The sequence below is a fragment of the Oerskovia enterophila genome, assembly GCF_044748475.1.
Taxonomy (GTDB): Bacteria; Actinomycetota; Actinomycetes; order Actinomycetales; family Cellulomonadaceae; genus Oerskovia; species Oerskovia enterophila.
Map to the genome: position 1 here is coordinate 707,199 of NZ_JBIVFZ010000001.1, position 55,517 is coordinate 762,715.

53 protein-coding genes and 4 tRNA genes are annotated in these 55,517 nt (G+C 72.5%); 35 read left to right on the top strand and 22 right to left on the bottom strand.

Annotated elements, in window-relative coordinates; genetic code table 11:
* Positions 1 to 164 precede the first annotated feature (164 nt).
* Positions 165 to 656 carry a DUF3515 domain-containing protein gene (locus ACIPWA_RS03075; protein WP_400288040.1) on the bottom strand — a complete coding sequence of 164 codons (492 nt, stop codon included), beginning with the start codon at positions 654 to 656 and terminating at the stop codon, positions 165 to 167.
* 62 nt (positions 657 to 718) lie between these two features.
* On the opposite strand from ACIPWA_RS03075, the gene ACIPWA_RS03080 reads away from it, so the two are divergent.
* Positions 719 to 1,789, top strand: coding sequence for a thiamine-phosphate kinase (locus ACIPWA_RS03080; protein ID WP_400288469.1), 1,071 nt, complete (start codon positions 719 to 721; stop codon positions 1,787 to 1,789).
* 125 nt (positions 1,790 to 1,914) lie between these two features.
* Here the strand turns inward: ACIPWA_RS03080 and ACIPWA_RS03085 are convergent, their stop codons facing one another.
* The gene (locus ACIPWA_RS03085) at positions 1,915 to 2,433 is read right to left on the bottom strand and encodes a GNAT family N-acetyltransferase (RefSeq protein ID WP_056648448.1); all 519 of its coding nucleotides are present in this window, start codon (positions 2,431 to 2,433) and stop codon (positions 1,915 to 1,917) included.
* A 153-nt stretch (positions 2,434 to 2,586) separates the two neighbouring features.
* Positions 2,587 to 3,612 carry an NAD(P)/FAD-dependent oxidoreductase gene (locus tag ACIPWA_RS03090; protein ID WP_400288042.1) on the bottom strand — a complete coding sequence of 342 codons (1,026 nt, stop codon included), beginning with the start codon at positions 3,610 to 3,612 and terminating at the stop codon, positions 2,587 to 2,589.
* An 81-nt stretch (positions 3,613 to 3,693) separates the two neighbouring features.
* Here ACIPWA_RS03090 and ACIPWA_RS03095 point away from each other — a divergent pair, with 81 nt between their 5' ends.
* Complete coding sequence (locus ACIPWA_RS03095; RefSeq protein WP_056648450.1) at positions 3,694 to 4,296, top strand: helix-turn-helix domain-containing protein; 603 nt, start codon at positions 3,694 to 3,696, stop codon at positions 4,294 to 4,296.
* A 135-nt stretch (positions 4,297 to 4,431) separates the two neighbouring features.
* Here ACIPWA_RS03095 and rpmB read toward each other — a convergent pair whose 3' ends face one another.
* Positions 4,432 to 4,623, bottom strand: coding sequence for a 50S ribosomal protein L28 (gene rpmB, locus ACIPWA_RS03100; RefSeq protein WP_056648452.1), 192 nt, complete (start codon positions 4,621 to 4,623; stop codon positions 4,432 to 4,434).
* A gap of 288 nt (positions 4,624 to 4,911) precedes the next feature.
* Here rpmB and ACIPWA_RS03105 point away from each other — a divergent pair, with 288 nt between their 5' ends.
* From ACIPWA_RS03105 to rsmD, 3 genes are read left to right on the top strand one after another with little or no spacing between them, the layout of a single operon-like run.
* Positions 4,912 to 6,702 carry a DAK2 domain-containing protein gene (locus tag ACIPWA_RS03105; RefSeq protein ID WP_400288045.1) on the top strand — a complete coding sequence of 597 codons (1,791 nt, stop codon included), beginning with the start codon at positions 4,912 to 4,914 and terminating at the stop codon, positions 6,700 to 6,702.
* A complete protein-coding gene (locus ACIPWA_RS03110; RefSeq protein WP_400288047.1) occupies positions 6,699 to 9,083 on the top strand; it encodes an ATP-dependent DNA helicase RecG in 2,385 nt (794 codons plus the stop codon). Before ACIPWA_RS03105 ends, ACIPWA_RS03110 begins: the two co-directional genes overlap by 4 nt.
* 36 nt (positions 9,084 to 9,119) lie before the next feature.
* Positions 9,120 to 9,707: a 16S rRNA (guanine(966)-N(2))-methyltransferase RsmD gene (rsmD, locus tag ACIPWA_RS03115; RefSeq protein ID WP_400288049.1), complete on the top strand. Its 588-nt coding sequence runs from the start codon at positions 9,120 to 9,122 to the stop codon at positions 9,705 to 9,707.
* Between the two features lie 5 nt (positions 9,708 to 9,712).
* On the opposite strand, the gene ACIPWA_RS03120 is transcribed toward rsmD, so the two are convergent.
* On the bottom strand, positions 9,713 to 10,549 hold the full coding sequence (locus ACIPWA_RS03120) for a hypothetical protein (RefSeq protein WP_400288051.1): 837 nt from the start codon (positions 10,547 to 10,549) through the stop codon (positions 9,713 to 9,715).
* A gap of 103 nt (positions 10,550 to 10,652) precedes the next feature.
* Here ACIPWA_RS03120 and coaD point away from each other — a divergent pair, with 103 nt between their 5' ends.
* The 6 genes from coaD (at position 10,653) to mutM (ending at position 14,503) form a co-directional block, all read left to right on the top strand.
* On the top strand, positions 10,653 to 11,219 hold the full coding sequence (gene coaD / locus ACIPWA_RS03125; protein ID WP_082608740.1) for a pantetheine-phosphate adenylyltransferase: 567 nt from the start codon (positions 10,653 to 10,655) through the stop codon (positions 11,217 to 11,219).
* Entirely contained in the window at positions 11,216 to 11,743 is a 528-nt protein-coding gene (locus ACIPWA_RS03130) for an ATP synthase subunit B family protein (protein WP_400288053.1), read from the top strand. Before coaD ends, ACIPWA_RS03130 begins: the two co-directional genes overlap by 4 nt.
* A 214-nt stretch (positions 11,744 to 11,957) precedes the next feature.
* On the top strand, positions 11,958 to 12,545 hold the full coding sequence (locus ACIPWA_RS03135) for a YceD family protein (RefSeq protein WP_056648462.1): 588 nt from the start codon (positions 11,958 to 11,960) through the stop codon (positions 12,543 to 12,545).
* A gap of 2 nt (positions 12,546 to 12,547) precedes the next feature.
* Positions 12,548 to 12,742, top strand: coding sequence for a 50S ribosomal protein L32 (rpmF, locus tag ACIPWA_RS03140; protein ID WP_056648464.1), 195 nt, complete (start codon positions 12,548 to 12,550; stop codon positions 12,740 to 12,742).
* Between the two features lie 5 nt (positions 12,743 to 12,747).
* Positions 12,748 to 13,518: a ribonuclease III gene (gene rnc, locus ACIPWA_RS03145; protein WP_400288055.1), complete on the top strand. Its 771-nt coding sequence runs from the start codon at positions 12,748 to 12,750 to the stop codon at positions 13,516 to 13,518.
* Entirely contained in the window at positions 13,511 to 14,503 is a 993-nt protein-coding gene (gene mutM / locus ACIPWA_RS03150) for a bifunctional DNA-formamidopyrimidine glycosylase/DNA-(apurinic or apyrimidinic site) lyase (protein WP_056648467.1), read from the top strand. The genes rnc and mutM overlap by 8 nt, the downstream gene beginning before the upstream one ends.
* Positions 14,504 to 14,522: 19 nt before the next feature.
* On the opposite strand, the gene ACIPWA_RS03155 is transcribed toward mutM, so the two are convergent.
* On the bottom strand, positions 14,523 to 15,500 hold the full coding sequence (locus ACIPWA_RS03155) for an NAD(P)-dependent oxidoreductase (RefSeq protein ID WP_400288057.1): 978 nt from the start codon (positions 15,498 to 15,500) through the stop codon (positions 14,523 to 14,525).
* A 246-nt stretch (positions 15,501 to 15,746) separates the two neighbouring features.
* Between ACIPWA_RS03155 and ACIPWA_RS03160 the strand changes: the two genes are divergently transcribed.
* The 3 genes from ACIPWA_RS03160 to ACIPWA_RS03170 are packed head-to-tail and all read left to right on the top strand — an operon-like array spanning position 15,747 to position 19,202.
* On the top strand, positions 15,747 to 17,300 hold the full coding sequence (locus ACIPWA_RS03160; protein WP_231907696.1) for a glutamate/gamma-aminobutyrate antiporter GadC: 1,554 nt from the start codon (positions 15,747 to 15,749) through the stop codon (positions 17,298 to 17,300).
* 1 nt (position 17,301) lies between these two features.
* Positions 17,302 to 17,811 (top strand): hypothetical protein, encoded by a 510-nt coding sequence (locus ACIPWA_RS03165; protein ID WP_400288059.1) that lies wholly within the window; start codon positions 17,302 to 17,304, stop codon positions 17,809 to 17,811.
* Entirely contained in the window at positions 17,808 to 19,202 is a 1,395-nt protein-coding gene (locus ACIPWA_RS03170) for a dipeptidase (RefSeq protein WP_056648472.1), read from the top strand. Before ACIPWA_RS03165 ends, ACIPWA_RS03170 begins: the two co-directional genes overlap by 4 nt.
* A gap of 15 nt (positions 19,203 to 19,217) precedes the next feature.
* On the opposite strand, the gene ACIPWA_RS03175 is transcribed toward ACIPWA_RS03170, so the two are convergent.
* The 4 genes from ACIPWA_RS03175 to ACIPWA_RS03190 are packed head-to-tail and all read right to left on the bottom strand — an operon-like array spanning position 19,218 to position 25,716.
* On the bottom strand, positions 19,218 to 21,215 hold the full coding sequence (locus ACIPWA_RS03175) for an amino acid ABC transporter ATP-binding/permease protein (protein ID WP_400288061.1): 1,998 nt from the start codon (positions 21,213 to 21,215) through the stop codon (positions 19,218 to 19,220).
* Positions 21,212 to 22,990: a thiol reductant ABC exporter subunit CydD gene (gene cydD, locus ACIPWA_RS03180; protein ID WP_400288063.1), complete on the bottom strand. Its 1,779-nt coding sequence runs from the start codon at positions 22,988 to 22,990 to the stop codon at positions 21,212 to 21,214. Before cydD ends, ACIPWA_RS03175 begins: the two co-directional genes overlap by 4 nt.
* The gene (gene cydB, locus ACIPWA_RS03185; RefSeq protein WP_400288065.1) at positions 22,987 to 24,162 is read right to left on the bottom strand and encodes a cytochrome d ubiquinol oxidase subunit II; all 1,176 of its coding nucleotides are present in this window, start codon (positions 24,160 to 24,162) and stop codon (positions 22,987 to 22,989) included. The genes cydD and cydB overlap by 4 nt, the downstream gene beginning before the upstream one ends.
* Positions 24,163 to 24,195: 33 nt before the next feature.
* Entirely contained in the window at positions 24,196 to 25,716 is a 1,521-nt protein-coding gene (locus ACIPWA_RS03190) for a cytochrome ubiquinol oxidase subunit I (RefSeq protein ID WP_056648478.1), read from the bottom strand.
* Between the two features lie 513 nt (positions 25,717 to 26,229).
* On the opposite strand from ACIPWA_RS03190, the gene ACIPWA_RS03195 reads away from it, so the two are divergent.
* The 3 genes from ACIPWA_RS03195 to ACIPWA_RS03205 are packed head-to-tail and all read left to right on the top strand — an operon-like array spanning position 26,230 to position 31,486.
* Positions 26,230 to 30,210: an Rne/Rng family ribonuclease gene (locus ACIPWA_RS03195; protein ID WP_400288067.1), complete on the top strand. Its 3,981-nt coding sequence runs from the start codon at positions 26,230 to 26,232 to the stop codon at positions 30,208 to 30,210.
* 15 nt (positions 30,211 to 30,225) lie between these two features.
* Entirely contained in the window at positions 30,226 to 30,810 is a 585-nt protein-coding gene (locus ACIPWA_RS03200; protein WP_400288069.1) for a GNAT family N-acetyltransferase, read from the top strand.
* A 43-nt stretch (positions 30,811 to 30,853) separates the two neighbouring features.
* Positions 30,854 to 31,486, top strand: a complete 633-nt coding sequence (locus tag ACIPWA_RS03205; protein ID WP_400288071.1) for a thymidine kinase — start codon at positions 30,854 to 30,856, stop codon at positions 31,484 to 31,486.
* Here the strand turns inward: ACIPWA_RS03205 and ACIPWA_RS03210 are convergent.
* Complete coding sequence (locus ACIPWA_RS03210) at positions 31,473 to 32,069, bottom strand: protein-L-isoaspartate O-methyltransferase family protein (RefSeq protein ID WP_318244484.1); 597 nt, start codon at positions 32,067 to 32,069, stop codon at positions 31,473 to 31,475. The genes ACIPWA_RS03205 and ACIPWA_RS03210 overlap by 14 nt on opposite strands.
* Before the next feature lie 142 nt (positions 32,070 to 32,211).
* On the opposite strand from ACIPWA_RS03210, the gene ACIPWA_RS03215 reads away from it, so the two are divergent.
* Positions 32,212 to 32,391, top strand: coding sequence for a hypothetical protein (locus ACIPWA_RS03215; RefSeq protein WP_400288073.1), 180 nt, complete (start codon positions 32,212 to 32,214; stop codon positions 32,389 to 32,391).
* A 12-nt stretch (positions 32,392 to 32,403) separates the two neighbouring features.
* On the opposite strand, the gene ACIPWA_RS03220 is transcribed toward ACIPWA_RS03215, so the two are convergent.
* Positions 32,404 to 32,488: transfer RNA gene (locus ACIPWA_RS03220), tRNA-Leu, on the bottom strand.
* A gap of 118 nt (positions 32,489 to 32,606) precedes the next feature.
* Positions 32,607 to 33,086 (bottom strand): thioredoxin-dependent thiol peroxidase, encoded by a 480-nt coding sequence (bcp, locus tag ACIPWA_RS03225; RefSeq protein ID WP_400288075.1) that lies wholly within the window; start codon positions 33,084 to 33,086, stop codon positions 32,607 to 32,609.
* Between the two features lie 190 nt (positions 33,087 to 33,276).
* Here bcp and ACIPWA_RS03230 point away from each other — a divergent pair, with 190 nt between their 5' ends.
* The 7 genes from ACIPWA_RS03230 (at position 33,277) to ACIPWA_RS03260 (ending at position 38,790) form a co-directional block, all read left to right on the top strand.
* Positions 33,277 to 33,573: a GroES family chaperonin gene (locus tag ACIPWA_RS03230; RefSeq protein ID WP_056648953.1), complete on the top strand. Its 297-nt coding sequence runs from the start codon at positions 33,277 to 33,279 to the stop codon at positions 33,571 to 33,573.
* A gap of 120 nt (positions 33,574 to 33,693) precedes the next feature.
* Positions 33,694 to 33,769, top strand: a tRNA-Lys gene (locus ACIPWA_RS03235).
* A 72-nt stretch (positions 33,770 to 33,841) separates the two neighbouring features.
* A tRNA-Lys gene (locus ACIPWA_RS03240) sits at positions 33,842 to 33,917 on the top strand.
* A gap of 305 nt (positions 33,918 to 34,222) precedes the next feature.
* Positions 34,223 to 35,563 (top strand): TrpB-like pyridoxal phosphate-dependent enzyme, encoded by a 1,341-nt coding sequence (locus ACIPWA_RS03245; RefSeq protein WP_068625718.1) that lies wholly within the window; start codon positions 34,223 to 34,225, stop codon positions 35,561 to 35,563.
* A 156-nt stretch (positions 35,564 to 35,719) separates the two neighbouring features.
* Positions 35,720 to 36,457 (top strand): tRNA (guanosine(46)-N7)-methyltransferase TrmB, encoded by a 738-nt coding sequence (gene trmB, locus ACIPWA_RS03250; RefSeq protein ID WP_056648487.1) that lies wholly within the window; start codon positions 35,720 to 35,722, stop codon positions 36,455 to 36,457.
* A 124-nt stretch (positions 36,458 to 36,581) separates the two neighbouring features.
* Positions 36,582 to 37,148 carry an AAA family ATPase gene (locus tag ACIPWA_RS03255; RefSeq protein WP_056648488.1) on the top strand — a complete coding sequence of 189 codons (567 nt, stop codon included), beginning with the start codon at positions 36,582 to 36,584 and terminating at the stop codon, positions 37,146 to 37,148.
* Positions 37,149 to 37,257: 109 nt separating this feature from the next.
* Positions 37,258 to 38,790: a dihydrolipoyl dehydrogenase family protein gene (locus ACIPWA_RS03260; RefSeq protein ID WP_400288078.1), complete on the top strand. Its 1,533-nt coding sequence runs from the start codon at positions 37,258 to 37,260 to the stop codon at positions 38,788 to 38,790.
* Between the two features lie 28 nt (positions 38,791 to 38,818).
* Here ACIPWA_RS03260 and ACIPWA_RS03265 read toward each other — a convergent pair whose 3' ends face one another.
* The 3 genes from ACIPWA_RS03265 to ACIPWA_RS03275 form a co-directional block, all read right to left on the bottom strand.
* Positions 38,819 to 39,835 (bottom strand): glycine betaine ABC transporter substrate-binding protein, encoded by a 1,017-nt coding sequence (locus tag ACIPWA_RS03265; RefSeq protein ID WP_056648492.1) that lies wholly within the window; start codon positions 39,833 to 39,835, stop codon positions 38,819 to 38,821.
* A gap of 84 nt (positions 39,836 to 39,919) precedes the next feature.
* Entirely contained in the window at positions 39,920 to 40,600 is a 681-nt protein-coding gene (locus tag ACIPWA_RS03270; protein WP_068625722.1) for an ABC transporter permease, read from the bottom strand.
* Positions 40,597 to 41,361 (bottom strand): ABC transporter permease, encoded by a 765-nt coding sequence (locus ACIPWA_RS03275; RefSeq protein ID WP_400288080.1) that lies wholly within the window; start codon positions 41,359 to 41,361, stop codon positions 40,597 to 40,599. The genes ACIPWA_RS03270 and ACIPWA_RS03275 overlap by 4 nt, the downstream gene beginning before the upstream one ends.
* A 68-nt stretch (positions 41,362 to 41,429) precedes the next feature.
* On the opposite strand from ACIPWA_RS03275, the gene ACIPWA_RS03280 reads away from it, so the two are divergent.
* Positions 41,430 to 42,476, top strand: a complete 1,047-nt coding sequence (locus ACIPWA_RS03280) for an ABC transporter ATP-binding protein (RefSeq protein ID WP_056648495.1) — start codon at positions 41,430 to 41,432, stop codon at positions 42,474 to 42,476.
* A 66-nt stretch (positions 42,477 to 42,542) separates the two neighbouring features.
* Positions 42,543 to 43,463: an ATP-grasp domain-containing protein gene (locus ACIPWA_RS03285; RefSeq protein ID WP_056648497.1), complete on the top strand. Its 921-nt coding sequence runs from the start codon at positions 42,543 to 42,545 to the stop codon at positions 43,461 to 43,463.
* 169 nt (positions 43,464 to 43,632) lie between these two features.
* On the opposite strand, the gene ACIPWA_RS03290 is transcribed toward ACIPWA_RS03285, so the two are convergent.
* Positions 43,633 to 44,112 (bottom strand): hypothetical protein, encoded by a 480-nt coding sequence (locus tag ACIPWA_RS03290; RefSeq protein WP_056648499.1) that lies wholly within the window; start codon positions 44,110 to 44,112, stop codon positions 43,633 to 43,635.
* A 309-nt stretch (positions 44,113 to 44,421) separates the two neighbouring features.
* On the opposite strand from ACIPWA_RS03290, the gene ACIPWA_RS03295 reads away from it, so the two are divergent.
* The gene (locus tag ACIPWA_RS03295) at positions 44,422 to 44,811 is read left to right on the top strand and encodes a nuclear transport factor 2 family protein (RefSeq protein ID WP_400288083.1); all 390 of its coding nucleotides are present in this window, start codon (positions 44,422 to 44,424) and stop codon (positions 44,809 to 44,811) included.
* 48 nt (positions 44,812 to 44,859) lie between these two features.
* Here the strand turns inward: ACIPWA_RS03295 and ACIPWA_RS03300 are convergent, their stop codons facing one another.
* The 5 genes from ACIPWA_RS03300 to ACIPWA_RS03320 form a co-directional block, all read right to left on the bottom strand.
* Positions 44,860 to 46,134 (bottom strand): class I SAM-dependent methyltransferase, encoded by a 1,275-nt coding sequence (locus tag ACIPWA_RS03300; protein WP_400288085.1) that lies wholly within the window; start codon positions 46,132 to 46,134, stop codon positions 44,860 to 44,862.
* Positions 46,131 to 47,537, bottom strand: coding sequence for an FAD-binding oxidoreductase (locus ACIPWA_RS03305; protein WP_400288087.1), 1,407 nt, complete (start codon positions 47,535 to 47,537; stop codon positions 46,131 to 46,133). The genes ACIPWA_RS03300 and ACIPWA_RS03305 overlap by 4 nt, the downstream gene beginning before the upstream one ends.
* A gap of 129 nt (positions 47,538 to 47,666) precedes the next feature.
* Positions 47,667 to 47,742, bottom strand: a tRNA-His gene (locus ACIPWA_RS03310).
* 69 nt (positions 47,743 to 47,811) lie between these two features.
* Positions 47,812 to 48,450 (bottom strand): oligoribonuclease, encoded by a 639-nt coding sequence (gene orn, locus ACIPWA_RS03315; RefSeq protein WP_369800575.1) that lies wholly within the window; start codon positions 48,448 to 48,450, stop codon positions 47,812 to 47,814.
* Positions 48,451 to 48,665: 215 nt separating this feature from the next.
* Positions 48,666 to 48,815: a hypothetical protein gene (locus tag ACIPWA_RS03320; RefSeq protein ID WP_157257454.1), complete on the bottom strand. Its 150-nt coding sequence runs from the start codon at positions 48,813 to 48,815 to the stop codon at positions 48,666 to 48,668.
* Between the two features lie 151 nt (positions 48,816 to 48,966).
* Here ACIPWA_RS03320 and ACIPWA_RS03325 point away from each other — a divergent pair, with 151 nt between their 5' ends.
* From ACIPWA_RS03325 to ACIPWA_RS03355, 7 genes are all read left to right on the top strand, one after another.
* Positions 48,967 to 49,734, top strand: coding sequence for a phosphatase PAP2 family protein (locus tag ACIPWA_RS03325; RefSeq protein WP_400288089.1), 768 nt, complete (start codon positions 48,967 to 48,969; stop codon positions 49,732 to 49,734).
* A complete protein-coding gene (locus tag ACIPWA_RS03330) occupies positions 49,727 to 50,284 on the top strand; it encodes a hypothetical protein (protein WP_400288090.1) in 558 nt (185 codons plus the stop codon). The genes ACIPWA_RS03325 and ACIPWA_RS03330 overlap by 8 nt, the downstream gene beginning before the upstream one ends.
* Before the next feature lie 60 nt (positions 50,285 to 50,344).
* Positions 50,345 to 51,265, top strand: a complete 921-nt coding sequence (locus ACIPWA_RS03335) for a hypothetical protein (protein ID WP_400288092.1) — start codon at positions 50,345 to 50,347, stop codon at positions 51,263 to 51,265.
* Complete coding sequence (locus ACIPWA_RS03340; RefSeq protein ID WP_400288094.1) at positions 51,262 to 52,629, top strand: hypothetical protein; 1,368 nt, start codon at positions 51,262 to 51,264, stop codon at positions 52,627 to 52,629. The genes ACIPWA_RS03335 and ACIPWA_RS03340 overlap by 4 nt, the downstream gene beginning before the upstream one ends.
* Positions 52,556 to 53,224 (top strand): ABC transporter ATP-binding protein, encoded by a 669-nt coding sequence (locus ACIPWA_RS03345; RefSeq protein ID WP_400288096.1) that lies wholly within the window; start codon positions 52,556 to 52,558, stop codon positions 53,222 to 53,224. Before ACIPWA_RS03340 ends, ACIPWA_RS03345 begins: the two co-directional genes overlap by 74 nt.
* Before the next feature lie 108 nt (positions 53,225 to 53,332).
* Positions 53,333 to 54,067: an ArsR/SmtB family transcription factor gene (locus ACIPWA_RS03350; RefSeq protein WP_400288098.1), complete on the top strand. Its 735-nt coding sequence runs from the start codon at positions 53,333 to 53,335 to the stop codon at positions 54,065 to 54,067.
* Positions 54,064 to 55,317, top strand: a complete 1,254-nt coding sequence (locus ACIPWA_RS03355; protein WP_400288100.1) for an MFS transporter — start codon at positions 54,064 to 54,066, stop codon at positions 55,315 to 55,317. Before ACIPWA_RS03350 ends, ACIPWA_RS03355 begins: the two co-directional genes overlap by 4 nt.
* Positions 55,318 to 55,517 lie beyond the last annotated feature (200 nt).

The window sequence follows — 55,517 nt, forward strand, 5'->3', positions numbered from 1 at the left end:
TATTACCGCCCCAACCCCCCCCTCCGTCACGCCCGCGCACACCCGGGGGGGCCCCGCGCCCCCCGGGGGGGGGGGGTGGGGGGGGGGGGGGGGCCCCCGGGGGGGGGGGGGCCCCGCCCCCCCCGGGGGGGGGCCCCGCTCCTCGCGTCCGTCCGTCGGGAAGGTCACATGCAGTAGCGCGTCTGCTCGACCTTGGACACCGCGCGGTTGAGGTCGGAGACGAACGACGACGAGTGGTCCGCGCTGACCGACGGCGGGATCTGGACCTCGACCGCGGGGTCGCGCCCGTACGTGACGAAGGTCCACGTGCCCTTGCCGTCGTCGGCGACGATCCAGTCGACGCTGCCCGCGGCGCTCGGGACGCCCTGGCAGCCCGTCGTGGTGGGCTCGGGCGGCGTGACGCCGCACCGCAGCGTCACGGCGGCGCCCGACGCGCCCCAGGCCGCGGTGGCCTGGCTGTCGGTCTTGACCTTGGGCAGGTCGCCCAGCATGTCGGGGACCGCGAGGACGACCTCGGCGCACTTGGGGTTCGCTGCGTCGTCGGCGACCGGGACGCCGATGGTCGGGGCGCAGGCGCTGGTGCCTGCGACCACGGCGAGCAGCAGGATCCCGGCGAGCGTCCGACGTCGGGCAGGGGTACGAGGGGCGTTCAGCACCCTCCAACGGTAGCCGCTCCGGCGGGGGCCTCCGTCCCGCGTAAGGTGGCGCCGTGACTGATCTGAACGAGGGCCGGGTGCTGGTGCGCGAGACGTCCGAGGAGGAGCTGCTCGCGGCGATCTTCCCGCTCCTGCCGACGGGTGCGGCGACCCTCGTGGGGCCCGGCGACGACTCGGCCGTCGTGAGCGCCCCCGACGGGCGCTTCGTGGTCTCGACCGACGTGCTGGTCGAGCGTCGGCACTTCCGCCCGGAGTGGTCCACGGGGTACGACGTCGGGTGGCGCGCCGCGATGCAGAACCTCGCCGACATCGCGGCCATGGGGGCGCGGCCCACCTCGCTCGTGGTCTCGCTCGTGATCCCGGGGCACCTGCCGGTCGAGTGGGTCACGGGCCTGGCCCGCGGCCTCGCCGCGGCGTGCGCGCCCAGCGGTGCGGCCGTGGTCGGGGGAGACCTGTCGAGCGGGGACGACGTGGTCGTCGCGGTCACGGTGCACGGAGACCTGGGCGGGCGGGCGCCGGTCCTGCGCTCGGGAGCCCAGGTGTCCGACGTCGTCGCGCACGCCGGGCGGCGAGGCTGGTCCGCCGCGGGGCTCGCCCTGCTCGACCACGACCTGGGACCTCTGGACCAGGGCCTGGTCGACGCGTACCTGCGTCCCGAGCCGCCGCTCGACGCGGGCCCGGCGGCCGCGGACTCCGGGGCCACGGCCATGCTCGACCTGTCCGACGGCCTGCTGCGCGACGCCGGTCGCCTCGCCCGGGCGAGCGGCGTGGGCATCGACCTGGACCTGGGGGCCTTCCGCGGGGACCTGGACCGGTTGGTCGTCGCGGCGTCCGCCGTCAGGGCGGCGAGCGGGACGCTCGCGCCTGCCGGGGCCGAACCGGGCCCGGCGGGCGCCGCCGCGGAGACGGCCCTCGCCCGCGACTGGGTCCTGACGGGCGGTGAGGACCATGGCCTGCTCGCGACGTTCCCCGCGGCGACCGCGCTGCCCGAGCCGTTCCGTGCGGTGGGTCGGGTCGTCGCCGCGCCGTCGGCGGGCGTGCCAGGGGCTGCCGAGGGCCGGGCTCCGTCGGTCACGGTCGACGGGGCCGCGCCGCGCGCGCACGGCGTCGGGTGGGACCACTTCCGCGGCTGAGGGTCGGGCCGCCGACGAGGCTGTCCGGTCGTCAGGCGCGCGGGCGGGAGGGCCCGGCACGCGTCGAGGGGGCCGCCCCGGAGGGCGACCCCCTCGACGGGAGGAGCTGTTGTGCGGCGGGCCGGTCAGACCGTGCGACGGAAACGGACCTGCGTCAGGTCACGGCCGCCGATGTCGTCGCGACGCTCGACCCCGTCCGGGGCGAACCCGTGACGACGGTAGAAGTGCTGGGCGCGCTCGTTGTCCTTGAGGACCCACAGCGAGACCGGCGTGCGCGGCGGGACCTTGCCGAGCATGGTCCGCATGAGGTCACGGGCGACGCCCCGTCCCCAGGCCTCGGGGTCGAGGTAGATCGCGTAGACCTCGAGGTCTCCGGACTCGGCGTCCTCGTCGCGAGCGGGGCCGAGGCTCGCGAAACCGAGCGCGCGACCGTCGGCCTCGGCCAGGAGGATGTCGGCGCCCGAGCTCGCGAGGTTCTGCGTCCAGGCGGCCTCGCGCTGGTCGTGGTCGAGCGATGCGAGGTAGTCGTCCGGGACGATCCCGGCATACGCCCCGCGCCACGAGGCGATGTGCACCTGGGCGATCGACGCCGCGTCCTGCGGAGTTGCCGTGCGGATCGTTACCTCGTTGAGTTCCGTCACCATGACCAAATCCTGCCACTTCCGTGGAGTTTCACCAAACCTCTTTGTCCGGATCTTCAGCAAATCTCCCCAAGGTGATGTGCTGGTGGGATGAGAGGAGCGGCGGGCGTGCTGGCCCGCGTGTGCCGTGCGTCGTCCGCCGATCCTCTCAGCCTTTCACCCCGCGTGCGCGCTGGGCGCGGTGCGAGCGGCGAGCGCCTGCTGAACCTCCTCGGCGATCAGGTCGCCGTTGGTCGCGGCGGCCGCCTGGACGCCCGCGGCCGCCGCGGCGACGACCTGCGCCATGATGTTCGTGACGTTGCCCGCGACCCTGACGCCGGGCACCGAGGTCGCGCCCTGGGGGTCGGAGGGTACGAAGGTCCCGATCGTCACCCCGTCGACGACCTGGTCCTCGGTCTCGACCCCGAGCGACGTGAGGACCGCGGACCGGGCCGTGAAGCGGGGCGCGACCACGAGCGCCGTGCACTCCACGACCTCCCCGGACGCGAGCCGGGCGCCGCTCAGCGCGTCCGCGTCGAGCGCGAGCCCCGCGACGCGGCCCTCGACCACCCGGATGCCGCGCGCGTCGAGTGCGGCACGGGTCTCGGCGTCCGGGGCCGGTGACCCGTGGAGGAAGAGCGTGACGTCGTCGGTCCACTGGCGCCACATCTGGGCCTGGTGGATCGACATCGGGCCCGTGGCGAGGATGCCCACCGCCTGGTCGCGCACCTCCCAGCCGTGGCAGTACGGGCAGTGCAGGACGTCCTTGCCCCACCGTTCCGCGAGCCCGGGGACGTCGGGCAGCTCGTCGACGAGGCCCGTGGTCACGAGCAGACGACGAGCCCGGACGGCCCGGCCGTCGGTCGTGAGGACCTCGAAGCCCCCGTCGGGCAGGGCGGTCGCGGACTCGACCGTGCCCTGGGAGATCCGGCCCCCGTAGGCCGCGACCTCGGCCCGCCCGGTCGCCAGGAGCGCGGCGGGGTCCTCGCCGTCGCGGGACAGGTAGCCGTGCATGTGCGCGGCCGGTGCGTTGCGCGGACGGCCCGCGTCGATCACGAGCACGCTGCGTCGTGCCCGGCCGAGCGTGAGCGCTCCGCTCAGGCCCGCCGCACCGCCTCCGACGACCACGACGTCGTAGGTCTCCGGTGCTGCGTCGTTCGATGTGCTCTCGCCCGTGGCGGGCGCTGGGTTCTCTCGGGTCACGGTGACCACCTCCGTCGTCGAGCATCCGCGCTCGCGTCGCGAGTTGGCAACTCCTCTTGCCGGAGTGGCAAACTCGACGGCATGGACGATCCCTTCGCCGCAGCCCTCGAGGCCGTCGGGCCACGGCTGCGCGCGCTGCGCCAGCAGCGTCAGCTGACCCTCTCCGAGCTCTCCGAGCGCACTGGCATCTCGGTGAGCACGCTGTCCCGGCTCGAGTCCGGGGGCCGGCGCCCCACGCTCGAGCTCCTGCTGCCGCTCGCCCGCGAGCACGAGGTGCCGCTCGACGAGCTCGTCGGTGCTCCACCGACGGGAGACCCGCGGATCCACGCGCGCCCGGTCAAGCGGCACGGGTCCACGTTCCTGCCGCTCTCACGCAGGCCGGGCGGCGTCCAGGCCTACAAGCAGCTCCTGCACGGCCGGACCTCTGACGTCCTGCCCGATACCAGGGTGCACGAGGGCTACGAGTGGCTGTATGTCCTGGGCGGACGGCTGCGCCTCCTGCTCGGCGAGCACGACCTGGTCCTCGGCGAGGGCGAGGCCGCCGAGTTCGACACCCGCACCCCGCACGCGATCCTCAGCGCCGACGAGCACCCGGTCGAGCTGCTCGTCCTCTACGGCCCCCAGGGGGAGCGGGCGCACGTGCGGGCGCGGCCCGTCTCGCGTGCCGCCGACCGGCCGGACTGATCACGCCCGAGCGTGCCCGGCGCCCGGGCGACCCGCCTGCCCGAGGGGAGCCCCGCCGTCGGGCACCTGCCCCCGGACACACGAGAGCCCGCCAGGACGGATCCTGGCGGGCTCTCGTGGAACGAGCTGAAAGGCTCAGACGTGACGGACGACCTTGCCGGCCTTCAGGCACGAGGTGCACACGTTGAGGCGCTTCGGGGTGCCCGAAACGATGGCACGGACGCGCTGGATGTTCGGGTTCCAGCGACGCTTCGTACGGACGTGCGAGTGCGAGATGCTGTGCCCGAAGCTCGGGCCCTTGCCGCAGACTTCGCAGTTGGCAGCCACGATTTCTCCTGATCGTCGTGCACGCCTCCGCGAAGGACAGCGGCGACGTAGTGAATGGTCTGTGGGGTGAACGCTCCGTACCGGCAGAAGCCGGGGAGCGTCCGTGGTCGCCCAGATCTGTCCGGGCAACCTCCATAGGGTAGCCGATGGCCGCCCTCCACCCCAAACCGGCCCGAACGCATGCAAGAGGCAGCGCGCGAGGCGGACTACGGTGGTCCGGACAGTATCGCAGGCTCGACGGGGGTTCGGCACCCTCGCGTGCCGCCCCGGACCGAGGAGCCCCCGAGCGTGACCGACGGCAAGGAGCACATCGAGCCCGCACTGGTGCGGGCGTGGGTGACCGAGACGGTCCGGACGCTCGGGGAGGCCAGGGCGCGCATCGACAGCGCGAACGTCTTCCCCGTCGCGGACGCGGACACGGGCACCAACATGCTCCTGACGGTCACCGAGGGAGCGCGGGCCGTGTCTGCCCTGCCCGACGGCGAGCCCACCGACACCGTCCTGGTCGCCTTCGCGCGGGGTGCGCTGCTCGGGGCGCGCGGGAACTCGGGCGTGATCCTCAGCGAGTTCCTGCGCGGCTTCGCGGGCGCGGTCACGTTCGCGGACCAGCCCGTGGGGTCGCTGCGCGTCGCGACGCGGTTCGAGGCCGCCGCGCGCGCCTCGTACGCGGCCGTCGCCGCTCCCGTGCCCGGGACGATCCTCACGGCCGCGAGCGGCGGTGCGTCGGCGGCGCGCGCCGCGGCCGACGCGGGCGCCGACCTGACGGGAGTCGTGGTCGCGGCGCGTGACGGATCTCACCGCGCGATGCTCCGCAGCCCCAGCGAGCTCGAGGTCCTCTCGCGCGCCGGCGTGCTCGACGCGGGGGCCTACGGGCTCGTGCTCGTGCTCGACGCGTTGTGCCGCGTCCTGGGCGCGGACGGGCTCGACGAGGCAGGGCTCGAGGCCGAGGCCGCCGCCCGCGGCGGGTCGCCCGGAGCCCTGCCCGGCGCCGGCGGCCACGCCGCGGACCCGGCGGACCCGGTGATGTCGCTGGCCGGCGGCACCATGGACGCCATGGCGACCCTGACGACAGACCCCTCGGTGGACCGGGAGGCGGAGCCGAGCCCCGCGGTCGGGCCCGGCGACCTTGCGCAGGCCGCTGCGCCCGCCGACGGGGGGACCGCGAGCGTGGGGCTGGACGGTGAGTTCGAGGTCATGTTCGTCGTGGAGGCGGGCGTGGGGGACGCGCTCCGCACCGTGTCCCTGGAGACCGACGGCCCCGACCTCGCGGACGCGCTCCGCTCCGCGCTGCAGGAGGTCGGCGACTCGGTCGTCGTGGTCGGCGACGGCGTCTGGCAGGCCCACGTGCACACGGACGACCCGGGGCGCGCGGTCGCGGCGGCCCGTCAGGTCGCCGCCGGCCGGGCCGGGCTGCGCCAGGTCTGCGTGCGCCACCTCGCGACCCAGGTCGCGGCGCGCGGAGTGCACGAGGGCCCGTCAGGTACCGCTCCCCACCCCGACCAGCAGGTGCCTGCGCACGGCGTGGTGACCATCACCTCGGCGCCGGGGCTCGTACCAGACCTCGCCCGCAGCGGGGCCGTGGTCCTGCTCGCGGCCGACCGCGCCCCCGAGCCCGAGGAGGTGCTGCGCGTCGCGGTGGACACCTCGGCCCGGCTCGTCACGGTGCTGCCGGGCAGCGCGGCGGCCGCGGCCGCCGCCCGCGCAGCGGCACTGCTGGTCGAGCCGGGCGCGGGCGACCTGCAGGCCGTCGAGGTCCTCGACGCCCCGACCGACCTGCACGTCGTCGCGGCGCTCGCCGCCGCGCAGCTCGTCGAGGAGGGGCAGGCCGAGGCGATGCGTGCCGCGCTCGCCGAGGTCCGGGCGGTCCAGGTCGCAGCGGACGGCTCGCTCGTGCGACCGGCGCTCGAGGAGCTCCTGCGCCCGGACGACGAGGTCCTCACGATCATGCCGGGCCGCCGGGTGGACCCGCTCGTGATCGACGTCGTCGTCGCCATCGCACGCCAGCGCGTCCCGGGCATCGAGGTCGTCGTCCTCGACTCCGGGCGCGACCACGCAGACCTCGAGCTGGGAGCGGAATGAGCAAGGACCTGACCCCCGAGGCCACGGACCACGTGACCGCTTCCCGGGTGCTGGCCGGAGACCTGGTCACGGGGCCCGTGGACCGGTTCGCCGAGCCGCTCGCCAAGGTGCTCGGTCCGCGGTCCGCCGGCGCGCTCGCGAAGCTGGGCCTCGAGACCACGGGCGACCTGCTGGGCCACTACCCTCGCCGCTACGGCGACCCGGGCAGGCTCACCGACCTCGGCGGGCTCGTGCTCGGCGAGCACGTGACGATCATGGCGCGCGTGGTCCAGGCGACCGTGCGGGCCATGCGCTCGCGGGGCGGGGCCATGATGCAGGCCGAGGTCACCGACGGCGTCCACCGCCTCTCGCTCACGTTCTTCGCCAAGGGCACGGGGGCGCTCCGCACGCACGAGAGCCGTCTCCAGCCTGGGCGCACGGGCCTGTTCACGGGCGTCGTGAGCGCCTACCGCGGGGCGCGCCAGCTCACGCACCCGGACTACCTGATCATCGGGGTCGACGCCGACGACGAGGAGTCGGCCCTCATCGAGGCGCGTCGCCCCATCCCGCTCTACCCGGCGAGCGCCGCGATCCCGAGCTGGCGGATCCAGAAGGCCGTCCGCCAGGTCCTGGACCCGCTGACCGAGGACGAGGTGCCGGACCCGCTGCCGCCCGCCGTCCGCGAGGCCCGCGGGTTCGGGTCGCGGCACGCGGCCCTCAAGGACGTCCACGAGCCGTTCGACACCCGTCAGTGGCAGCACGGGCGCGACCGCCTGCGCTACGAGGAGGCGTTCGTGCTCCAGGCCGCGCTCGCCCAGCGGCGCGCGCGGGCCGAGGCCGAGGAGGCGACGGCCCGCCCGCTGCTCGCCCCGGGCGAGCCCAGCGTCCTCGCGGACTTCGACGCGTCCCTGCCGTTCACGCTCACGGCCGGGCAGCGCGAGATCGGCGAGGAGATCTCCGGAGAGCTCGCGCGCTCGCGGCCCATGCAGCGCCTGCTCCAGGGAGAGGTCGGCTCGGGCAAGACGGTCGTCGCGCTGCGCGCGATGCTCCAGGTGGTCGACGCCGGAGGGCAGGCCGCGCTCCTGGCGCCCACCGAGGTGCTCGCCTCGCAGCACGCCCGTACGCTCGCGACCCTGCTGGGGCCGCTCGCCGAGGGGGGCATGCTGGGCGGGGCGGACCACGGCACGCGCGTCGCGCTCCTCACGGGGTCGATGGGGGCCGCCGCCAAGAAGTCCGCGCTGCTCGACGCCGCGAGCGGGCGCGCGGGGATCGTCGTGGGGACGCACGCGCTGCTGAGCGAGAACGTGCAGTTCGCGGACCTCGGGCTGGTCGTGGTCGACGAGCAGCACCGGTTCGGCGTGGAGCAGCGCGATGCGCTGCGGGCCAAGGCGAGGACGAGCCCCCACCTGCTCGTCATGACCGCGACCCCCATCCCGCGCACGGTCGCCATGACGGTCTTCGGCGACCTCGAGACGTCCTCGCTCACCGAGATCCCGGCCGGGCGCGCGGGCATCACGACGCACGTGGTCCCCGCGGACAACGAGGCGTGGATGAACCGGACGTGGCAGCGCGTGCGCGAGGAGGTCGACGCCGGGCACCGCGCGTACGTGGTGTGCGCCCGGATCCACCCCGACGCCGAGGTCCCGGCCCCGGATGCCGGTCCCGACGCCGCAGGAGCCACGGGCGAGGGCAAGGGGGCCGCGAGGAGGAGGTCGCGGACCGACGACTTCGACGAGGTACCCGACTTCCTCGACCTCGACGGGACCGGCACGGGGTCGGACCGGCCGCCCCTGCGCGCGGTGCTCGAGGTCGCCGAGGAGCTCGCGCGCGTGCCCGCGCTGCGCGGGCTCTCGGTCGGCGTCCTGCACGGGCAGATGCCCCCCGCGGACAAGGAGAAGGCCATGGCCGACTTCGCGTCCGGCGCGGTGCAGGTCCTGGTCTCCACGACAGTGGTCGAGGTCGGCGTGGACGTGCCCGAGGCCACGGTGATGGTCGTGTTCGACGCGGACCGGTTCGGCCTCTCGCAGCTCCACCAGCTCCGCGGTCGCGTGGGCCGTGGCTCCGCGCCCGGGCTGTGCCTGCTCGTCTCGACCGTCGAGCCCGGCACCCCCGCAGCCGTCCGGGTCGAGACCATGGCCGAGACCACCGACGGCTTCCGCCTCGCGACCGTCGACCTCGAGCTGCGCAGCGAGGGCGACGTGCTGGGTGCGGCCCAGTCCGGCAAGGCGAGCTCGCTGCGGCTGCTGCGCGTCGTCAAGGACGTCGCGGTGATCGAGCAGGCGCGGGCTGACGCGGCCGAGGTGATCGGCGCGGACCCGGACCTCGAGCACCACCCCGAGCTGCGGGCGGCGATCGCCAGCCAGCTCGACCCCGAGCGTGAGGAGTTCCTCGAGCGGGCGTAGCCGGGGCCTTGGCCCACCCCGTCTAGGCTGTCCCGCATGACGAGGATCGTGGCCGGGACGGTCGGAGGACGCAGCCTGCAGGTGCCCCCCAAGGGCACGCGGCCCACGAGCGACCGGGTGCGCGAGGCGATCTTCTCGCGCCTCGAGCACTACGGGGTCCTCGAGGGGGCCTACGTCCTGGACCTGTACGCGGGCTCGGGCGCGCTGGGCCTGGAGGCGGCCTCGCGCGGAGCGCAGAAGGTCGTGCTGGTCGACGCCGCGCGCGTCGCCGCGGAGGTCTGCCGGACCAACGTGAGGACCCTCGGTCTGACGAACGTGCAGGTCGTCCAGGACAAGGCCGAGAAGTTCGTCCTGTCGCCGCCGACGACCACGTGGGACGTCGTCTTCATCGACCCTCCCTACGACCTCGCGGAGGCCGTGGTCGCCGAGCTCCTCCGGCAGCTCTCCGCGACGTCGGCGCTCGTCGAGGACGCGGTCGTGGTCGTCGAGCGCTCGACGCGCAGCCCCGAGCCGCAGTGGCCCGCGGGGTGGGAGCTGCTCGCCCGCAAGGACTACGGCGAGACGGCCGTGTACTACGCGGGTCCGGCTGCGACCGAGGAGCCCGCGGCCGCCGACGCGCCCTGAGCGACCTAGAGCGCGGCAGGGGCGGCGGGCGCGCGCAGCGACGTCTCGTCGAGCAGGCCCACGGGGACCCGGTCCAGCTCGTCGGCCGGGACCAGCTCGACGCGCTCTCCCGCGACCGAGGCCAGCAGCGCGCGCGTCGGCGCGTCGTCCGCGAGGCTCCCCTCGCTGTCCACGAAGTACTCGCGCAGGAACGTGCGCAGCGGGGCCGCGGGCACGCTCGTCGCCGTGGGGTCCTCGGTCGCGAGCGTCATGAGCAGCAGCGCGGGCACACGCTCGGCGCCCGGCGCGTTGCCGGGCTGGAAGTACGGCACCGCCAGGACGCGTCCGCCGTGGCGCGCGTAGAACCGCAGCCGCGCCTCGGGGTCCCCGTGCGCCTCGCTCGCCGCGTGGAAGCCCGGGTGCTCGACCTCGCCCAGCACCATGGCGGGGCGCAGGTTCGTCAGCCACGCGGCAACGGCCGCCCCGAGGAGCGCCGCGCCGATCCCGCCCCCGCGCCGCCCCGGCGCGATCGCCAGGTACTGCACGAGCAGGACGCGCGCCTCGGCCGACCACGAGCCGACGACGCCGGCCACCACACGCCCGGCAGGCGCCTCGCCCGGCTCGCCGTCCGCCGTGCCCGACCCGGGCCCAGCCGCACCCTGTCCGCTCGGGGGAGCGGCGCCGTCGGGCACCTCCACGACCCCCAACGACTCCAGGTGCCCCGCCGCGTGGTCCGCGAGGAACGACGAGAGCGAGACCAGCTCCGCGGGCGGGAACGACGGACTCAGCACGTCCCGGTAGAGCTGCGTGAGCTGCTCGACCGAGCGGAGGGGGACGACGACGGGACCGGACTGGGGAGACATGGCACCCATCCTGCCGCGCCCGCGCCCTGCGCGCGGCCTGACGCGGCCCGCGGCGGGCCCTGACCTGCCCGGATTCCCGAGAGCCGTGTACTACCGTGGCGAGGTGACCATCGCCGTCTGCCCGGGGTCGTTCGACCCCCTCACCCTCGGCCACCTCGACATCGTCCGCCGAGCGCGGTCGCTGTTCGACGAGGTCGTCCTGGGGGTCGCCCGCAACTCGTCCAAGTCCGCGCTCCTGAGTGCGGAGCAGCGCGTCGAGATCGCCCGCGCCGCGCTCGACGCGAGCCCGGGACTCGAGGACGTGCGCGTCGCGATCGTCCCCGGCCTCCTCGTGGACTTCTGCCGCGAGGTCGGTGCCGTGGCGGTCGTCAAGGGCCTGCGCGGAGGCGCGGACTTCGACGCCGAGCTGCCCATGGCCCTCATGAACCGCCACCTCGTGGGCGTCGAGACCGTGTTCGTCCCGGGCGACCCCGCCCTCGCCCACGTCGCGTCCTCGCTCGTCAAGGACGTGGCCCGCTTCGGCGGGCCGGTCGACGACCTGGTCCCGGCGGGGGTGGGCGACCTCGTGCGCCAGGCGCTCGCGGACCGCGCGGCCGGCTCGACGCCCGCGGCAGAGCAGACGCGGCAGGCGCAGCAGGCGACCCCCACCACGGAAGGAACAGGCCGATGAACGACCACCCGCTCGCGCAGACCGAGGACGAGGCCCAGACCGAGGCCGGGCTCCACGTGATCCTCGACGACCTGGCCCACCTCGTCGAGACCGCCCGGGCCATGCCCATGTCGTCCTCGGTCCTGGTCCACAAGGCCGACGCCCTGGCCCTCGTCGACGAGATGCGCCGCGCGCTGCCCGAGCAGCTCGCGCACGCCGACGAGGTGCTCGCGGAGGCCGACGCGGTCCTCGCGGAGGCGAACAGGCAGGCCGAGGACATCCTCACGACGGCGCGCGCCCGCGCGATCGAGCTGGTCCAGAAGGAGCAGGTCGTGGTGCAGGCCGAGTCGCGGGCCCACGCGATCGTCGAGGACGCCGAGCGGACCGCCGCCGAGCTGCGGGTCGACGCCGACGACTACTGCGACCGTCGCCTCGCCGAGTTCGAGGTGGACCTGGGCAAGGTCATGGCGCAGGTGCACGCCGGGCGGGCCAAGCTCGCCCAGCGCATGGGGGAGCTCCAGGGAGCCGAGGGCTCGGGGGAGTAGGTCGCGGGGCCGCGGGCAGCCTGCCCGATCCGGGTCAGTTCGCGAGGTTAGACGGCGGTTCGGTCATGCCGTAAGATGGTCCGTTGGTCCTGCCTGTCATCGGCTGGGGCCGAGGTGCACGTTCATCTCCCTGAGATCCCCCTGGTTCTTGCGGGACTGGCGTGCGCGCTGTGACCTTGAACACCTGGTGGCCCACTCGGGTCGCTGAGAACCCGTGGAGGAACCCATCACTCTCGACTCGCGCTCGCCTCTTGTGCTCGACACCTACGAGCTCGGTCGGCGTCCCGGATCGATGCGTGAAGTGACTCGCTCGGTCAAGGCTCCGGCAGACCTCGGTACCGTCGTGATCGGCATCCCTGAAGGCACTGATCTCGAGCTGGACGTCCGGCTCGAGTCGGTGATGGACGGGGTCCTGGTGACAGGGACTGCCCAGGCCCAGGCGGTCGGGGAGTGCGTGCGGTGCTTGGAACCGGTGACGGCTGACGTCGTCGCGGACATCCAGGAGCTGTTCGTGTATCCCGAGCGTGCGAAGGCCGCGGCAGAGTCCGGTGACGACGAGGACGAGGTGTACGAGCTCGAGGGCGACCTGATCGATCTCGAGCCCGCGCTTCGGGATTCCGTCGTCACTGCACTACCATTCAGACCGTTGTGTCAGCCCGATTGCCAGGGCCTGTGCTCCGAGTGCGGAGCACGTCTGGCTGAGGATCCTGATCACTCGCACGACATTGTCGATCCCCGGTGGTCGGCACTACAGAGCATGCTCGAGGATCCGAGCGTGTCCGACGAGACGAAAGAGAGCTAGCCGTGGCTGTTCCGAAGCGCAAGATGTCGCGCAGCAACACCCGTGCGCGTCGTTCGCAGTGGAAGACCACCGCCGCGAACCTCACGACCTGCCCGCAGTGCAAGGGCGACAAGCTGTCGCACGCTGCGTGCCCGACCTGCGGCACCTACAAGGGCCGTCAGTACGTCGAGGCGCTGCGCACCGAGCACGCAGGCTGAATAGCGTGACGCCGGAAGCCCCTGCGGCCGCCGGTCTTCTCGAGAGGCTCGGGATCCACCTGGATCCCGAGCTTCTCGTGCTTGCACTGACGCACCGTTCGTTCGCCCACGAGCACGGCGGCATCCCCACCAACGAGCGCCTCGAGTTCCTCGGGGACACCGTGCTGGGGCTCGTCGTGACCGAGGCGCTGTACCGCCGCCACCCGGACCTGCCGGAGGGCGAGCTCGCCAAGATGCGCGCCGCCACGGTCTCGCAGAAGTCGCTCGCCGCGATCGCGCGCGACCTGGGCCTCGGCGGGTACATCCTGCTCGGCAAGGGCGAGATCCGGACCCGCGGCAACGACAAGGACTCGATCCTGTCGGACACCGTCGAGGCGCTGATCGGTGCGACCTACCTGAGCCACGGCCTCGAGGTCGCTCGCGACCTGGTGCACCGGCTCGTGGACCCCACGCTCGCCGTCGCCGCTGACCTGGGCGCAGGACTCGACTGGAAGACCTCTCTCCAGGAGTCCGCCGCGGCCCGCAACCTGGGTGCTCCGGCCTACGCGAGCACGGGCGACGGCCCCGACCACGCCCGCACCTTCACGTCCGAGGTCTCGCTCGACGGCGTCGTCTACGGCACCGGCCACGGCTCGGCCAAGAAGTACGCCGAGCAGGAGGCCGCCGAGATGGCGTACCTCGCCATCCAGAAGCTGCCGCTGCCCACCTCGGCCGCGGGCACGGACGCACGGGCGGACCAGGACGAGCACCTCGACGAGCCGGGCACCGTTGCCTGAGCTCCCCGAGGTCGAGACCGTCCGTGACGGTCTCGCCCGCCACGTCACCGGACGCACGGTCACGGGCGTCGAGGTCCTGCGCGACTACTCGGTCCGTCGTCACGAGGGTGGCCCGGAGAGCTTCCGCGGCCAGCTCGTGGGGCAGCGCGTGGGCGCCGCGGTCCGCCGCGGCAAGTACCTGTGGCTCCTCCTGGAGGAGACGTCGGGCGCGGTGGACGTCGAGTCCGGCGACCTGCCCGACGGCGCCGCGCCCGCGGGCGGGCACGTCACCGCGCTCATGGCGCACCTGGGCATGAGCGGCCAGCTCCTGGTCCGGTCAGGGAGCGCCGCGGTCGAGAAGGTCCCACACCTGCGGGTCCGGCTCGAGCTGTCGGGGCTCGCCGGCGAGGACGAGGCGGACGCGCCGCGCACCCTCGACTTCGTGGACCAGCGCACGTTCGGGCACCTGTCCGTGACGGACCTCGCACCGACCCCCGACGGTGCGCCCGGAGGCTGGGGGTCGCCCCTCGCGGAGATCCCCGAGCCCGCCGCGCACATCGCGCGCGACCTGCTCGACCCCGCGCTGCGGCGCGACGACCTCGCACGGGCGGTGCGCCGTCGTCGGACCGGGATCAAGCGCGCGCTGCTCGACCAGCGCCTCGTGTCCGGCGTCGGCAACATCTACGCCGACGAGGCCCTGTGGCGCGCCGGGCTCCACTACGCGCGCCCCACCGACACCCTGCGACTGGCCGAGGCGCACCGCGTGCTCGACGCCGCCGAGGAGGTCATGCGAGAGGCCCTCGCCCAGGGCGGGACCAGCTTCGACGAGCTCTACGTCAACGTCAACGGCCAGTCCGGGTACTTCTCGCGCTCGCTCGCGGTGTACGGGCGCGAGGGCGAGGAGTGCACGCGCTGCGGGGCGCTCGTGCGGCGCGACGAGTTCATGAACCGGTCGTCGTACACGTGCCCCGTCTGCCAGAAGGTGCCGCGGAACGCGCGCTGGTAGGTGCCCGTGGGGCGCGCACTCAGCCGCGCGGGACCACGTTGCGCAGCGGGCGGCCCGCGCGCAGGTTCTCCAGGTTCTCCAGGACCAGGGCCGACGCGCCCTGCGGTCGGCCTCCCGCGACGTGGGGGGTCAGGATCGTGCGCGGGGCGTCCCACAGCGGTGAGCCCGCCGGGAGCGGCTCGGTCTCCGTCACGTCCAGCGCGGCGCCGCCCAGACGGCCCTCGCGCAGCGCGGCGACCAGGGCGACCTCGTCGACCGTCGCTCCGCGGCCCGCGTTGACGAACCACGCGTGGTCCGGGAGCTGGGCGATGCGGGCGGCGTCGAACGCGTGGCGCGTCGCCGGGACCGCGGGCAGCAGAGAGACCAGGACGTCCGTCGTCGCCAGGACCCGTGGCAGGTCCGCGTCGGTCACGACGGGGAAGCCGAACCGGTCGCCCGCGGTGCTCGCGACCCCCGTGACGCGCGCCCCGAGCGCCGCGTACAGCGGTGCGAGCGCGGCCGCGATCGAGCCGAAGCCCCAGATCGTGACCTGCGCACCGTGCAGCGTGAAGCGCGGGCTGGTCGCCGGGTCGGCCTGCTCGTCCCCCAGCGCCGAGTCCCACCGGTGCTCGCGCTGCGCCGTGCCCAACCGGTCGAGCCGCCGGACCGCCGCGAGCGTCAGGGCCAAGGTGTGCTCGGCCACGGGGCCGTCGTGCAGCGACCGACCGTTGGTGACGACCACGTCCGGGGCGAAGCCCGCCGCGAGGATCGCGTCAGGCCCTGCGGCGAGGGTCTGGACCCAGCGCAACCGGGGCAGGTGCGCGGCGGCGTCCGCGAGGTTCGCGGGGGTGTTGGCCCAGGCGACCAGGACCTCGGCGTCGCGGTGCTCGACCGGGAGGGGCGCTCCGCCGTCGTACTCGACGAACACGTCCCGTGCACCGCGTGCGCTCGCCGCGGTGTCGCCGGACCCCTGGGGCGTGAGGTCGAGCGGGAGGGAGTCGGGGACGAGGATCTTCACGCGTGGCTCCAGACGAGGGCGAGGGCGGTGCGGACGGGACCGGCGGCCGGGGGCACCGGCGGGACGGCCCCGTCGACGCTATCAGCGCGACAGGCCCGACCGTCCCGGCGTGTCGCGGGCGGGCCAGGTGCCGCCCGTTCCGGGAGCGCAATCCCCGGCCGGGCGATATGTTCGCAACGTCTGGCACGTTCGAGCGGTTCTCGGCGACCCGTCCGTCCAGGGGGGTCTCGGCGGCACGGAGGAAAGATGGCCTCACCCACAGCGGAGCCGGGCGGTCCAGGGACGCCCTCGTCGGTCACGTCGGAGGGCCGCGGTGCACCGCCCACCCGCGAGGAGATGCGCGCGGCGATCACGGCCCGGACGCCCAAGAACTACATCACGTGGCTGATGCTCGCGTTCATGATCACGTCGTCGGTCGCGAGCCTGCGTGCTGCGCCGACCATGGCGGTCTACGGGCTGTCCGCGGTGTTCCTCTACATCGTGCCCGCGATCGTGTTCCTGCTGCCGACGTCGCTCGTCTCGGCCGAGCTGGCCTCCGGCTGGTCCGGCGGCGTGTACCGGTGGGTCGCGGACGGCATCTCGAAGCCCGCGGGGTTCCTGGCGATCTGGTGCCAGTTCGCCATGACGATCTTCTACTACCCGAGCCTCCTCGGGTACGTGGCGAGCACGTTCGCGTACGTCATCAACCCCTCGCTCGCGAGCAACGGGCTGTACGTCGCGATCGTGATCGTGGTGCTGTTCTGGACCGGGGTGTGGGTGTCGTCGCAGGGCACCAAGACCGTGGCGGGGCTCTCGAGCTTCGGGCTCATCATCGGGACCCTGGTTCCCGGGGCGCTGCTCGTGATCCTGGGGCTCGTGTTCCTCGGGCAGGGCAACACGTCGGCGGCCCCGATGGACGCCTCGCACCTCCTGCCCCAGTGGACCGGGATCGCGTCGCTCGTGCTCGTGGTCAACAACTTCCTGTCCTACGCGGGCATGGAGATGAACGCCGTGCACGTGACCAGCCTGCGCAAGCCGGCCAAGGAGTTCCCACGCTCGATGTTCCTCGCGATCGGCCTGGTGCTGCTGATCTTCATCCTCCCGGCGCTCGCGATCAGCTGGGTCATCCCGGCCGACCAGCTCAGCCTGACGGCGGGGGTCATGCAGGCGTTCGACGCGTTCTTCGCGAACTTCGGCGTGAGCTGGCTGACGCCGATCCTGGGCCTCATGCTCATCGCGGCCTCGCTCGGTGGCATGCTCACCTGGCTCGCCGGGCCGTCCAAGGGCCTGCTGACCGTGGCGCGCGAGGAGGGCTACCTGCCGCCCTTCCTGCAGAAGCTCAACAAGCACGGGGTCCAGCAGAACATCCTGGTCTCGCAGGGCCTGGTGACCACGGTGATCGCGCTGCTCTACGCGTTCATCCCGGACGTCTCGAGCTCCTACTGGATCCTCTCGGTCATCACGACGCAGGTGTACCTGATCATGTACCTCCTGCTCTTCGTGGCGGCCGTCCGGCTGCGGCGGAACAAGCCCGACCACCCGCGCGGGTACCGCGCACCGGCGCTCACGCTGCTGTGCACAGTCGGCTTCCTCGCCTCGGTCGCGGCCATGATCATCGGCTTCGTGCCCCCTGCCCAGTTCTCGAGCGGCAGCAGCGGGGTCTACCTGCTGATCGTCGGCGGCGGGCTCGGGGTCGTCGGCATCCTGGTCCCCGCGCTCTTCTACTTCCTGCGCAAGCCCCACTGGAAGAACCCCGACAACGTCGGGGGCCCGGAGGAGCCGCTCGTCGACGCTCCCGCCGACGGACCGAAGGAGGCGTGACATGACCACGACGTCGACGACGGGTGAGCCGGGCGGAACCGACGGCCTGCCGCAGCACGAGGACGAGCCGGACGGCACCCGGCGCTGGATCGTCTACACCGCGGCCGCGATCCTGGCCGTCGGGGTCGGGATCCTCATGGCCGTGCTGTACAACAGCTACCACGCCTCGCAGGACCGCGAGCTCGCCGAGCAGCGGGCAGCCGAGCTGCACGGCAAGTTCGAGGAGATCGGGATCACGGCGTTCGACGAGGACCAGATCGTCGCGGTGCTGGGCGCCGACGGCGGCGGCTTCTGCAGCGACCCGGCCGCCCTGGTGAAGGCGACGGCGAACCTCGGGTCCACGAACGGGGCCACGGGACCCGGCAGCAGGCCGTCGCTCGTCGACGAGCGACGGCTCGCAGGGGACCGCCTCGTGATCGAGGTCTACTGCCCCGAGCAGCTCGACGAGTTCGACGACTACGTCGACTCCCTCAACCTCGACGAGAACACGACCAACCAGGAGGAATCGTGAGCAGCGCCCCGGAAGATCTCACGCCCGTGCAGGAGCAGGTCGCGTCACTGCTGCCCCGAGCCCTCGACGACCTGCGGACCCTGGTCGCGATCCCGTCGGTCGCCGACGAGCGGCTCTTCCCCCGCGAGGACTGCGAGAGGGCCGCGCACTGGGTAGCCGACGCCTTCCGCGCCGAGGGGATCGACGACGCCCGCCTGGTCGAGACCCCCGACGGGTCGAACGTGGTGCTGGGCTACCGCCCCGGCCCACCCGGAGCCCCCACGGTGCTCCTCTACTCGCACTACGACGTGCAGCCCCCGCTCGACGACGCCGCGTGGCACACGCCACCGTTCGAGCTCACCGAGCGCGACGGACGCCTGTACGGTCGCGGGTCGGCCGACTGCAAGGGCAACATCGTCACGCACCTCACGGCGCTGCGCGCCCTCCGGGCGCTCGGCGGCGACGACTTCCCGGTGGGTGTCCGGATCGTCATCGAGGGGTCCGAGGAACAGGGCACGGGCGGCCTGGACCAGTACGTCGAGGCCCACCCGGGCGAGCTCACCGCGGACGCGATCCTCATCGCCGACACGGGCAACGCGACGCTGGGCCTCCCCACGCTCACGGTGTCCTTGCGCGGTGCGACCAACGTCGTCGTGACGGTCGAGGCGCTCAAGGGCGAGATCCACTCGGGCATGTTCGGCGGCGCGGCGCCCGACGCGCTCGCGGCCCTCGTCCACCTCCTGTCCTCGTTGCGCGACGAGGAGGGGAACACGACGATCGACGGCATCCCCCCGGAGATCGCCGACGCCACCTGGCCGGGCGTCGACTACGACCCGGACCAGTTCCGCAGCGACGCCGGGATGCTCGAGGGCACCCGGCTCCTCGGGTCGGGGCGCGTCTCCGACCAGCTGTGGGCCCGGCCGGCCGTCACGATCCTGGGGATCGACGCCCCGAACGTGGTGGGCTCGGCCGCAGCGATCCAGCCCCGGGCCGCGGCCCGGCTCAACCTGCGGGTCCCGCCGGGGGCGGACGCGCAGGACCTCCAGGACAAGCTCGTGGCCCACCTGGAGAACCACGCGCCCTGGGGTGTCAAGGTCACGACGACGCGCGACGCCGTCGGGCAGCCGTTCCAGGCCCGGACCGACGGGCACGTGTTCGACACGCTCTCGCGTGCGCTGGCCGACGCGTTCGGCAAGGAGACCGTCACGGCGGGCCAGGGCGGGTCGATCCCGCTGTGCAACGTGCTCGCGTCCGAGTACCCCGACGCGCAGATCGTGCTGCTCGGCGTCGAGGAGCCCGCATGCCTCATCCACGCGCCCAACGAGTCGGTCGCGCCGAGCGAGATCGAGCAGCTCGCGGTGGGCGAGGCGCTGTTCCTGTCCCGGCTGGGGGCAGGGGCGTCCCAGGGCTGAGGCGGCGACGGAGGGCTACCGCCCGGCTACCGCCTCCTGCGCGAGCGCCCACCGGTAGCCCTCGTCGCGCGCGATCAGCTCGGCGTGGGTGCCGCGTGCGAGCACGGTCGCGGGGCTCTCGGGGTCGGCGTCGTCGGTCCGGCCGAGGAGCAGCACCTCGTCGGCCGCGGCGAGCGCCGAGAGCCGGTGGGTCGCGACGACCACGCCTCGCCCGCCCGTCCGGGTGGTCTCCACGAGGTGGGTGAGCAGCTCGTCGGCGGTCGCCGGGTCGAGGTGCTCGGCGGGCTCGTCGACGAGCAGCAGGGGAGCGGGGGCCAGCAGGGCTCGCGCCACGAGGAGCCGACGGCGCTCCCCGCCCGAGATGGTCGTCGCGTCCGGTCCGAGGGTCGTGCCGACGCCGTCGGGCAGTCCCGCGAGCCACTCGCCGAGCCCGACCTCGATCAGCGCGGCCTCGGCCTCGTCCGGGGTGACGTCGCCGCGGGCGACGCGCAGGTTCTCGAGCAGCGTGGTGTCGAAGACGTGCCCGTCCTCGGCGACGAAGACGACCTGGTGCGCGACGTCGTCGGGCGGCAGGGACGAGATCGGGGAGCCGTCGAGGCTCACGTGTCCCGCGACCTGCGGGATGAGACCCGCGGTCGTCATGAGCAGGGTCGTCTTGCCGACGCCCGAGGGGCCCACGATCGCGACCGCCCGCCCGGGGCTGACCGTGAGGTCGATCCCGGTCACCGCTGCGCGACCGTTCCAGCCGCACGAGGCGCCGGCCACGGTGACCTCGGGGACTGGGGCCACGGCTTCCGAGGTGTCAGAAGTGGCCCGGGGGATGGCCCGGTGTGCTTCTGACAACCTGGTGTCGCCAGCATGCGTGTCAGAAGTGGACCCGGGCGTCGCCCGGTGTGCTTCTGACAGGTCAGCGGGGCCGGGGTTCGTGGCAGAGACCGCGGTGGACCCGGTGGACCCGGTGGTCCCGTCGTTCCCCGCGAGCACCTCGGTCCCGGCCGCCGCGTCGAGCAGCTCCATGATGCGCCGCGCGGCCTGGCGCGACCGGTGCATCTGCACGGCTGCGGCGGGCAGCACGCCCGCGGCCTCGAACACCGCGAGCGGCGTCAGGACGATCACGGCGAGCTCGACCGGAGCCAGGGTCCCCGCCGCGACCGCCGGGATGCCGAGCAGCAGCGACGCGAGCACGGCGAGCCCGATCGCGGCGTTGTTGATCGCGGCGGCCGTGCCCGAGGTCCGTGCCCCGGAGTCGGTCACCGCGGCGAGCTCACGGTCGGTGCGCCGCAGCGCGTCCATGCGCTGGGAGAGCCGACCCGAGACCGTGAGCGGTCCCGAGCCCTCGAGCGTCTCGAGCACCGTGGACGTCATCTCGGCGCGGGCGGCCGCGCCGCGCTCCTCGGTGCGGCGCGCGGCCCGCGCGGAGAGCCACGGGCCCAGGACGCCTGCGAGCAGGAGGCACAGGAACAGGGCGACGCCCGCCGAGGGCAGGAACACCCCGACCAGGATCACCGAGCCCGCGGACACCACGAGGGCCACGCCCGCGGGGATGATCGCGCGCACGACGACGTCGCCCACCGAGTCGACGTCGGCGCCCACGCGCGCGAGCAGGTCGCCGCGACGGACACCCGCGACCGCGGCTGTCCGCCCGGAGGCCAGCGAGGTGTAGACGTTGGCGCGGAGCGAGGCCATGCCGCGCAGCGCGACGTCGTGCGAGGCCAGTCGCTCGAGGTAACGGAACACCCCGCGCGAGATACCGAACGCGCGCACGGCCACGGTAGCGACCGAGAGCTGGAGCACGGGAGGCATCTGCGAGGCGCGCGCGATGAGCCACGCCGCGACGGCCGCGAGCCCGACCGAGCTGGCCAGCGCGAGCGAGCCCAGCCCGATCGCGCGCGCGGCGCGTCCCCAGCTCACGTCGAGGAGCCGCACCGCGCGCCACAGGGGATCGGCGCCCGCGCCGTCGGCCGTGCCGGCGCCGCGGACGGGAGAGTCGCGGGACGTGTCGAGGGCGCTCATGCGACGGCTCCAGACGAGGTGGGTGAGGAGGTGGGAGCGTCGGCAGCATCGCCGGGGGTCGGGGGCAGCGCGGCCGAGGAGACCGTCACGACCTGGTCGGCGAGGTCGACGAGGCTCGTGCGGTGCGCGACCACCACGACCGTGCGTCCCTGGTCGCGCCAGGCCCGGACGGCGTCGAGCACGGCGCGCTCGCCGCGCGCGTCGAGGTGCGCCGTGGGCTCGTCGAGCACCACGAGCGGCACGCGCGACGGGTCGCCCAGCAGGGCCGCGGTGAGGGCCACGCGCTGACGCTGGCCCACGCTGAGCCCCACGCCGCCCTGGCCGATCGGGGTCGCCCAGCCCTCGGGCAGGACGTCCAGCACGGCGTCGAGCCCCGAGAGCCGCGCGGCCTCCGCGAGGTCGTCGTCGGAGACCTCGCGCCCGTCGAGCACGACCTCGCGCACAGTTCCCGGCGTGAGCGTGGGCCGCTGGGGCACCCACGCGACCTGCGGCCACCACGTGGCAGGGTCGATCTCTGCGAGGTCGACGGGCTCGCCGTCGCGAGGGGTCACCACGACGCGCCCGGCGTCGGGCGCGAGCAGGCCGAGCAGGACCAGCGCCGTGGTCGTCTTGCCGGACCCGCTGGGCCCGGTCAGGGCCACCACCGTGCCCGACGACGGAGCGCCCGACGCGGAGCCCGCCTCGCCGGCAGCGGAGCCGAACGTCGTCGTGAGCGCCGCGGGGGCGAGCACGTCGCGGTCTCCCGCGCGCACGCTCACCCCCTCGAACGTGATCCGAGCACCGGCCAGGGAGGGCGCGGGCGTGGTGCCGACGGGACGCAGCGGTTCGTCGAGCACCTCGAACGCCTGGTTGGCCGCGGCGATCCCGTCGGTCGAGGCGTGGAAGTGCATCCCGACCTGGCGCAGCGGCAGGTAGACCTCGGGGGCCAGCACCAGTACCGCGAGCGCGGGCTCGAGCCCGACCTCGCCGTACACGAGGCGCAGCCCGATCCCGACCGCGACGAGCGCGACCGACAGGGTCGTGAGCAGCTCGAGGACCATGCCGGACAGGAACGCGACGCGCAGCGTCCCCATGGTGGCCCGGCGGTTGGCGTCGCCGAGCGCCCTGACCCGCTTCTCGGGCCCGTGCTCGCGACCGAAGGCGCGCAGCGTCGGCAGCCCGGCCATGAGGTCGAGCACCTGGGAGCCCAGGCGCTGCATGACCTCGAGCCGCCGTTCGGACGTCCCCGCCGTGAGCTGGCCGACGAGGATCATGAAGACCGGGATGAGGGGGATCGTGACCGCGATGATGATCGCGGAGATCCAGTCGAGACCCAGGACCACCGCGAGCGTCGCGGGGGTCACGGTCGCCGCGAGCAGGAGCTGCGGCAGGTACCTGACCATGTACGGCTCGAGGTCGTCGAGCCCGCGCGTCGCGAGCGTCGCGACCGCCGGACCGCGGCCGGTCGCCAGCCAGCGGGGGCCCAGGGCCACCGCATGGCTGACGACCTGCTCGCGGAGCTCCGCGACCGTCTTCGTGGCGGCCTTGAGCGCGAACCGCTCCTGCGCCCACGCGACCCCGGCGCGCACCGCCACGACCGCAGCGAGCAGCGCGAGGGGAGTGCCGACGTCGGGCAGCGAGAGGCTGCCCTGGATCGCGGGGGCCAGGACGCTCGCGATGAGCAGCGCCTGCGCCACGACGAGCCCGGCCGTCACGAGGCCGAGCACCGCCGTGAGCACGACGTACCCGCGGGCCGCCCGCGCCTGGCGCAGGAGCCGTGGATCGAGGGGCTTCACTCGGAGGTGTCCCCGGTGCCGCGCTTGCGCGAGCCCGACGACGTCGCGCCCGTCCCGGCGTCCTTCTCGTCCTCGGCGGGGGTCAGGTCGAGCGACCTGGCACTGCCCGACGACGGGCCACCGAACGCGGCGTCCTTGATCTTGGTGAGCGACAGGCCGATGGGCGGCGGGATGTCCTTGGTCGAGAGGCGGCGACGGAACACCCAGTAGGTCCACGACTGGTAGAGCAGCACGACCGGGACGAGGATCACGGCGACCCAGGTCATGACGGTCAGCGTGTACTGCGTCGAGGACGCGTTGTCGATGTTCAGCGAGTTCGCGGGGTCGTGGGCCGGCATCACGTCGGGGTACATGGACCCGAAGATCAGGACGGTCGCCGCGAGGATCGCGAGCGCGGAGAACAGGAACGCCCAGCCCTCACGCGCCTTGGCGTTGGCGATCACGACGCCGACCAGGGCGAGAGCCGCGACGACGACCGCTGCCCACGTCCACGGCACCGAGTAGGCGACCTGGGCCCACACGGCCCAGCCGCCGGCCACGACGACCGCGGCGACCGAGAAGTACCCGGCCAGGCGGCGCGCCTTGACCCGCACCTCGCCGTCGGTCTTGAGGGCGATGAAGACCGCACCGTGCATGAGGAACAGCACGAGCGTCGTGAGGCCTCCGAGGAGCGCGAAGGGGCTGAGCAGTGCCCAGAATCCGCCGATGTACTGGTGCGCAGCGTCGAGCTCGACCCCGCGCACGAGGTTGGCGAACGCGACGCCCCACAGGATCGCGGGGATCCACGAACCGAAGATGATCGCCTGGTCGCAGCGCGCCCGCCAGCGGTCGTCGTTGATCTTCCCGCGGTACTCGAACGCGACACCGCGCACGATGAGCGCGAGGAGGATCAGCAGCAGCGGGATGTAGAAGCCCGAGAACAGCGTCGCGTACCACTCGGGGAACGCCGCGAACGTCGCGCCACCCGCCGTGATGAGCCAGACCTCGTTGCCGTCCCAGACCGGGCCGATCGTGTTGATGATGAGCCGGCGCTCGGTGTCCTGCTTCGCCTTGTCCTTGTTGCGGGACAGGATCGGCATGAGCATGCCGACACCGAAGTCGAATCCTTCGAGGACCAGGTAGCCGATCCACAGGATCGCGATGAGCACGAACCAGAGAATGGTGAGTTCCATGAGTACTGGGTCTCCTTGAGCCGTCAGAGCGCGTCAGTACGCGAAGGACAGGGGGCGTTCGGACTCGTCGGTCGAGTCCGGGTCGTCGGGGTCGCCCTTGGCGCGCGCCTCGGGGGAGTCGTCGTGCACGGTCTCCGGCACGCCCTCGACCGTGTAGCGGTGGATGAGCTTGAACCAGACGACCGCGAGGGCCCCGTAGACGAGCGTGAAGACGATCATGGAGGTCAGCACCACGCCCGGGCCGACGACCGTGGACACGCCGCGCTCGGTGAGCAGGCGGATCGAGTCGATGCCTGACGGGTTGGGGGCCACGACCCACGGCTGACGTCCGGTCTCGGTGAAGATCCAGCCGAACGACGACGCGATGAACGGCATGGGGATGGCCCAGATCCCGACGCGCGCGAACCACTTGTTGTCGGTGACCTTGCCCTTGCGGGTGAGCCACAGCGCCATGAGCGAGAGCGCGATCGAGCCGACCGCGAACCCGATCATGAGGCGGAAGCTCCAGTAGGTCAGGCCGAGGTTGGGGGAGTAGTTGACCGGCTCGCCGTCCGCGGTGACGTCGCCGTAGCGCTCGGTCATGGACTGCTGGACCTCGTCGACGCCCGGCAGCGGGGCCGTGAAGCTGCCCTTGGCGAGGAACGACGTCATGCCGGGGATCTCGAGGATGTGGTTGACGCCCTCGCACGAGTCGGACAGGTCGCCGATCGCGAGGATGGAGAACGGCGCGCCGTCGGGAGAGCTCTCGCACAGGGCCTCGGCGGCTGCCATCTTCATGGGCTGCTGCTGGAACATCAGCTTGGCCTGGAAGTCACCGCTGACCGCGACGCCGAGCCCCGCGATGATCATGGTGATGACGCCGAGCGTGATCGCCGGACGGTAGACGCTGCGGGCGAGCTCGATGTTCTCGGCCTTCTTGGTGCGCACCAGACGGACCATCCACCACGCGGCGATGCCGGCCACGAACGTGCCCGCGGTGAGGAACGCAGCGGCCACGGTGTGCGGGAACGCCGCCCACAGCGTGTTGTTCGTGAGCACCGCGCCGATGTCGTTCATCTCGGCACGGCCGGTCTCGGGGTTGTAGATGGTCCCGACCGGGTGCTGCATCCACGAGTTGGCCGCGAGGATGAAGAACGCGGAGAGGTTCACGGCGATCGCGACGGCCCAGATGCACGCGAGGTGCACGCGCTTGGACAGGCGGTCCCAGCCGAAGATCCACAGGCCGAGGAAGGTCGACTCGATGAAGAACGCGGCGAGCGCCTCCATGGCGAGCGGGGCACCGAAGACGTCTCCGACGAAGCGCGAGTACTCGCTCCAGTTCATGCCGAACTGGAACTCCTGCACGATCCCCGTCACGACGCCGATCGCGAAGTTGATGAGGAGCAGCTTGCCGAAGAACTTGGTGAGCTTGAGCCACCGCTCGTTCCCCGTGCGGACCCATGCGGTCTGCATGATGGCGACGAGGGGAGCGAGCCCGATCGTCAGCGGCACGAAGATGAAGTGGTAGACGGTCGTGATGGCGAACTGCCACCTCGCGAGATCGAGGACGTCCACAAACGCTCCTGGGGGGTTCCTGGGGGCTACCGGGGGATTCTGAGGGTGAGCTCAGGGCAGGGTCAGCAGTCGTACTCCTGACGCTAGGACCAATCTGCACCATCGGCGAGGCAGGGAAGCGCCAAAACTCTCGGGAAACGACAGTTTGTGAGAACCTTCACAAGGTCCGGATCGGGACCTTGGTCCTCTGGACGACACGGCACCCGACCCTGTACCTGCCCATCTGATCGACCTCGGCTGTGCGATACTTGACCAAGCCGGGGGGACCACATCTCCCACTGGCCCAGTACGTGCTCGTCGCAACCGCGATCCGCGGCTCGCGGAGCGCCGCCGACCGGGATGAATGGCCCGGACGGCGAGGCGCCCCCCGCCGCTCGCCCTTGCTCGAGCCGCCACCGCCGACTTCCGTCGCGGGGACGACAGCGCTGTGATGCGCACGCCCCGGCCGACGACTACCGCCCGAGGGGCCGCACGATGTGGGGGCGATCCTTCGGGGTACCAGGAGCGCATCGCGTGACCCTCGACAACACCCCTGACACGACGAGCCCGTCGAACGGTCAGGACGCAGCACCCGCCAAGAAGCCGGCCCGACGACGGGTCACTCGCACCACGGCGGCCCCCGGCACCCCGGACGCACCGTCCGCAGCCCAGATCACCCTCCCTGCCGTCACGTCGCCCGCTCAGCCGCCCGCGGCGAACCCCTCTGCGCCCACGGGCTCGCTCGGCATCGAGCTGCCCACGGCCGAGGCCGCGCCGCGCCGCTCGCGCCGTGTCGTGCGACCGACCACCACGCCGGTCGAGGCCCCCGCCGCTCCGGCGACCGCGGAGCCCGTCGCCGAGAAGGCTCCCGCGCAGGAGCCGGTCGTCGAGAAGCCTTCCACCGAGAAGGCTGTGTCTGCCCCTGCCGTGCAGGACGCCCCGCCCGCAGCCCCGCGTCGCGGCGGCAAGCGCGGCGCCGCAGCCCGTGCCGCTGCCGACGCGCCCGTGCTGGACGTGCTGTCCGAGCTGGGCCTGGCGCCCGCCGCCGAGCAGGACGCCCCGGCCGAGAAGCCGGCCCGCGCCCGTCGGACCCGCAAGCCTGCCGCGGAGGCCGCCGTCACCGAGGCTGTTGCCCCTGTCGAGACCCCGGCCCCCGAGGTCACTGCTCCCACCGAGCCCGACGCTCCCACCGAGCCCGCCGCACCGCGAGCCGCCACGCGTCGCCGGGCGACGCGTTCGAGCGCTGCCGAGGCGGCACCGGTCGAGGCGCCCGCCGCCGTCGAGGAGCCGGCCGAGGCCGCGCCGGTCGAGAAGGCCCCGGCCAAGCGTCGCCGTGCGACCTCGAAGACGGCCACGACCGCCGCGCCGGCCGAGGCGGTTGCCCCGGTCTCCGAGGCCCCGGCTGCCGAGGCTCCGGCCGAGCCCGCCGCGCCCAAGGTCCGCTCGCGCCGCGTCAACAAGGTCTCCGCGGCCCAGGCTGCTCAGGCCGCTGCCGCTCCCGAGGCCCCCGCCACGGAGTCCGCTCCCGCGCCGTCGACCGCGTCGACCGGCGGCGGCTCCGCGACGCCGCGCCTCGCGACGACCGCGCTGCTCTTCCAGGCTCCCGACCCCGCCGCTGCGCCTCGTCGCTCGCGCCGCGTGGTGCGTCCCACGACGTCCCCGTTCGCGGCGGACGCCATGCCGAGCTTCGCCACGCCGACCGCCCGGACCCCCGAGGAGCCCGCGGCCCCGGCCGAGGCCCCCGCGGCTCGCGTCGAGCCGGCTCGCCGGGCCCCGGTCGCCGAGCAGGCTCCTGAGCCCGCCGTCGAGCAGCGGACGGAGGCTCCGGCGCGCACCCGCGGCGGACGCGGACGTTCTGCCCGTCGTGGCGCGGGGGCTCCCGCGTCAGCCGGCACCACTGCTGCTCCGACCCACCAGCCCGCACCCGAGGCGGCCCCGGACGTCGCACCCGAGGCGGCTCCGGTCGCCGCGGCCGCTGCGGAGATCGTGCTCGTGGGCGCGGACCTCGCCGCTGTCGAGGAGATCGAGCTGATCGAAGCAGAGCTCGTCGCCGAGGGCGTCGAGATCCCGGCCGACGCGCTCGAGCTGGACGACCTCGACCTCGTGGTCGAGGATGACGACGTCGCCGAGCCCGCACCCGCCTCCGACGTCGAGGAGGACGACGCGCCGCGTCGCCGTCGTCGCCGCGGTGGACGCGGTCGCCGTTCGCGCGGTGGCGAGTCGCGAGCCGACGGCACCGAAGGCTCTGACGGTGACGAGTACGGGGACGACGAGTCCTCGCACGAGCAGCAGGCGTCGTCCACCGACGCGACCGACGCGGCCGAGCCCTCGGTCGAGGCCGAGGACCAGCACGACGAGCACACCGACGAGCACGACGGCGAGGAGGGTGCCGGTTCGAGCCGTCGCCGTCGTCGTCGCCGCCGTGGCGGTCGCCCCGAGTCGGGCGACAGCGCGGGCGTCACCGTGACGACCTCGTCGACCCGCACGCGGACCCGCGAGCGCAGCAGCAGCGTGTCGGACGAGGTGACCGCGCTCAAGGGCTCGACGCGCCTCGAGGCCAAGCGCCAGCGCCGTCGCGAGGGCCGCGACGCGGGCCGCCGCCGCCAGATCATCACCGAGGCCGAGTTCCTCGCGCGCCGCGAGTCGGTCGAGCGGGCGATGGTCGTGCGCGAGAAGAACGGTCGCACGCAGATCGCGGTGCTCGAGGACGGCGTGCTCGTCGAGCACTACGTCTCCCAGCAGTCGCAGGTCTCGATGGCCGGCAACGTGTACCTGGGCCGTGTCCAGAACGTGCTGCCCTCCATGGAGGCCGCGTTCATCGACGTGGGCAAGGGCCGCAACGCGGTCCTGTACGCCGGTGAGGTCAACTGGGACGCGGTCGGCCTGGACGGCCAGCCGCGCCGCATCGAGCAGGCGCTCAAGTCGGGCGACTCGGTGCTCGTGCAGGTCACCAAGGACCCGATCGGCCACAAGGGTGCGCGCCTCACGTCGCAGATCACCCTCGCCGGCCGCTACCTCGTGTTCGTCCCCGGCGGCGGCATGACGGGCATCTCGCGCAAGCTCCCGGACACCGAGCGTGCGCGCCTCAAGAAGATCCTCCGCGAGATCGTCCCCGAGGGCTCGGGCGTCATCGTCCGCACCGCCGCCGAGGGGGCGAGCGAGGACGAGCTGCGCGCCGACGTCGAGCGCCTGCAGGGCCAGTGGGAGGCGATCGAGAAGAAGTCGAAGTCGGCCTCTGCCCCGGCGCTGCTCCAGGGCGAGCCCGACCTCGCGATCCGCGTCGTCCGCGACATCTTCAACGACGACTTCAGCTCGCTCGTGGTCTCGGGCGACAACGCCTGGAACGAGATCTCGAGCTACGTCGCCGAGCTCGCGCCGGACCTCAAGGAGCGCGTCTCGCGCTGGACGTCGGAGAAGGACGCCTTCTCGGCGCACCGCGTCGACGAGCAGCTCGCCAAGGGCATGGACCGCAAGGTCTGGCTGCCCTCGGGCGGTTCGCTCGTGATCGACCGCACCGAGGCCATGACGGTCGTCGACGTCAACACGGGCAAGTTCACCGGTTCCGGTGGCACGCTCGAGGAGACCGTGACGCGCAACAACCTCGAGGCCGCCGAGGAGATCGTCCGCCAGCTCCGTCTGCGCGACATCGGCGGCATCATCGTCATCGACTTCATCGACATGGTGCTCGAGTCCAACCGTGACCTCGTGCTCCGTCGCCTGGTCGAGTGCCTGGGCCGTGACCGGACCAAGCACCAGGTCGCCGAGGTCACCTCGCTCGGCCTGGTCCAGATGACCCGCAAGCGCGTGGGGCAGGGCCTGGTCGAGGCGTTCAGCGAGACCTGCGACCACTGCAACGGTCGCGGCTTCATCGTGCACACCGATCCGATCGAGAAGTCGGGCGGCTCGAACAACGGCGGCGGGCAGCAGCACCAGCACGCCCCGGCGCCTGCCGCTCCGGCAGCGGAGGAGCCCGCCGCCGAGGCGGAGGGCTCGCGGTCGCGCTCGCGCCGCAAGCGTGTGACCAAGGAGAGCGCACCGGTCGCCGCGGCTCCCGCGGTGCCGGTCCTGCCCGAGGTCACGTCGGAGGCCCGCGAGGCCGTCAAGGCCACGCTCGCGACGATCGCCGCAGCAGCGGCGCACGCCCACGAGCACGAGCACGACGGCGTCGCACCGGTCGAGGAGACCGTCACCTCGGAGGTCGTCACCGAGACCGAGGTCGTGGGCGTCGACACCGTCCTGACGGACGTCGAGGCCGTGGAGGGCGCCCCGGAGGTCGCCGACGAGGGCCAGTTTCCGGTCTCGGGAGCAGAGTCCGGAGCGGCAGTGGAGCCTGGAGCCGCAGTCGAGCCTGGAACGGCAGTCGAGCCTGGAACGGCAGTCGAGCCTGGAACGACAGTGGAGGCTGACGCCGAGCCGGCCACCGCTGGCGACGAGGCTGCTGGGGAGCCTGCGTCGACGGCTGGGCTGAACGACGAGGAGACGGTCGCGGACGACGAGTCGCGCGACGACTCCTGACCTGCTGAAGGACACGTGACGGCGAGGGACCCGCGGGTGCCGGTCTACGGCGTCGGGCATGCTGCCCGGCTCCGAGGCTGGCGACCCGCGGACCTCGCCGTCTTCCGTGAGTGGCTGCGGCCCCATCACGAGTGGCACGACTGGGACGGGCCGTACTACCCCGTGCCCGACGACGCGCAGGCAGACGCCCGCGTCGCGGCCCTGGCTGCGGCCCCTGCCGGGGCGCCGGACGGGATGCCGCCTCGGACCGTCGTGGTCGCCGACGCCGACGACCGGTTCGTGGGGACCGTCTCCTGGTACTGGGAGTCGCAGGAGACGTCGTGGGCGCGCATGGGCGTCGGGGTCTACGACCCGGCCGTTCGTGGGCGGGGGATCGGGCGCGAGGCGCTCGCCCTGTGGACCACCTACCTGTTCCAGGTGACCGACTGGGGTCGGCTCGACTTCGCGACGTGGTCGGGGAACCTGCCCATGCTGGGGGTCGGACGCAGCCTCGGGTTCGTCGAGGAGGGACGATTCCGCGATGCACGGATCGTGCGCGGGGAGCGGTACGACGCGGTGGTCATGGGGGTGCTCCGCAGCGAGTGGGAAGCACGCGCCTGACCTTCGGCGGGCCCGTGTCGGACGCCGGTGCTGTACTGGCCCGGTGGAGGACGTGAGGCGGGGACGGGTCGAGGTCATCAGCGGGCCCATGTTCGCGGGCAAGACCGAGGAGCTGCTGCGGCGTGTGCGCCGGGCGCAGATCGCGGGGCGCCGCGTCGAGGTCGTGCACCACGAGCTCGACGACCGGCGCGGCGAGGGCGTCGTCAGCTCGCACTCCGGTCTGGACATCCCGTCGCGTCCTGCGGGATCGGCAGCCGAGATCCTGGACCGCCTCGACCCGTCGGTCGAGCTCGTGGCGGTCGACGAGGCCCAGTTCTTCGGGCCGGACCTCCTCGACGTCGTGCAGCGCGGTGCCGACGGCGGCCTCGTGATGATCGTCGCGGGCCTCGACGTGACGTTCGACGGCCGGCCGTTCGAGCCCATCCCGGCCCTCGGAGCCCTCGCTGAGCGTGCCGACCGTCTCACGGCCGTCTGCACGGTCTGCGGGGAGGACGCGCCCTTCCACGAGCGCGTCGTCGCCGCCGCGGACGGGGACGCCCTGACTGCGGGTGCGGAGCACGTCGGCGGCCTCGAGTCCTACCAGGCGCGGTGCAGGGTCCACTTCTCGGCGGCGCGCTGGCGTACGGGCACTCCCGGTGCAGCGGCTCCTGACGACCCGACGGTCACGAGCCGATGAGCGGGACAAAGCTGTAGGTGCCGTGCCGGCTCGTGACGGTGCCCGTCAGGTGCTGCTCGACGAGCACCAGGACGTGCTGCACGGGGATCACGAGGCGCCCGCCGATCGCGACCTGGTCGACCAGCTCCTGCGGCAGGACCTGGGCGGCCGCCGACACGAGGATGCGGTCGTAGCCGCCCATCGTCGGGCGCCCCAGGAGTCCTGGCTCTGCGACCTCGATCCGCGCCCAGGACATCGGGTAGCTCGCGAGGTTGGAGGCCCCCCACTCCGCGAGGTCCGGGTCGATCTCGACGCCCACGACGCTGCCACCCGGGCCGACGAGGTGAGCCAGCAGCGCGGTCGTCCACCCCGAGCCCGACCCCACGTCCAGGACGCGCGCCCCGCGCGGCACCTGGAGCAGCCGGAGCGTGTCGGCGACAGTCCGTGGCTGCGAGTTCGTCTGCCCGTGCCCGATCGGCAAGGGTCGGTCGTCGCGCGCGTACGGGCGCTGGTTGCGCGGCAGGAAGCGCCGCCGGTCGATCGCCGACATCGCTGCTGCGACGTCGCGCGCGGTGGTCTCTTGAACCCTGTGACCGTTCGGCACGTCGGATCGCCTCCTCGGGACCTGCTTCCAGGGTAGGACGACGAGGCGCCGGAGGGGCGGGCAGCCGGCCCGGCGGACGGTAGGGTCCCGCACATGACGGGACGGGCAGCGGGCGGGCGCAGTTCGGCGCGGAGGGGACCGGGTGCGGTCGGTCGGGTGCTCGCAGGAGCCGTCGTGTGCGCAGTCGGCACCGGAGCGCGAGCTCGTCGGCTGTGCCGGGGACGCCGTGCCCGTGAAGGGCTGGGGCTACCCGGACGAGTCCGACTGTGGTGAGCCCAAGCCGGGCCTGGTGCCGGGGGCGATCGACGTGCCGGTCGGCTGACCTGCACCGACGTGGTGCGCGAGGCGGGACTCGAACCCGCACGTCCGAAGACACCAGGACCTAAACCTGGCGCGGCTGCCAATTACGCCACTCGCGCGCCCGCACAGTCTACGGGCGCGCGAGGGGTGCGTCGTTCGTCGGCTCGCCGGGTGTGGCACCGGCCCTGACCGGGGCGCTCGGCGACCGCCCCGGACGCCCGGACGCCGACGGGCGGCCTACTTCTTGGGGTCGAGGCCCAGGTCGCGGCGCAGCTTGGCGACGTGGCCCGTGGCCTTGACGTTGTACTGCGCGAGCGCGACCTTGCCCTCGGGGTCGACGACGACGGTCGAGCGGATCACGCCCGTCACGGTCTTGCCGTAGAGCTTCTTCTCGCCCCACGCACCGTAGGCCTCGAGCGTCGCCCTGGATTCGTCGGACGCGAGGGTGAACGTCAGCAGCTCCTCCTCGGCGAACTTCACGAGCTTGGGCAGCGGGTCCGGCGAGATACCGACGACCTGGTAGCCCGCGCCCTGGAGCGAGGCGAGGGAGTCGCGGAAGTCGCACGCCTCCTTGGTGCAGCCGGGCGTCGACGCGGCCGGGTAGAAGTAGACGATCACGGAGCTGCCGCGCAGCTCGGAGAGCGTCACGGAGCCGCCGTCGGCGGTCGGGAGGGTGAAGTCGGGGGCGTCGTCTCCGACGGCAAGGCGCGTGCTCATGGGACTCCTCGGGAAGCGTTCACGGATCCCTCCGAGCGTAGAGGACACCGGTAGCGTGGTGGGCGTGAGCACGACGAACCCCAGCACCAGCGACAGCCCGGCGCCCGAGCCGGCCCCCACCCCGCGCGAGCGCGCCTCCGGGAGCCCGGCGGCGCCGTCGGGCAGCACGCCCGAGCGCCTGCCGCTGCGCATGCTGCACGACCGCCTCCTCGTCCTGCCCGAGGTCGACGCGTCCGAGCGGCAGTCGTCCGCGGGGCTCGTGATCCCCGCCACGGCCGTGGGGCCCAAGCGGCTCGCGTGGGCGCAGGTCGTCGCGACCGGGGAGAACGTCCGGCACGTGCGCCGCGGGGACCGCGTGCTGTTCGACCCCGAGGAGCGCGCCGAGGTCGAGCTGGGCGGCAAGAGCTACGTGCTGCTGCGCGAGAAGGACGTGAGCGCCGTCTCGCAGCCCGAGGAGAGCGACGGCAAGACCGGGCTGTACCTGTAGGTCCGGGAGCGAGGAGAAGCCGGGCGAACCCTGCACGAGGGCGGCTGTCGTGCAGGTCACAGGCCCGCCCGGCCTCCTGATTTGTCTCTACCGGGCCTGTTCAGTAGTGTTTCTTCTCGCGCGCCATTAGCTCAATTGGCAGAGCAGCTGACTCTTAATCAGCGGGTTCATGGTTCGAGTCCATGATGGCGCACCACGATCACGGCCCCGGGGGACGGGGTCGTCGTGACGTCCGACCAGCACCACCGCACCACCCAGCAGTACCAGCGCGCCATTAGCTCAATTGGCAGAGCAGCTGACTCTTAATCAGCGGGTTCATGGTTCGAGTCCATGATGGCGCACCACACGAAGGCCCCTCACCTGCGGAGACGCGGGGAGGGGCCTTCGGCGTTCCCGCCCGCCGCCGCGCGGCCGGCCCCCTCACGCCCTTCCTTGCAGGCCGCTGGTGAGACCCGTTTCACACCCCGTCCGTCGTCGGCTATGGTCACCGGTGTGAACCTGCTCACCGCGCACACCTGGTGGCCCGACCACTGACGGTCGGACGCTGTGGCGTGCTGACCGAGCCCGACGACGGGCGGTCCAGCAGGTCTCCCGGAGTGGATCGCCCGGAACGTGCCCCCGCACGTGCCCATCCACGAAGGAGAGTCCCTTGACGACGTCCCCCGTCTCCACCCCCGCGGCGCCCTCGGCCCCCGCGACCCCGACCGCGCGCTCGCTCGAGCCGCTCGGTGTCGAGATCCCCTCCACCGTCCCGACCCACTGGTACAACCTCAACGCGGACCTGCCCGAGCCCGTGCCGCCGCACCTGCACCCCGGCACGCTCGAGCCGCTCGTGCCCGCGGACCTGGCCCCGCTGTTCCCCATGGCGCTCATCGAGCAGGAGGTCAGCACCGAGCGCTACATCGAGATCCCGCAGACGATCCGTGAGATCTATGCGATGTGGAGGCCCGCGCCGCTCATCCGCGCACACCGCCTCGAGCGCGAGCTCGGCACGCCCGCCCGCATCTACTACAAGTACGAGGGCGTGAGCCCGGTCGGCTCGCACAAGCCGAACACGGCGATCGCGCAGGCGTACTACAACGCGATCGAGGGCACGACGCGGCTCACGACCGAGACGGGCGCGGGGCAGTGGGGGGCCTCGCTCTCGATGGCCGCGGCCCTGCTCGGCCTGACGTGCGAGGTGTGGCAGGTCCGCGCGTCGTACGACTCCAAGCCGTACCGCCGCTTCCAGATGGAGGCCTACGGGGGCGTGTGCCACTCGTCGCCCTCGGAGCTGACGGCGTCGGGGCGTGCGATCCTCGCGAGCGACCCGGACACCACGGGCTCGCTCGGCATGGCGATCAGCGAGGCCGTCGAGGTCGCGGCGCAGGACCCGCAGGCGCACTACTCGCTCGGCAGCGTGCTCAACCACGTGATGCTGCACCAGACGGTCATCGGGCAGGAGGCCCTGGTCCAGCTCGAGGAGGCGGGCGAGACGGGTGCGGACGTCGTGTTCGGCTGTGCGGGCGGCGGGTCGAACCTCGCGGGGCTCACGTTCCCGTTCCTGGGGCGCAACCTGCGCGAGGGCACGACGACGCGGCTCGTCGCGTGCGAGCCCGCGGCCTGCCCGTCTCTCACCCAGGGTGAGTACCGCTACGACCACGGTGACGTCGCGGGGCTCACGCCGCTGCTCAAGATGCACACGCTCGGCAAGGACTTCGTGCCGCCCGCCATCCACGCGGGCGGCCTGCGCTACCACGGCATGTCGCCCATGGTGTCGCACGCCGTGAACCTGGGGCTCATGGACGCGGTCGCGATCGACCAGGACGAGGCGTTCCGGGCGGGGCTCGAGTTCGCCCGGTCCGAGGGCATCATCCCGGCGCCCGAGTCGACGCACGCGGTCGCGGCGGCGATCGCCTACGCGCGCACGGTCACGGAGCCCGAGGTCGTCGTGATCGGGCTGTCGGGCAACGGCCAGCTCGACCTGCCGGCGTACGCGCAGTACGTGTGACGTCGTCGGGCGGCGAGCGCTCGGGCGGGGCCGCCCGTTCCGCCCTCGCTGCCGCCGGCGCCGTCGAGGCGTAGCCCCCCGCGCGTGAGGCGGGCCTCCAGGAGGCTGCCTCACGCGCGCCCGGGGTCCGCCCCGGGGCCCGCCTAGACTTGTCGGGTGCCCGAGACCCTCGACGAAGCCCGCGAGCAGGGCTTCCGTACCGACATCGTGTCCTTCGTCCGTCGCAGCGGCCGCCTCAACCCTCGCCAGCAGCGCGCGTGGGACGAGCACGCCGCGCAGCTCGTCGTCGACGTCCCGCGCGCGGAGGCCCGGACCTCCGTGGACCCGGCCTACGTGCTCGACGTCGCCGCGACGTTCGGTCGCGAGGCTCCGCTCGTGGTCGAGGTCGGGTCGGGCCTGGGCGAGGCCGTGGTCCACGCGGCCGAGGCGACCCCGGAGCGTGACTTCCTGGCCGTCGAGGTCTACACGCCCGGGCTCGCGCAGACCGTGCTGCGGGCGACCCAGCGCGGGCTGACGAACGTGCGCCTGCTGCAGGCCAACGCGGCCGAGGTGCTCACCACGACGCTCCCCGAGGGATCGGTCGACGAGCTGTGGGTCTTCTTCCCGGACCCGTGGCACAAGGCCCGGCACCACAAGCGTCGCCTCGTCACGCCCTCGCTCGCGGAGCTCGCTGCGCGCGCGATCCGCCCCGGCGGCACGTGGCGGCTCGCGACCGACTGGGCCGAGTACGCCGACCAGATGCTCGAGGTCATCGGAGCGAACCCGTCGTTCGTCAACGTCCACGGGGTCGGGGCGGTCGCGCCGCGCTTCGAGGGGCGCGTGCGCACGAGCTTCGAGGGCAAGGGGCACGCCGCGGGCCGCTCCATCACGGACCTGGAGTTCCGCCGGGTCTGAGTGCGGCTCGGGCCGGTCCGGCAGGGCGCGCTCCCGCCAGAAGTGAGCGGCCGCCCCTGACCGGCGCCGATCAGGGGCGAGAATGCGCTTCTCGGCGAGGGGCCGCGCGACCTAGGCTCCGGTCATGCCTACGACCTCCCTGCCCGACGGCGCCGCTCACCCCGGTCAGCCGGCTCCCGTCCTGGTCGTCACGGGGGCCATGGCCTCCGGGAAGTCGACCGTCGCCGAGGCCCTGGCCCGCTCGTTCCCGCTCGCGGCGCACGTGCGCGGCGACATGTTCCGGCGCTTCGTCGTGAGCGGCCAGGCCTCGATGGACCCGCCGCTCTCGCCCGCTGCGCGCGCCCAGCTCGACCTGCGGCAGTCCCTCGCGGCCCACGCCGCGGACACCTACGCGGCCGCGGGGATCACCGCCGTGGTCCAGGACATCCTCCTGGGGCCCGACCTGGCCCGGTTCACGGCGAGCCTGCGCACCCGGCCGCGCTACGCCGTCGTGCTGACGCCCGACGCCGCGACCCTCGCGGCGCGCGACGCCGCCCGGCACAAGCAGGCCTACGGTGCCTGGACCCCCGAGGAGTTCGCCGAGGCCGCTCGCGAGACCCCGGGCGGGCTGCGCCTCGACACGACGGGGTGGACCGTCGCCCAGACGGTCGCGCAGATCCTCGACCGTCTCGACGAGGCGCGCGTCGCCTGAGCGGTGCCGGCCGCCGGGTCGACCAGCGGTTCGCCGCGGCCCGCCCCGCCGCTCGGCGAGCCGACCGCCCGACGCGCAGCCCCGCGCCCTCCGGGTCACGATGGGAGGCATGAGCAGCAGCGACCCCCGGACCCAGGCCACCCCCGACGAGACGTTCGACGTGATCGTGATCGGCGGTGGGCCCGTCGGCGAGAACGCGGCCGACCGCGCGAGCCGCACGGGCCTGAGCGTGGCCGTCGTCGAGGCCGAGCTCGTCGGCGGCGAGTGCTCCTACTGGGCGTGCATGCCGTCCAAGGCGCTGCTGCGCCCCGGAGCAGCGCTCGCGGCCGCTCGCGCCGTGCCGGGCGTCGAGGCGAGTCCCACGCTCGACCCCGCCCCGATCCTGGCGCGCCGCGACGAGATGGTCTCGCACTGGGACGACTCGGGTCAGGTCCAGTGGCTCGACGGCGCCGGTATCTCGCTCGTGCGCGGCCTGGGGCGCCTGGTCGGGCCGAGGCTCGTCGAGGTCAGCCCCGAGGACCCCGACGCCGACGTCGACGACCTCCCCGCGACCCGGCTGCTCGCGGCGCGGCACGCCGTGATCGTCGCGACGGGCAGCGTGCCCGTCCTGCCCGACACTCCCGGCCTCGCCGAGACCGACCCGTGGAGCAGCCGCGAGGCGACGAGCGTGCAGGACGTCCCGGCCTCGCTGGTCGTGATCGGCGGGGGAGTGGTGGGGGTCGAGATGGCCACGGCCTTCACCGACCTCGGGTCGAAGGTCACGCTGCTCTCGCGCGGCCGTCTGCTCGGGCGCTCGGAGCCCTTCGCGAGCGAGGCCGTCGCGGCGGGCCTGCGGGCGATCGGGGTGGACGTCCGGCTGGGGGTCAGCGTCACGGGAGCGACGTCCCTGCCCGACGGCGGAGCGCGCCTCGCGTACGACGGCCCCCAGGGCAGGGGATCGGTCGCGGGCGCGCAGGTGCTCGTCGCGACCGGCCGGGTGCCGCGCACGGGGGACCTGGGGGTCGAGGCGGTCGGGCTCGAACCCGGGAAGGGTCTCGCGGTCGACGACCAGCTCGAGGTCCAGGGCGTCGAGGGCGGCTGGCTCTTCGCGTGCGGCGACGTGACGGGACGGGTCGCGACCACGCACCAGGGCAAGTACGAGGGCAGGGTCGTCGGCGACGTGGTCGCGGCGCGGTTCGGGAAGGTCCGGCCCGAGGAGGCACGGGCCGCGGGGGCGAGCGGCTCGGCGGGCCAGGCCCCCGAGCCCCCCGAGCCCTGGAGCCGCTATGCCGCGACCGCGGACCACGGAGCCAAGACGCAGGTGGTGTTCACGCGTCCCGAGGTCGCGTCCGTGGGGCTGACCGAGGCCGAGGCGAAGAAGGCGGGCCTGCCGGTCCGTGCGGTGTCCTACAAGCTCGGGTCGGTGTCCGGGGCCGTGCTCGTGGCCGAGGGCTACGAGGGGACCGCGCAGATCGTGGTCGACACCGAGCGCCAGGTGATCGTGGGCGCGACGTTCGTGGGCCCGGACGCGGCGGAGATGCTGCACGCCGCGACCATCGCGATCGTCGGGCAGGTGCCGCTTGCACGCTTGTGGCACGCTGTGCCCGCCTACCCGACGATCAGCGAGGTCTGGCTACGGCTGCTCGAGACCTACGGCTTGTGACCGTCTGCCGCGAGCAGCCGCCTACTCGTCAGCCGAGCTGGCCGTCCGAGGAGAACACGAGGCCGAGAACGATCTCGCCCTGCAGGAGGGCGGCCTTGGTCAGCGGGCCGCCCACGTCGAGGTTGACGAAGTTGGTGATGTTGAGCCCGTACTTCTCCTCGAGACCGGGCTCGCAGAACGCGCGCTCGGGGCACTCGGGCCCGGCCCCCAGCGTGATGCCCCCGGGGCAGGCCTCGGCGAGCTCGCTCAGCGTCGAGACGTCGTGCTCCTCGGCGAAGGCCGTCGTGACGGCGAACGCGTTCTGGTCCTGGGCCGACGACGGCTCGCCGAACGTCAGGCCCTTCTGCGCACCGAGCTCACGCAGGGCCGCGACCGTGGTGTCCAGGTCGCCGCTCGCGAGGGGTTCGGCGTCGGGGCCGTTGATCTCCTTGTTGAGGAACTCGGTGAGCGTGCCCACGTACTCGGGGAACACGCTCAGCTGGCCCGACTCGAGCGCGGGCAGGTACGTCTCGCGCGCGTCGACGGTCTGCACCGTGACGTCGTACCCGCCCGAGCGCAGCACGGCCGCGTAGATCTCCGCGAGCGTCGTGCTCTCGGAGAAGTTCGCGGCCCCCACGACCAGGGACGTGCCCGTCCCCGGGGTGTCCTGGGCCGCGAGGCCCTCGTCCTCGACGAACTTCTGGGCCACCTGGGAAGAGGTCTGCCGCTCGACGTCGACGGCCTTGTTGAGCGCGATGAGCTTGTCGGTCGTCAGGGCTGCGGACACGGTGTCGAGGAGCTCGAGGACCGCGGGCTGGTTCGCCACCGCGGCGGCGTTCGCCGCAGGGATGATGTTGTCGACCGTCTGGAGGTGCTTGTCGTCCTCCAGGACGACGAGCGCGTCGCCCGCGACCGGTTCGCACGCGGCGCCGCTCGCTGTGGACGTCGAACCGCCGGAGGTGTTCCCTCCGGTACCGGAGGAGCCGGCCTCGCCGCACGCCGCGAGGGCCAGGACGAGGAGGGCGGAAGCGGACAGGGTGCGAAGGGTGGTGGATCGCCGTGACATGTGTGTCGGGGCCTCTCGATCGTCGGCTCGCACGGACAACCCATTCCACCCCCGGCGCCGGAGACCGGCAACCCGAGCGACGCCTCAGCGCAAGGTCCCGGCCCTGGTCCGCAGAGGCGCGGGGGTCACGGCACGCTGGACCAGGGCCAGGACGGCGTCCACGACCAGGCACAGGACCGCGATCACGACGCCCACGGCGAGCACCTGCCCGTACCGCTGGTTGGAGAAGCCGACCCGCAGCGGGACCCCGAGCCCCCCGCCCCCCACGAACGCCGCGAGGGTCAGCACCGCGATGACCTGCACGATCGCGGTGCGCAGACCCGCCGCGACCAAGGGCACGGCGAGCGGCACCTCGACGAGCCACAGCGAGCGCTGCGACGACATACCCATGCCTCGCGCGGCGTCCTTGACGTCGGGGTCGACCTCGGCGACACCCGTGTAGGCGTTCGCGAGGATGAGCGGGATCGCGAAGATCACGGCCGAGATGACCGCCGCACGGTTCCCGAACAACCCGCCCGCCGCGAGGATGAGCAGGATCCCGAAGGTCGGGAGAGCGCGCGAGGTGTTCACGACCACGATGGTCGGCCCGGCCCCGCGCCCGGAGTGCCCGAGCCAGATGCCGACGGGCAGCGCGACGAGCGCCGCGAGGAGGACCGCGACGGCCGTCATCTCGAGGTGCTCCCCGGTGCGGACCAGGAGCCCGTCCGGCCCGGTCCAGTTGAGGGGGTCGTTGAGCCACGTCAGGGCCTGCTCGACGACGTTCATGCGTCCCGCACCGCCGTCCGGTCCCGCGGTTCCAGCGGTTCCCGCGACTCGGACCCCGTGGTCGCGCTCGCGGCGCCGGCCGCCGGCCGGGAACCGGTCCTCGACGAGGCGCCCCGCGTGCGGGACCAGGGCGTCAAGGCCCGCCCCAGGAGCAGCAGGAGGAGGTCGAGCACGACGGCCAGGAGCAGGCACAGGAGCGTCGCGGTCATGATCTGGGCGTTGTAGCTCGACCGGAAGCCGCGGAACATGAGCGTGCCGAGCCCGCCGTACCCCGCGACGAACCCGACGGTCACCAGGGCCACGGTCGAGACCGTCGCGAGACGCACCCCGGTCATGATGCTCGGGAGCGCGTTGGGCATCTCGACCGAGGCCAGCAGCCGGGTCGATCCGTAGCCCAGACCCCTGGCGGCGTCGCGGACGTCCGGGTCCACGCCCTGGAGACCCACGAGGATGTTGCGCACCAGGATCAGCAGGGCGTACATGACCAGGCCGATGAGCACGGGCGTCCGCCCGATCCCGGTGAACGGGACGAGGATCGAGAACAGGGCGAGGGACGGGATGGTGTACATGACGCCCGTCATGCCGAGCACGGGCACGGCCAGCCAGCGCACGCGGTGCGCGAGAGCCGCGAGCGGCAGCGCGATCACGAGCGCGATGAGCACGGCCTCGAGGGTGATCGTCGTGTGCTCGACGAGCGCCTGGGAGATCTCTCCCCAGTTGTTCTGGACGTAGCTCCACGAGAACCACGGGTTGGGTGGCATGCCGTCGAACCTATCCCGAGCCGCCCACCGCTCGCGCGACGACGTGGGGCGCCCGGTAGCGTCGGGGCATGGCGAGCTCCACGACAGGCACCAGCGAGGCGACCGCAGCGTTCCCGACCATCACCGACGAGGCGGCCATCGTGTTCGACGGCGTCCGCAAGGAGTACCCCAACGGCACGGTCGCGGTGGGCGACCTCTCGCTGAGCGTCCGTGAGCACGAGATGCTCGCGCTCGTCGGGCCGTCGGGCTGCGGGAAGTCCACGACGCTGCGCATGACGAACCGGCTCGTCGAACCCTCGGCCGGGCGCATCCTGCTGCGCGGCGAGGACATCACGCAGGGCGACCCCGTGGCGCTGCGCCGCAGGATCGGGTACGTCATCCAGAACGTCGGCCTGTTCCCGCACCGGACCGTGGCCCAGAACGTCGCGACCGTGCCCGGGCTGCTCGGCTGGGACAAGGCGCGGACCAGGGCGCGGGTCGGCGAGCTGCTCGAGCTCGTCGGCCTGGCCCCAGACACCTACGCCAAGCGCTACCCGCACGAGCTGTCCGGGGGCGAGCGGCAGCGGGTGGGAGTCGCCCGCGCGCTCGCGACCGACCCGCCCGTCCTGCTCATGGACGAGCCCTTCGGGGCGGTCGACCCCGCCGGCCGGCGTCGCCTCCAGACCGAGTTCCGGCGCATCCAGCGCGAGCTCGGGACCACGGTCCTGTTCGTGACCCACGACATCGACGAGGCCGTCCACCTCGGCGACCGGATCGCGGTCTTCAGCTTCGGGGGGCGTCTTGAACAGCTCGCCGAGCCGCTGACCGTCCTCGCGCACCCCGCGAGCGACGCGGTCCGCGAGTTCATCGGCGAGGGGGCGCCCGTCCGGATGCTCGGCCTGGCCACGGTGCAGCAGGGCGACCTCGACGGCGCCGAGCTGATCTCGGCCCCCGCTCCCGAGCCCATCCGGCTCGGCGCCCCGCTGACCGAGGCGTTCGAGGCCATCGCGGCCCTGCCCGGGTCCGCCATGGGCAGGGTGCCCGTCGCGGACGAGGCGGGCGACGTCGTCGGCTCCTTCACCGCGGACGGGATCCTCGCCGCCCTGCGGCGCACAGCCGATGCCGCCGCGGTCTAGCGGCGCGACGCAGATCTCACCCGGTCCCACGTGTTCAGTGAGCCCAGGGCGTCTAGGCTCTTGTGGGTGACCACCACCTCGCGCATCGCCGTCGCCACCTGCTCCGTCCTGCCGCACCTCGACCCCGACGACGCTCCGCTCGTCGGTGCCCTCGCCGCGCGGGGCATCGAGGCCGTGCCCTCGGTGTGGGACGACGAGACGGTCGACTGGACCTCGTTCGACGCGGTCGTCGTGCGCTCCGCCTGGGACTACGCGCCGCGCCGCGACGAGTTCGTCGAGTGGGCCGAGCGCGCCGGCCGGGTGCTCAACCCCGCTGCGGTCATCAGCTGGAACACCGACAAGCGCTACCTGCGCGAGCTCGAGGAGCAGGGCGTGCCGGTCATCCCGACGCTCTGGCTCGACCCGAGCCAGAACCTGTCGTCGCGTGCCATCCACACGCGCCTGCCCGCGCAGGGCGACTTCGTCATCAAGCCCGTCGTGAGCGCCGGGGCCAAGGACACCGGGCGCTACCAGTCGGGCGAGGCCCACTCGCGCGGCCTCGCGATCCAGCACGCCAAGAACCTGCTGGTCTCGGGGCGCCAGGTCATGGTCCAGCCCTACGTCCGCAGCGTCGACACGGCCGGCGAGACCGGCCTGGTCTTCATCGACGGCGAGTTCTCGCACGCGGTGCGCAAGAACGCGCTCCTCACCGGGCCGCACCGGCCAACCCAGGGCCTGTACAAGCAGGAGGAGATGAGCCGCTTCGAGGCGAGCCCCGAGCAGCTCGAGGTCGCGCAGCAGGCGCTCGCGGTCGCGGCGAAGGCGGTCCCGGGTCAGGAGCCCAACCTCTACGCACGCGTCGACCTGGTGGGTGGGGACGACGGCGCACCCATGGTCATCGAGGTCGAGCTCACCGAGCCGTCGCTGTTCTTCTCGCTCGGCAAGGGGTCGCTCGACCGGTTCGCCGACGCGGTCGCACAGCGGCTCGTCGCGGCGCCCACGGCCTGACGGCCCGACGCCGACGCGGTGACGATCCCCGCGACAGCAGGCCCCCGGGCCCGGACGTGATGAAGGGCCGACGAGCTGGTGCTCGTCGGCCCTTCACCATGCCGGGAGATTCTTGCCGGGTGATCTGCCGTGCGGGTCGTGCGGGTCGTGCGGTGGAGCCGGTCCGAGATCAGACCTTGGCGACCTCAGGGGTGGTCGTCGAGGGACCGGCGGCCAGGGCAGGAGCTGCTCCGATGCGGCGCAGTGCGTAGCCGAGGAGGCCGAACAGGACACCGAGGCCCATGACCAGAGCGCTGACTCCGTAGGAGACGACCGAGGTGAAGAGCGAGGCGCGGAGGAACGAGCCGTTCATGACGGTCGCACGGGCCGGGTCCTCCTTGTCGAGCTCGGCGTAGGTCTTGCCTTCCGAGGCGGCCAGCGCGTGCTTGTTGATGACCTCGGCCTGTGCGTACGCGGTGAACGGGCCGCGGACCTGGGAGCCACCGAACATCGAGGCGTCCTCGGAGACGGTGATCTTCTCGGCCGCGAGCTGCGAGGAGATGGTGGCCCAGGTGGCTGCGCCGGCGAGCAGCAGCACGAGGCCTGCGATCATCGTGACGAGGCCGATGAGACGGACGGACCGGGCGGGACCAGCGGTGCTGGTGCTCATGGTGTGACTCCCAGAGGAAGAGGTCGGACGACCTGTGACGGAGGAACGGAAAGGGCCGATCTTCGGTGCGAACCCGGGGCTGGGAGCGCTTCGATATGTTGACCCTAACGTGCTTGTGAATGCCTTCACAAGCTTGAGAATGTGGCCTCTGTCACGCGGAGATGACAGATTGTCAACGAGAGGAAGTGTGATCCGACGAGGCCCGTCGGGGCGTAGTGCCGAAGGGTTCGGAGGGGCGGGACCAAGGTCCCGACGGCCCTCGACGGAGCGCCTGCCCGCGACGACGGAGCACCGACAGGAGGCGGACGGATGACCGGCACGGAGCGCGACCTCACGACCGAGCTCGAGGTGGTCGAGGCCGACTGGGGGAGAGCGATCGTCGACAACGATGCCGACGCGATCGGCCGCTTCACGACCGACGACTGGCAGATCGTCGGAGAGGACGGCATCACGTCCCGCGAGACCTTCCTGGCCCTCGTCCGCTCAGGCGATCTCACGCACGAGACGATGAGCAAGATCACCGGCAGCGTGCAAGGCCTGGGGGACGTCGCCGTCCTCACCGGGCGCGGGACCACCACCGGGCACTACCGCGGGCGGGCGTTCAGCTCCGACGAGTGGGTCACCGACGTGTTCGTCCGAGGCGCCGACGGGTGGCGGTGCGTCCACACGCACCTCACGGCGGCCCGCGACGGGTCCTGACCCCTCCTCGCCGCACGCGACCGCCTACGGTGCGCGGCGCCGTCGGGCCTACGGGGTCCAGTCCGGGCGCAGCGGGAAGTCCGCCGCCCCACCTGGCTCCGGACGGACCGCGAGGACCTGGTGCAGCTGGATCTCGTTGCGCTCGAACGCGAGCCGCGACCCCGCCATGTACACGCCCCACACGCGGGCCGTGCCGATCCCGACGTCGGCCACGCACTCGTCCCAGTGGCGGGTCAGGTTGGCCCCCCACTCACGCAGCGTCATCGCATAGTGCTCCCGCAGGTTCTCCGCGTGACGCACCTCGAGGCCCACGTCCTGCATGGTCGAGATGATCCGGCCCGACCCCGTGAGCTCCCCGTCCGGGAAGACGTACCGGTCGATGAAGCCGCCCGCTCGGGGGCGGGCGGTGTTGGTCGGGCGTGTGATCGAGTGGTTGAGCAGGCGCCCGCCGTCCCGCAGCCGCCCCTGGAGGAACGTGAAGTACGCGCGGTAGTTGGCGACCCCGATGTGCTCGGTGAGCCCGATCGAGCTCACGGCGTCGAACCCGCCCTCCGTGACGTCCCGGTAGTCCGCGTACCGGACCTCGGCAAGGTCGGCGAGGCCCTCGCGCTCGATCCGGTCCTGCGCCCACTCGGCCTGCTGGCGCGACAAGGTGACCCCGAGGGCCCGGACGCCCGAGCGGGCCGCGTGCCGGACCATGCCGCCCCAGCCGCAGCCCACGTCGAGCAGGCGCATGCCGGGGTGCAGGCCGAGCTTGCCCGCGACCAGCGCGTACTTGTGCTCCTGGGCCTCCTCGAGCGTCGACTGCGGGGTCGGGAAGCACGCGCACGTGTACGTCATCGACGGGCCCAGGACGCGCTCGTAGAACGCGTTCGAGACGTCGTAGTGGTGGCTGATCGCGTCGGCGTCGCGACGGCGCGAGTGGCGCAGGCCCTCGGTGAGCCGACGCAGCCGTGACAGGTGCTCCTCGGGCGGAGGATCGGGCGGGCGCAGGACCCCCAGGCCCAGCCCACGAGCGATCCGTGCGGCCTCGGCCGCGCTCGGGCGACGCAGCCGCAACCCGTCCGCGGCCGCCTTGAGAAGCGGGTACGGGTCGCCTGCAGGTACCCCGTCGACCTGGAGGTCGCCCGCGACGTACGCTCGCCCCAGGCCCAGCCCGCCCGGGGCCGTCGCGACGTAGCGCAGGCCGCGCTCGTTGGCCAGGTGGACGTGGAACGGGGCGTCCGCGGGCCCCGCGCTCGACCCGTCGTACGCGGTGAACCCGAACGGGAGCGGGCCGTCGGCCAGCTGGTCCAGGACGTCGGCCACTGCGATCTGCGTCATGCTCCCTGCACCGCCTTCTCGTAGAGCGTGGGCGTGCGCCCCGCCGGGTCGTAGCGGTCCTTGACGGCCGCGTAGTCGAGGCCGCCGTAGAGGGTGTCGAACGTCTCGCGGCCGTACGTCGACGTCGAGTAGAGCGACTTGTGCCCGTGCCGGACGGCGACCGCCATCTCGATCTGACGGTTCACGTCGCCGTCGTGCGCCCCTTCGGCGATCGGGACCCCGCCCCAGAACCCCACGTTGACGTACACGCGGTGCGGTTCGAGGGGGTACAGGGGCCACGGCTCGGGCGACGCGAGCCGCAACGGGCACAGCCACACCGGGGACATGGGGACATGGCCCGTGAACCACGCCATGAAGCTCTCGACCTGGTCGAGCGGCACCTCGACGTCCTGGACCACGCGCTCGTTGCGCGGCCGGTGCCGCAGGTCGGCGAGGTGGCCGGTCAGGTCCAGGCGCTCGTCGAGGCCCACGATCCTGCGGTAGACGTCGGAGCGCCGCCAGCGCCGCGGCCACAACCTGCGCACGAGCGGGTTCTGCACCCCGAACGCGCGCGAGCACCAGAACCAGTCGGTGTCCCAGCGCCACAGGTAGTCCTGCGTGCGCAGGACGTCGATCGACCGCTCGCGCAGCGACAGGTAGTAGATCTTCTGGCCCGTGTAGTCGCTCGGGGCGGGAGCGAGCGTGCGGGCCTCCTCGCCCGCCACGAACCTGCCCAGGCACAGGTACACCTCGCCCGGGTCGAACAGCACGCCGTCGCAAAGGTCGACCTGCTCGCCGTCCCACGACCCGTCCGCCGCGATCTTGCCGATCGCGGCCGCGACCTCGGCGACCGAACCGAAGCGCACGTTGCGGACCGCGACGAACGGCTCGGTGCGGTCCAGCCGCAGCCTCGCACGCGTCGCGTACCCGAGCGTGCCGTAGGAGTTGGGAAACGCGCGGAAGAGGTCGGCGTGCTCGCCCGAGGGCGTGGCCGTGACGACCTCGCCCGCGGGAGTCAGGACGTCGAGCTCGAGGACCGCCTCGTGAGGCAGGCCGTTGCGCAGGGAGCTCGACTCGATGCCCAGGCCCGCGAGCGCCCCGCCGACCGTGATCGTGCGCAGCTGCGGGACGACGGTCGGCACGAGGCCGTGCGGGAGGGTCTCGGCGACCAGGTCCTCGTACGTGCACATGCCCTGGACGTCGGCCGTACCCGCCTCGGGGTCGATCGAGACGACGCCCGTCAGGCCCGACGCGTCGAGGCCCGGCCCGTCCGACGGCCGTCTGGGACGGAAGAGGTTCGTGGTCCTCTTGGCCAGGCGCAAGGGGCGGCCTGGCTCGACGGCGGCGGCGGAGCGGACCAGCGTGGCCACGGCCTCGGCGTGCTGGTGCTCACCACGGACGGCAACGTTCGCGGGGGCTGACACCTCACCCACTGTAGGTGGGGCTGGCGAGGCCGCCACCGGTGAGCGGAATCACACCCGTCGCCCGTGCGGGGCGGGGGCCGTCCGGAACGAGAAGAGGCCCCTCGCGCGAACGCGAGGGGCCTCTCTCCGTGGGGTGAGTAACGGGACTTGAACCCGCGACCCCCTGGACCACAACCAGGTGCTCTACCAGCTGAGCTATACCCACCACGGCCTGCTCGAGCTCCGAAGAACTCTTTAGCAGCCGTCGAAAAGTGTACCTGGTTTCTGAGGGGTCTCAGGACAGGGGTGCGGCCTCCGGCTCGGTCCCGGTCCCGGCGGCCGTTCCGGACGCCCCGATCGACTTGGAGACCGAGGTCTCCTTGATGCGCTCGGCGACCGCCTTCGCGGTCTTGGAGTCGGTGCCGGGCTGCGGCACGAACAGCGCCTCGCGGTAGTAGCGCAGCTCGTCGATGCTGTCGAGGATGTCGCCCAGCGCACGGTGGCCGCCGGTCTTGGCGGGCGACGCGAAGTACACGCGCGGGTACCAGCGCCGTGCGAGCTCCTTGATCGAGGAGACGTCGACGATCCGGTAGTGCAGGTGGCCGACCAGCTCCGGCATGTCGCGCTCGAGGAACGTCTTGTCGGTGCCGACCGAGTTCCCTGCGAGCGGTGCCTTGCCCGGTTCGGGGACCCAGGTGCGGATGTACTCGAGCACACGGGCCTGCGCGTCGGCCATGGTGGTGCCGCCCGGCAGCTCCTCGAGGAGCCCGGACGTGGTGTGCATCTCGCGGACGAAGTCGCCCATCTGCTCGAGCGCCTCGGCCGGCGGGGCGATGAGGACGTCGATCCCGTCGCCCAGGACGTTCAGCTCGGAGTCGGTGACGACGGCGGCGACCTCGATGAGCGCGTCGGCGCCCAGATCGAGACCGGTCATCTCGCAGTCGATCCACACGATGCGGTCATTGGTGTTCACAGGGCTCACGCCCACAGCCTAGGCCGTGGGCGGGGGAGGGGTCGCCCGCGGCGCTCCGGCCGCGCTCCCTGCCGCGCGCCGGGCAGCACGAAGGCCCTGACTCCTGTGACGAGGAGATCAGGGCCTTCGGTCGTGGGTGCCCGGTCGGCGGGAGATCGCCGAGCGGCCGGGCGCCGTCATGCGGTGCGACGCGGCAGGCGGGCCTGCCGGGTGCGCGCCGGGATGCGGGTCGTCGTCCGTCGCAGGCTGCTGCGGCGCAGCGTCTGCTCCTGGAGCTGCTCGCGCCGGCCGAGGTCGGCGACGTCGTGCATGAGCTGGGGATGCATGGTGGTTCGTCTTTCGTGACGTCGGATTCGTGGACCTGGCCGGGTCCTCCACCGCCCGGTACTGACCGGACGGACGCCACCGCGGTGATAGGTGCAACACAACCACCTCTTCACCGGGCGGTGCACGCCTTTTTCTCCCTAGGCTCTCGGGATGGGAGCAGACAGCGAGCCGAGCGACGCACGACGTGACGTGAGAACGGGGGAGGTGGCGCCGTCGGGCACGGGGAGCGTGTGGCGCGCGCGGCTCGTCGCCGCCCTGCCCGGCCTGGTCCTGGTCGTGATCGGCGTGCTGGGCTTCCTGGTCGTCTACGACTCGGTGCGCGAGCGCGACGACCTCTGGTTCACCGACGACGCCGTCCTCGCGTGGATGGTCGCGCACCGGACCGCGGCCGCGACGTCGGTCCTGACGGTCGTCACGAACCTGTTCGGCCCGGTGGTGCTGCCGATCCTGGTCGGCGTGGGGTGCCTGTGGTGGGGGCTCGCGACCCGGCGCTGGTGGGAACCGGGCCTGCTGGCCGGGGCCATGATCGCCTCGACGGTCGTGTCGACTCTCCTCAAGGCGCTCGTGGCCAGGCCGCGGCCCGACGACGCCGCCATGGTCGTCCCAGGCGTCGAGCGCAGCTTCTCGTTCCCGTCGGGGCACACGATCGGCGCCGCGACGCTCGTGCTGGTCGGCGGATACCTCGTGTGGCGGCAGTGGCAGGAGGGGCGGCAGCGCCGGCTCGTGCTCGTGGTCTGGGTCGCCGTGAGCGTCGTGGTGATCGCCGTCGTGGGGGGCAGCCGCCTGTACCTGGGCTATCACTTCGTGACCGACGTGCTCGCGGGGGCGAGCCTCGCGGTCGCGGTCCTCGGGGGCGTGGTGGTGATCGACAGGCTGCACGAGATCAAGCGCCTGTCGGCGGCGAACGGGCGTGACTGACCGGGTGCGCGTTTACAACCCTTATGGCCTGATCGTCGGAAATGGGCTACTCTACGCGTATTCACAGCGGGGGGTTGTGCAACTGTCGGCTCCCGCGCAACCACACTCGACCTGGGGGCCGCATGAAAACCGTCTGTACTCCGCCATCGTCGCCGGAATCCTCGGTGCAACTCTTCTAGTTCCCGCCACGTCGGCCCAGGCGAACGATGTGCTCGGTGGTTGGTCGGAGGACGGCGGCGCGTTCGCCGTGCAGGGCCATGCCTTGCCGTTCGCCGCCCTGGCTGCGACCCCGAAGCACACGGGGAAGGCCGAGGACACCTTGATCGGCGGCACGACGCACAAGCGCTCCCACGGATGGACCACGTGGGTGGGTACGTATCACTACACGACCGCCCAGCTCGAGCACAACTGGCCATACTCGGGCGTGATCGCGACCTCGGGTCGAAAGTGGGGGACCGGTGGCACGGAGGCCGTCACCAAGTGGGTCGCGTACGACCCCTATGCGAACAGTGGCGGCCACGGCAAGGCAAAGACCTACTACGGCAAGTGACATGCAGGCCGGGAGGTTCTCACGACCCTCCCGGCCCAGTGCCTACCACGAAGGTCGACCATGACAGTGAAGAGTCGCGCGATCTGCGCTCTCCTGCTTCTCCTGTTCTCGGCGCTCGCCGCGACTCTTGCGATCTACGACTCCCGCCAGCGGGCCATCCACCTAGAGGGGAACTCGCTCTACTCCGCCGACGCAGTCCTGGTCGACGCGACCGCGGCACAGGCGCTCGCGGTATCGCCGGACGGTGACCTGAGAGTCTTCACTGAACTGACGTCAGGTGGCACCGTGCGTGCCGTCGCTGCAAGCTCATCAGCCCGACTGAGCTTTCCTGTTCATGCTGGCCGAACCTTCCGGAGCGGAGAGCGAGTAGTGGCGCTCGTCGGATCCAGGGTCGTGGTCTCTCAGGGGGCGACCGGTGAGTTCGTCCGACTCGGGGAGCGATCCTATGAGGTCGTCGGCCGGCTCGGGCTGCGTGAGAACAGCCTGCTGGCCAATGACATCCTCGTGCTCGATCCGGATCTGTTCGACTCGGGCGAACCGCAGCCGCTCGTGCTGGACGGCCCAGATGCTGGTACGCGGTATGCAGGGCTGCACGGTGCGGCGTCGGTCGAGCACTTCTCGACAGCCACCAGCCGCCGGACGAACATCGACGTGGTCTCCCCGTTGATCCTCGTGCTCGGCGCAGCGCTCGTCGCGATGGGCTGGGTGTTCGTAGGTGTCTTCCTGAGCTTCGCGACCCGTCGGCGGAACCTGGTCCTGCACCTTCTGGGTGTTCCTCGTTCGCTCACGCGGCTGAGGCTGCTGGCGGAGGTGACCGCGATCGGGATCGTGACCGCTGCTGTCGTCGCGGTGGTGTCGACGCTCCTGTCGAAAACTGACGTCCCGCTCGACGTTCTTGGTGCGGGACTCCTGGTGCAGAGTGCCGTGGTTGCCGGTGCATTCTTGCTCGGTGCGGCACGTCAAGGGGGTGCGGGCGCGTGAGCGAGGTGCTGATCGACCTACGAAGAAACGTCGTGCCGATCTCGGTGAAGGTCGTCGTGCTGGCGCTGTTCTTCCTCATCGTCGCGACCGTCGCGAGCTTTGCGACTTCCGTCTCCTCGGCGATCAGCTCGGCGTTCTCCGAGGAGACGGAAGTCGACCTCTTCGGTGTGGTGGACACCTTGACCGACCCAGACGCCTTCTATGCCTTCCGCCAGTCAACACGGTCGATCCAGCAGCTCGGTGCGTTCTACGACGGGCTCAACACGTCCGACGACCTGACCTTGCTCTCCGCCTTTGACCAGCAGATCCCGGTGCAGGACTTCCGGGGTGGGGACGAATTCGACCCAGGTTACGGGAACGAGCTCTCGCTCACGGACGAGTACGTCGATGCCACCTCGGGGTCGGTGGTCGAGGACGTCCGAGCGATGCAGATGAACCGTCAGGCCCTGGAGTTCTACGACATCGAGGTAGCCAGCGGCACGTCCATCGACTGGGGCACCGTCGACTATCCGGGCGGAAAGGTGCCGGTGCTCCTCGGCAGTGCCTATGAGGGCGTTTACCAGGTCGGAGAGAGGTTGAGCGGTTCGCTCTACCTCCGCCCGATGGAGTTCGAGGTGGTCGGAATCCTCAGGCAGGGGTCTGCGATGTTCTACAAGGGAGAGATGAACACGTACCTGGACTCGGCCATGATCGTGCCGTACCCGGAGTCTCTCACCGAGATCGGTTCGCTGGACCAGGAGTTTCTCGGGATCCTCTCGTTCGCGATGATCAACGCTGACGTCGCGTCGGGCGGGGGCACGGGCTTCGACGGGGTCGCCGACGAGCTGAGGCAGATCTCGATGAGGACGGGGTTCGAGGACTACTCGCTCATCGGCGTTCCGACGTACCTCATCCAGTTCGGTCTGATGAGACAGCTCATCGTGGACAACCGCGGGTTGCTCGTCGTCGTGCTGGCGTTGCTCGCCGGGGGGTGGCCTGCGCGGGGACGTTCGTCTCGCTGCACCTGCGCGCTCGGCGGCGTCCTGCTGCCAGTGTGCTGTGGACGCTGGGGTGGAGCTTCCCACGTATCGTTCGCCTGCAGCGCAGGCTCTGGATGGTCGAGTACGTGGCAGTGGGGGCGCTGTTCGCTCTCGGGTTGCCCCTGCTTCCAGGGGTGGGCCCGGGAGCCTTCCTGGCGACTCTCGCGCTCATGGTCGTCTGGTTCGTCGTGGACGGGCTCGTCCAGCACCGCCTCCTCGTCGGAGCGGTCTTCGCAGTTCCAGGAGGTCGGTCATGATCAGGCTCGAGGGTATGACCAAGGTCTTGCGGGACAGGAACGGTGCGCAACGCGTCCTCTTCGACGGGCTCGACCTGGCGTTCCGTGACGACGTCCGGTCGGTGGCCGTGCTCGGCCGCTCGGGCTCGGGGAAGAGCACACTCCTCCGGATCCTCGCGGGACTCGATCTCCGGTATGACGGGACCTATGTCGCCGACGGCAGGCAGGTCAGCAGGCAGCCGAGCGCGGCGGCCCGATTCCGTCGCGAGAAAGTCGGGATCGTGACGCAGCACTACGATCTGCTCGAGGACCGGAACGTCCTGCGCAACGTCCTTCTCGGCGTGGAGGTGCGTGGCGTCCCGGGCCGCCGGGTCGACCGGAAGGCATCAGTGGCCCGTGCGCGCGAGTGTCTCGAACTGGTGGGCCTCGGCGGATTCGAGCGTTCACGAGTCAACACTCTCTCCGGGGGGGAGGCGCAACGGGTCGCCATCGCTCGGGCGATCGCGAAGGACCCGGAGATCATCCTCGCCGACGAGCCGACCGGCGCCCTCGACGAGGGTACTGAGGAGGACATTCTCCAGCTCTTCGCCCGCCTGCAGCGCGACGGGCGGCACATGGTCGTCGCGACGCACAGCGAGACCGTCGCTCAACACTGCGATGTGCGGCTGCTGCTCACCGGGGGGCGTCTGGTCTCTGTCGAATGACGTCACCGAACCTCGTCCGTAGCGGACCTGGGAGGAGTGCCCGGAGCGCGCTCCTGCAACTCTAAAGAACTCTTGCGCAAGACTTCTTTAGAGTCGTAGGGTGGCGGCATGCCACCCAGCACCCCGCCCGACGACGTCACGCACCCGCCCGCACAGGTCCCGGCCCCGGCGCAGCGCGACGAGGCCGTCACGACCTCCGACCCGGAGCGCATCCGGGCCCTGGCGCACCCGCTGCGCCTCGCGATCCTCGACCTGCTCGACGACGAGGGCCAGGCCACGGCCACGCGCTGCGCCGAGGTCACGGGGGAGTCGGTCGCGAGCTGCTCGTTCCACCTGCGCATGCTTGCCAAGTACGGGTTCGTCGAGCCCGCCGAGCGGGTCGGTCGCGAGAAGCCGTGGAAGCCCGTGGGCACCGGACGGACCAGCCGCTACGACCCCGAGCAGCCCGAGTCGCTGCGGGCCGCGGGCGAGCTCGCGCGGATCGTCGTCGACCAGGAGGCAGCGCGGGTCGCGCACTGGATCGACAGCGCGCCCCGCCAGCCCCACGAGTGGCTGCTCGCCTCGGTCATGACCAAGAGCTCGTTCTGGGCGACGCCCGAGGAGCTGACCGAGCTCTCGCGCGAGCTCCAGGCGATCACGGACCGCTTCGAAGGTCGCTGGACGCACCCCGAGCTGCGCCCCGAGGGATCGCGGTCCGCGCGGTTCTTCGGCGTCGTCAACGCGGACCCGTTCGACCCCGACGCGCCGACGGACGCCGGGAGCCCCGCGGCACGGACCCCGGGCGCGCCCGCGGACGGCCCGGTCACGGTCGAGCTGCCGACCGGCGAGGAGCCCCGCGCATGAGCACGACCACCGACGAGGCGACCCTGGTCAAGCAGGCGCTGCGCACCCGGCCCTTCCGCTTCCTCACGGTCGCGTGGGGATTCACGAACTTCGCGGACTCGGTCCTCGCGATCATCTTCGCGGTGTGGGTCAAGGACCTCACGGGCTCGAACGGCACCGCGGGCCTGGTCTTCGCGGCCCTGGGCCTCCCGGCGCTCGTCTCGCCGCTGCTCGGCCAGGTCGCCGACCGCGTCTCGCGCCGCCGCATGATGATCGTGGCCTACCTCGTCGGCGCGGTCTCGCTGCTCTCGTTGTTCGCCGTGCGCGGTCCTGGGCAGGTCTGGCTGATCTTCGTGGTCACGGTCCTGTACTCGGGGATCGGGTTCGCGACGGCCGCGGCCCAGTCGGGGCTCATCCGTGATCTGCTGCCCGACGAGGCCCTGGGGGCTGCCAACGGCCGGCTCACGACGATCGACCAGACGTTCCGCCTCGTCATGCCCGTCATGGGCGCTGGTGTGTACGTCGCGGTCGGGCCGCTGCCCCTCGTGGTCTCGGCCGTGGTCGCGTTCGTGGTCGCGGCGTTCTTTGTGTCCCGGATCGTGCTCGTGGAGACCCCGCCGACGCCGCAGGACGAGCGCGAGCCGTTCCTCGCCGAGGTCACGGCGGGGTTCCGGCACCTTTTCCGCACCGCCCCGCTCGGCGTCCTGACAGTGGCGCTCGCGGTCGGGTTCGGGGCCGTGGGTGTGCTCAACGCGGTGAGCTTCGCGATCATCGAGAGCGGCCTGGGGCTGGGGCCGGAGATGCTCGGCCCCATCTCGAGCGTCCAGGGCGTCACGGCGATCGTCGCGGGTCTCACGGCCGCGCGCATGATCAAGCGGATCGGGTCGCAGCGACTGGTCGCGCTCGCGCTCGGGATCGTGACGCTCGGCATCCTGCCCGCGCTGGGCACGAACCTCGTGGCGATAGTCGTGGGCATGGGCGCGATCGGCCTGGGGGTCACGTGGGCGATCGTCGGGTTCGTCACCGAGCGCCAGCTCAAGACGCCGGCCACGCTCCAGGGGCGCACGTCGGCAGCGACGAACATGCTGCTCAACCTCCCGCAGCTCGTCATGACCGTGGTCGCGGCGGCCGTCGTCGGGGTCGTCGACTACCGCCTGCTGGTCGGGCTGACCGCGGCCGGGCTCGCCGTCTCGATGCTGCTCTCGCTCAAGGGGTCGCGTGCGTCGGCGGCCGAGGAGGCTGCGGTGGCCGGGGCGACGGCTGAGGGCTGAGAGCTGACGGTTGGCGGCAGGGGGCCGGCGACCGAGGGGTGAGGACCGCGAGCCGGCCGCCGCAACGACCTGCCACGGATGTGTTGTCAGAAGTGGGCCGGGGGATACCTCGGCCCACTTCTGACAACCGGGGCGCCCGGTGTCCGTCCGGTGTCCGTCCGGGGCGGTACGTGGCTGCCGGTGGCGGTCCGGGGCGGTGC

Bases quoted from the DNA above. Each gene is read 5' to 3' on its own strand.
- ACIPWA_RS03085 (WP_056648448.1), bottom strand. From the start codon at position 2,433: ATGGTGACGGAACTCAACGAGGTAACGATCCGCACGGCAACTCCGCAG.
- ACIPWA_RS03095 (WP_056648450.1), top strand. From the start codon at position 3,694: ATGGACGATCCCTTCGCCGCAGCCCTCGAGGCCGTCGGGCCACGGCTG.
- ACIPWA_RS03110 (WP_400288047.1), top strand. From the start codon at position 6,699: ATGAGCAAGGACCTGACCCCCGAGGCCACGGACCACGTGACCGCTTCC.
- rsmD (WP_400288049.1), top strand. From the start codon at position 9,120: ATGACGAGGATCGTGGCCGGGACGGTCGGAGGACGCAGCCTGCAGGTG.
- ACIPWA_RS03120 (WP_400288051.1), bottom strand. From the start codon at position 10,549: ATGTCTCCCCAGTCCGGTCCCGTCGTCGTCCCCCTCCGCTCGGTCGAG.
- ACIPWA_RS03130 (WP_400288053.1), top strand. From the start codon at position 11,216: ATGAACGACCACCCGCTCGCGCAGACCGAGGACGAGGCCCAGACCGAG.
- ACIPWA_RS03160 (WP_231907696.1), top strand. From the start codon at position 15,747: ATGGCCTCACCCACAGCGGAGCCGGGCGGTCCAGGGACGCCCTCGTCG.
- ACIPWA_RS03165 (WP_400288059.1), top strand. From the start codon at position 17,302: ATGACCACGACGTCGACGACGGGTGAGCCGGGCGGAACCGACGGCCTG.
- ACIPWA_RS03175 (WP_400288061.1), bottom strand. From the start codon at position 21,215: ATGAGCGCCCTCGACACGTCCCGCGACTCTCCCGTCCGCGGCGCCGGC.
- cydB (WP_400288065.1), bottom strand. From the start codon at position 24,162: ATGGAACTCACCATTCTCTGGTTCGTGCTCATCGCGATCCTGTGGATC.
- bcp (WP_400288075.1), bottom strand. From the start codon at position 33,086: ATGAGCACGCGCCTTGCCGTCGGAGACGACGCCCCCGACTTCACCCTC.
- ACIPWA_RS03230 (WP_056648953.1), top strand. From the start codon at position 33,277: ATGCTGCACGACCGCCTCCTCGTCCTGCCCGAGGTCGACGCGTCCGAG.
- ACIPWA_RS03255 (WP_056648488.1), top strand. From the start codon at position 36,582: ATGCCTACGACCTCCCTGCCCGACGGCGCCGCTCACCCCGGTCAGCCG.
- ACIPWA_RS03260 (WP_400288078.1), top strand. From the start codon at position 37,258: ATGAGCAGCAGCGACCCCCGGACCCAGGCCACCCCCGACGAGACGTTC.
- ACIPWA_RS03265 (WP_056648492.1), bottom strand. From the start codon at position 39,835: ATGTCACGGCGATCCACCACCCTTCGCACCCTGTCCGCTTCCGCCCTC.
- ACIPWA_RS03270 (WP_068625722.1), bottom strand. From the start codon at position 40,600: ATGAACGTCGTCGAGCAGGCCCTGACGTGGCTCAACGACCCCCTCAAC.
- ACIPWA_RS03275 (WP_400288080.1), bottom strand. From the start codon at position 41,361: ATGCCACCCAACCCGTGGTTCTCGTGGAGCTACGTCCAGAACAACTGG.
- ACIPWA_RS03280 (WP_056648495.1), top strand. From the start codon at position 41,430: ATGGCGAGCTCCACGACAGGCACCAGCGAGGCGACCGCAGCGTTCCCG.
- ACIPWA_RS03290 (WP_056648499.1), bottom strand. From the start codon at position 44,112: ATGAGCACCAGCACCGCTGGTCCCGCCCGGTCCGTCCGTCTCATCGGC.
- ACIPWA_RS03295 (WP_400288083.1), top strand. From the start codon at position 44,422: ATGACCGGCACGGAGCGCGACCTCACGACCGAGCTCGAGGTGGTCGAG.
- ACIPWA_RS03300 (WP_400288085.1), bottom strand. From the start codon at position 46,134: ATGACGCAGATCGCAGTGGCCGACGTCCTGGACCAGCTGGCCGACGGC.
- orn (WP_369800575.1), bottom strand. From the start codon at position 48,450: ATGACCGGTCTCGATCTGGGCGCCGACGCGCTCATCGAGGTCGCCGCC.
- ACIPWA_RS03320 (WP_157257454.1), bottom strand. From the start codon at position 48,815: ATGCATCCCCAGCTCATGCACGACGTCGCCGACCTCGGCCGGCGCGAG.
- ACIPWA_RS03325 (WP_400288089.1), top strand. From the start codon at position 48,967: ATGGGAGCAGACAGCGAGCCGAGCGACGCACGACGTGACGTGAGAACG.
- ACIPWA_RS03335 (WP_400288092.1), top strand. From the start codon at position 50,345: ATGACAGTGAAGAGTCGCGCGATCTGCGCTCTCCTGCTTCTCCTGTTC.
- ACIPWA_RS03345 (WP_400288096.1), top strand. From the start codon at position 52,556: ATGACCAAGGTCTTGCGGGACAGGAACGGTGCGCAACGCGTCCTCTTC.
- ACIPWA_RS03350 (WP_400288098.1), top strand. From the start codon at position 53,333: ATGCCACCCAGCACCCCGCCCGACGACGTCACGCACCCGCCCGCACAG.
- ACIPWA_RS03355 (WP_400288100.1), top strand. From the start codon at position 54,064: ATGAGCACGACCACCGACGAGGCGACCCTGGTCAAGCAGGCGCTGCGC.